We start from the raw sequence: 45,766 nt of genomic DNA on the forward strand, positions 1-45,766 counted from the left end.
CTCCGCCGGGCTGACCAGGGGCGTCACGCCACGCTCACGATGGGGTCCCGATTGGAAGCCGATCCGGGGTCCCGTTCCAATGCCGTTTGACAGTGGGCGGCTTGCTGTTCTTGAAGCCCTTAGTCCTCGGCTCGGCCTTGCGCGGATCTGGCTTGTCGGCAAACACGCGCTTCATCCGCTCGTTGAAGTCCTCGGATGTGACGTGCTGCGCTTTGCCGGTTTTGAGTTCGCGAGCCATATCGGCCTCCGCAACGTGGCCCATGCACGGGATTGCGCGGAGGGATGAGGCGTCTATGCACCTTCGCGAGCCGGGGCGCTAATCCAGCCGGGCATTGGGGTTACCTCAATCTGTTGGTGGACGGGGCAGGGATACCGCCATAGCTCTCGGCCATGGCCAAAGAGATCCCCAGCGTCGGCGACCTGCGCCGGAAGTCAGAGGTGACGGACGAGGAAATCGAGGCGGCGACGGCTGCCTACCTGAAGGACGAGAACGCCAAGCCGTTCGCCTTCAAGTCGGGCCACACGGTCGACGTGGCCAAGGCGATCGAGATGCACCCGCAGGCCAAGAAGCTGCTGGCGGATAAAGACACGACCGCCGGCCTGCGCCGCACGATGGTGAAGACCGCCGTCATCATGGGCTTCCCCGTTCAGGGGTAGAGGTCACTTCGGCACCCGCCGCCAGGGCGGCCCGCGAAGGTTTGAACTAGGATCGCGGGCTTCCGCCTCTCGGGCGTCGTGCTGGCGCTACTGGTCCGTAGCTGAGAAATTGGCCCTTGCGCTCATCACGAGCTTGCCGGCCTCATCATAGGCTTGGGCTGTGAACTCGTTGACCTCGGTACGGTAGCCCTCATCGCGCAGGATCTCAGTTAGGAGCCGGCGGAGCGTGTCGCGCAAGGCATCGCGACCGGACAGTTGCACGCCTTCATCGTCGCGAACCGTGACGTGATCGGACGTCACGATGAAGTACCGAGGCATATGATGCTCCGCCGGCCACGGCGAGAGCGTGCCCACCATCACTCGCTTCCGGCTGGATTACCCCGTCGACGACGGGAAATAGTGGCATGTCCGCTTGCCAATTGCACCCGTTCTGAGCCTCGCTCCCGCCAGTGACGGGGATGCGGATCATTTGATGGCCAAAAATCCGTTCAGACTAATAGGGTGTGCCTCGAAGATTAGATGGCAAATAGGCAAACCTGGCTGAGCTACCCTTCCGTGTCGTTCAATCTCAGGCCGGTGAACGTCAGTGTCGCCGTATAGACCGGAACACCCCCCTCATCGCGTATGATCACGGTGTAGGTTTGCCTGTCGCCGTCGGTCGGGATCACCCACCGCGCTATGTCGGGGAGCACGATCATCGCCTCCCGGCGCGCGGCTTCAAAATCAGCGCACTCAGTCCCGTCCTCATCGCGCTGGAAATGGCCATCATGGATGTCAAAGAAGTAGCGCGGCATGCCTGTCTCGCTGTTGGGCGGGAGCGCTTGTCTCTCGGCCGATAACGCCCAGATCATCCTGCCAGCGGTATTCTAACCTCGCACAGCAATCTTGAGCTTGCATTCACTTACATCAAACTCAGGGCAGAATATTGAATGACCTGACGTCTCACTCTAGCCTGACAAGCGCTACATGTATTCGATGGTGAGCAAGGCGAACGCATCATTTGATGGAGACAATCAGGGCAGATATTGATTGTAAGCCGACGATGTTCTCGACCGCCACAATCATAGATCAGATCGCTCCCGTTCGCCCCAGCCGCACCCGCAGGAAGCCCCATCCGGCCCTCGTGGTGGCGTGGCTTGTCCTGGCCGTCGGGCTCTGGTTCGTCATCTGCGCGGTGTCCGGCCGCATCGTCTGGTTCTGGTAGGCCGAGACGAAAAGCCCGCACCGGCGGACCGGGCGGGCTGAAGGTAGATCCTTGAGAGGACGCGTGACCGTATGCGTTGTCGCTCGAGCTGTTTAGCCCCCGCCACCGTTCCCGGCGCCACCCCCACCGCTGCCCGTCGTGCCGACGCGCGAGGGCTGTTCTGCATTGCCCGCCGCAGCCGAGTCCGCTGCGATACCATCGGCAGCCCGTCCAGTCGGCGAGTAGCTGGCTGCGCCGTCTTCACCAGTTGAGCCCGGCTGCCGCGTGACGACGCCGGGTGCGCCGGGCGGGACAATGATGGTTGTGCTGGTGGGCGTTTCGATTACCTGCGCGAGGGCAGGGGTGACGATCATCGCAGCGACGGCCGCGACGAGGGTGAGCGAGGTCATGGGAGCTTTCATTTGTGTAGGAAAGGGGGAACCGCCAATCCTGCACGATGTCTCCCGAGACCAGTGTCGCACGGGAGGGCAGCGGGTTAACCTAATGCCTGACCGGCTCGGCCCCGCCGCCCGATCCGATCACGGGCTGGCGGGGCTTGGCCGTCGCGGCACCGATTGGCCTCGACGTTGTGGGAGATTTTCTGCCGCTCGACGAGATCGTGCATCCAATCGTGCGTCGCGGAAGTTAATCTGGAGGACCCGGCAACTCTTGGTCCGCGAGGACCCTGCAATGTCAGCTCAGCTTGAGATTTCACCTGAAGACGTTCAGAAATTTTCTGCGCTTGCACGGGCTAAGATTGACAAGCGACTCGACCAAATCCCGGAGATGACGAGACCACAATTTTGGGCCATCATCGCGAAGGTATATGGCCAAGGTCTTACAAGAGACGCGGTGCCTGCAAACCGCCTCCAAGCGCCGCTGAAGATCGCTCTCAACTTCGCACCTGCCGCCAAGCTGATCAGGGCTACCCCATGCGATTAGAGCGCAACGAGCGCGGCGACTGGATGCTCGATCCCGAGCAGCTCCACTCCCGGCTCATGATCAATGCAGGCCTCATGCGGCAGAAGATGAGGCTCGGCCTTGTCACCAGCCGGATCGAGAAAGGCATCGATGCAGATGTTGGCAAGTCGCGCGTAACGATAAAAGTCGCTAACTCGACCTGGGAAGGCATCTTCGACGAGGCCGGATACTTGATTAACGAAAGAATGATATAGTTTTATCTGCGCTCGGCGTTCGCAACCACAGCAAGAGTGGCTATTTTCCACTGGGCGCCACACCACTGCCGGCCGATGGGCTACTGTGGTAGCAGGCCGTTCTGGTTCAGGATGTTAGCTTCCGATCTGGCCTACCACGCGCTCGATCTCGTCTACGGCGGCCTTGATCGTTTCGGACAGCTCCTGCAGGTCCTCGACTTTTACGCGGCCGGGTTTTTCCTTCGTCCACCAAATGCCGTCGTCGATCACGCCCAGCACGCGACCTAGACGGGCATGCTCATGCTTGAGTGATGCGATGAAGTCAGTACTGGTTTTCACAGAAATCCATCCTCTTGGCCGTCTTTATACAGCATTGAAGGGGCAAGAGCGAGGCTCGGTGACGCTCCCACGGCGAGGACCGAGGACGCGATATGGCCCGAGGCACAGGATGCCGGCGCACCGTTCGTCGGTCCTCAGCAGCGATCCTCGGCCGGATCCCGGATCAGCATGTTCGGTCATCTCCGAGGAGGGATGCGGCTCAACTCAGGGCATTTGGATGAGGAGTCGATGTTCCTGTGAACCCGCTCGCATTGAACCGACACCCCCCGTGTCCCTTGCGATGCATCAAACCCAGACGACTCCTCCCGGTGTAGGTGCCGAAGACGTAGACCGGCCCATGACAGGCGCTGCAGCGCTTGGGCTCAGAACGATGTTGGTTGTGCGCCTGCGCGATGGTGAGCGTCCGCCACTCGCTCGCGACCCGGATTTGGCACGTCAAAGGCTGAGCTCGTTTCATCATCGGACCGTTTCATAAAAAGTCGTCTGGACTGAGGCGGAAGGGTCGTCCTCGCTGGCTCTGCGCGATTTGGAGCGAAGCCGCTCAGTCGTCCTCTCACGGATGGCGCGGCGGCTCCCCATGAGAGATATGATCAGCTTCAAGCCGAACCCCCACAAGCTGCGGGTCACCCCATCCTCGAAAGAGCCGGGCCGGTTCGATTGGTCGATAACGCGGGACGATATGGTCGTGCGTCAGTCGGTTCGCTCTTTCGGCTCTGAGGGAGCTTCAGAGGCGGACGGCGACGTGGCCTTCCGGGAGATCACCGCTCAGTGGCAGAGTGTTCGCTGAGTACTGCCACCGAGCCGCCATTTCGGGCAGTGGCGCCCTTTCGCTAGCTCGTGATTGCCCTTCCGATATCCGGCAAAATGCTCGCCACAACCGACCGGCATGGTCGACCGTATGACTCTGCCAGAAGTATGATCGCGGATCGTTAAAACAACCGACAAGCTTGAATATTTAGCGTGATTGCTGGGAACTATGCTGGAATATTTATGTTGAGATAGGCCTGGACAGAAAGGACCGCTCACGAATGGGCGGTTCAAGTCTAGGGAGGAAACGCCCCGAAAGGGGCTGCGGTGCAGCATGCGTACCGCATTACAACAATCGCCGGTTCGTGACTCTGTTCACGGCCGGTGATTTTTGCATTGCTGTCGGATGGAGGCCCAAATGGATAGCCATACGCGGGTGCCATCGCATCACGATCCAGATCTCGGGTTTCGCTGGGCAATTTACACCCTACTCGCGACTGCGGTAGTGGTAAGGTTTGGACCGGCGGTCAGCTACCTGCTACCATGATCGCTACGGTGCCAATGCTGGACAGATCGCGTTGTCATTTTACGCGACGCGTGAGGTCATGCGATGCAAGCACTTTCCTATTCCGTCCGTGCACTTATCTTCTCGCCCGACGGTGAGCTGCATTTGGAGCGCCCGGCCGAGACTTATGCCACATCCGCTGAGGCGCGCGTGGTTTGCAACGAGGTGCTTGCGGCCCATCGGGCCGGCTCAATCGAGTCGCTTGTGCAGGTCCATGACCCGTGCGGTGGTCGGGTCGATACCTGCGACGACCGCTAACCGTGTCTTCGGTCGGTGCTCAGGCTGCATAAGCCGTATAACCGGACTTGCTGCCGGTAAGTGGCTCATGGTCGAGAAGAATGGCTCCAGGCCGCTTCCCCGTTTAGAGGGCCGCGCCTTATCGCTGGCTTGTGATTGTCCAGCCGCTCATGGAAACACTCTCGCCACAGTCCGACGACATGATCGCAGTATGACCTTGCCAACCGTACAAGCTCTCGGACTCATGGTTTGCGCCGTGATCGCGTCCGCCATCTATCTGGCCAGCCTCGTGCACGGCGTCAGATCCGAGAGTAGCGGCCCGCGCTAGGCGAACGCGACTGCGACGACGAGGCCGCACCGACCAGTCGCTGCCGGCAGCGAGGCCTCCTATGACCCTCATCGTCGGCGGAGGCGGTTAGCAGAGCCTCAGCATCAGACCCCGGTAGCATCCCTACCGTTCGCCATGCCGGCCATCGCGCTCTGATCGGTCCCGAGCATCCCGAAAAAGGGGGCTTTTAGGGGTCGCGGAATTGAGCGCGCTACCCTGAGGTCGCCCCTATTTCCGAATAAAAATCGGGCCCTTTTATGGGATGCCCACCTGCGGGTCGGCTCGCTCCGGTTCGAGCAGCCACTTGGCATCGAAGGCCTACGCTCGTCTGCGTCGACCGGCGCTCTCGCCCTTGGGGTCGTTGGCAACACCGCCCGCGGTGGGGCCATCCAGCACGGACGGAACGTACCGGCTATGCACGGCCGCCTTGATCGCCGGATCCTTGAGCGCCGCCCGCAGGTAGCCCTTGGTCCGCTCCTCGGCGGTTTCGGCTAGGGCTGTCAGTTCTTTGCGGGTCATGGCCTCAACGCCTCACGTCGATAGGATTGGGGTCGACGCCCTCAGAGTCAATCGCATCCACAGCAAGCCGAACCGCTTTCCAAGCCCGCCGCCCCAGTGGCAGGCGGCTGGAGGTGACTTTGTAGCCGCAACGCTCGATGGCCCGCTGCACGGCGGTGAATTTGACGAGTGCCCGTTTCGGAGGGGCCTCGTCGTATGTGAACCACACAAATTCGGCTGGATCGACCATCAGCAGCAGCCCCCGCAGCCCAGCGAGGATCGCTACGAGAATGGCCTGACGGTCGGTAGGGTCCGCAATGAAGCGGGTGTCGCGCCCGCTCCAGAATATGTGCTCCTCGCTCGTCGCTCCGTCCGCCTCGACGAGGTGGAAGTACAGCTCCAAGGTGCCGCCTGGCAGTGCGTCTAGTCCAATAACTGCCTTATAGTTCAGTGGCTCGGCGTCATCGTATCCGACGTCGACCACTACCACCTGCGGTGTGCCGGCGCTGAAGCCCTGGACGCGAAAGCCGCCCTGCGTGACGGTGCAGACGAATGCCACGGGGTGGGCTTACGGCTGATCTGCCCGGCGCACGGTCGCCTGCTCCTGCCCCCAGCCATCAGGGCACAGCACGCGGATGTCGCCCTCGGCCTTGTAGGTGAAAACCTTCCGAGTAGCGTCGTAGGCACGCCACCCCTGTATCGTGCCGCCGTGCCAGGATCGCCCCTTCTTCGTATCGTGCAGGTAGATCCGTCCGCCCACGGCTTCATCGGCGCGCTCGTCGGAAACCGTCCAGTTGCCGCTCTCGTAGGTGTCAGGCCCGAGCTTCGCGTGATTGCGCCCTTGCGGGCAGATGAAATGCAAGTCGATCACGCGCTTGACCTTTTGTGTTCTTGAGATCGGACCTGACGCTACGACGACCGGTGTGCGCGAGATCACGCGCGCTGCAATGATGTGGTCGCCCGGCCAGCCCTCTAATGCTCCCGCTTCGCTTTCGCCGCGGCGAGCTGCACCCGCAGATCGGCGAATAGAGCCTTCGCCGTTTGTCGCTCTATCCCCAAGAACACATCAGGCAGCTTCTCAAGGCCAGAAACGAGGTCCGCTAGAAGCCGGATTTCAGTCTCGCTCAGATCACGGCCCCCGTCCGATACCTTGGTGGCGACCGCCTCGACCGCCTCGGCGCTCTCCATGAGAGATGCGATCTGCACGCGGGTTTGCGCCGCTTGGCTGTTCAGCAGGGCCGCCAGGGCTGCGGCGTGCTCGGGCTTTAGCTCAATCATCCCGACACCTTTTCATCGCCCCGCAGACGCACGCCAGGACGCCCGTGGTTCAGGAACTCGACGCCAGCCGCCTCAAGCGCGGATTGGACGCGACGAACCACGTCAGCACCGCTTGTGATTTCGGCCGAACCCTTCGCTTCCATCTTCCGGATCGTGTTGACGTGGAGATCCGCCCGCGCGGCGAGGTCGGCTTGCTCGATGCCCGAGAGAGCGCGCGCAGCTTTGAGCTGATTGCCCGTCACCAGCATTGATGTTTGCCACACACACTTAGGAGTTGACGGTACACACCGACATGGATATGTGTATGAAACACACAGCGGGGTTGCCCGCAAACATAGTCGGGTTGCCCGCCAATGTCCAACCGCACTGTCTCTTGGACCCGCATCGACCGCGCCGGCCGCGACAGCCGTCCCGTCATCCCGGCCGGCATGCTCGGCGCCCGCGCCCTCGTTCAGCTCGGCGCTCGCACCCGCCCCCTCGTCGTCGCCGGCCGCTACGACCGCGCCGCCATTATGGCAGCCGCCTGCAAGGCCGCCACCGGCATTCAGGAGCGCTGCGGCGTCTCTCGCCGAGAGGCCATGGCCTCTGCGCTCAAGGCCACCTGGCAGGTCGCCAAGGCCACCCACCGCGCCGCTGCGCACTAAGGGGGGAGATTGATGCCCTACAAGGTCACCTTCGCCACCGGCCGTAAGGTCACGGTCTACAACGCTGCTTTCCTGAACTTGGGGCAGGTCCGCGACCGTGCCATCCATCTTCATGGCGACCGCGAGTACCGCTTCGACCCGGCCATCGGTCGCGCCCAGTGGTTCGATATCGAGGTCCCGGCGATCACCCACATTCAGCGGATGGTCGAGGTCTACATGGACGGCGGTTATGTCCTCGTCCCCGATCAGGGATCGCTGTGATGGCCGCCCGCATCAACCGCCGCGCCCTCGCCGCTGGCCTCCTCGCTGCCACGGCCACCCCCTCCATCGCCAAAGCTGGGCATAGCGTGCCTACCCTTCGCGGCGACGACACCGCCCGGCTGCCCGACCACGCCGCGTTCTGGTCCCGCCTGCCGCTCCCGTTCTCCCTGACGGATGCGTGGCACATGCTGTCGCCCGCCACACAGGCCGAGATCGGCACGGCGGTGCTCGGCATGGCCCTGGCGAACTACGTCTATGGCGACGGGCGCGCTGACGCCGATCAGTTCAAGGACGAGGGCCTGCGGTCCGCCGCGTCCAACGTGGCCGATGATCTCTTGAACCGGATTGATGACCGGTTGTGGGTGCTCCTGCCCGATCTGTACGGGCCGGACGGCGATCATCCGCGCTGGGCGCTCGATAGCGGGCTTGCATCGTGAGCCGCCCCGCCCTGCCTACCGGCAGCCCCAATCCGAAAGCTGAGGCGCCCCGAGCAGCCCTGGTCGATCCTCTCGCCTATCGGCCGCGCGACGCCGCTGCCGCCATCGGGGTCAGCGAGGCGCTGCTCTACGAGCTGATCTCCGAAGGAGCGCTGCCCGCTCGGAAGCTGCGCGGCGCCACGATCATCCTGCGGTCGGACCTCGTGGCCTTCCTTGAGGCTCTGCCGCTGACCGCCTCGGCGGCCAAGGCTCGCGCCTCGCCCAGCTAGCCGCCTGACCAACCCGACGCCTCGCGTCGGCTTCCCTCGCCCCACCGACCTGCCGCCACGAGCCCCACCGGGAGCCCGAACGATGAAGCGCGTCCGCATCCCCGATTTCAGCCAGCCAATCCCAGTCCGCGTCACGGTTAGCAGCAAGCCGGTCCGCGTCCCCGTGGATCGCCGCTACCGCAACCTGCCGGACGAGCCCCAGCCGGGCGCAATCGAGCCATGGCAGGCCGTCGCCCCGATCCGCCCGGACACCGCGCACAGCCGGTCCCTGCGCTTCCTCGACGCCACGGGCGAGCTGCTGGCCGCAGTCGCCATCATCGGCGGCGGCATGCTGCTCACCAGCCTCGCCTCGCTCCTCTGAGCCCCTGAACGCCCGAGACGCTGAGTACCGGAAACCCTGAAACGCTGAACCACTGAGGATCTTGCGATGCCCTTCGGCCTGTCCCTCAAGAACCTTATCCGCCGCGATCCGGAGACCCCCAGCCTCCGCGAGCGCGCGGCCGACCTTCGCACCAGCCTGAGCCGCCGGTCCGTTGTCGCCGGCACCGTCGCCGCGGCTGTCCCCCTGCCGGCTCTCGCCCTGGCTCCCCCGAGCCCCGAGGCTGCGCCGCACCCCGACCAGGACCTGTTCGACATCGAGGCGCTGTGCGCCCGCGCTGACGCTGCCGACAAAGCTGCCGGCATGGCCCATGGAGCCGCTAATGCCGCCTTCCGTGCTGCGCTGGGTCCGTTCCCGCCCGAACTGCTGATGACCATGTGGGAAGCTCAGACCTTCTCGCCGTTCTACGGCGTGCGTGCCAGCCGTCGGCTGCCGATCCGCCTCGTGCATCACGACGATCGGCTCAATCCGGATTTCGGGTGGACCGGCGAGGCCCTGCAGCGCGCGATCGGGTCCGCGGTCAATCTCCTCGGTCGGGGCGGGCAGACGCCTCACATGATCCGGTACTGGCGCTCGCTCCTGCCAGCAGCCACCGCCTACGATGCCCGCCACGACGAGTTGAGGCGGCAGTTCCGCATCCAGGCCCTGGCCGATGAGTATGAGGACACGAGGAAGACGGCGGCGCGCGTGCACACTCTCCTGCGACGCACACCTGCGAAGACCGTCGAAGGGCTGGCCGTCCATACCCGCGCCCTAGCCTCAGAAACTTGGTACGAGGGCGGCTCCCCCTACAAGATCCTATTGCAGAGCGCGGCGGCCATCACGGGCGTAGCCCTGCGCCAGCCTGACTTCGACGTGCCGGCGTGGCTGGACGCTTGGGAGCAGATCGGCGGGCGGGTCGAGTACCGCGCCGATCGGGCGGAATGGGCCTTCATCCACCCGAACACGGATGGCGCTTCCCTGGAGACGCGCGACCGCATCCGGGGCCTTCACAACGAGAAGTGCTCGAATAGCTGCGCCATCCACCTGTGGCTTGAGCCTCGCGCCACGGATCCGCGGTTCGCCCGCGCCTGACCGCCCTTCCCATTCTCGAATTCAGGAGGGGCATATGCCCTCGCTCAACCTGTCCAACCTGTTCCGCCGCGGTGCCGATCGCCGGTCCCTGAAAGAGCGGGCCGCTGACCTCCGCGCCAGCTTCAGCGCGGGCCGCAGCCTCGCTCCCGCACAGCTCGCACCGGGAAGTGCCGAGGCGAAGGCCGCGTGGCGCGCGGCCTGCCATCAGCATTCGATCCGTGCCCTACCGCTCCACGACTACCCCGAGTTGAACCACCCGACGGGAGGCGCGTGGACCACGCGGGGGCTGATGCGGGCCATGGAGGCCGGCGAGATCACCGTGGCCGAGTTCGCCCAGCTGCAGCCCATCGCGAGCGAGCGCGAGTTGCGCCTCGCCGAGATCACGCACGAGCTGCGCATTGGGGAGCTGTTCGCCCTGGCACATGCGGATGAGTACCCAGTGGCGTCTGACCAGGACGCTTCGGCTCCTCGCACTCCGGATCCTGTTCTCGCGGCCATCGCCTCAAGCCAGAGCGCCGAGGCTGTGATGACGGCCTTTGCCGCGTCCGTCGCCGGACGACGCATGACGGACGCCGAGCGGATCCAAGAGGACGCCATCGAGCGGGATCAACGGGCCACCCGCGCGGCGGTCTGGGCCACAGTGCCGACCACTGCCGAGGGCCGTGCCGCGCTTGTCCGGTATGCGGCCTTCCAGGCGGAACTGGCCTTCGGCGCCGACTGGCGAGCCAAGGCCCGGCAGGAGTTCTGCGGCGACTTCCTCTTGGCTGCGCTCGCCGCAGTCGAGGCTGAGACGGAACGCGAAGGGGCCTGACCCCTCCCGCCTTCCCGTAGCCGTGCGTACCGCCCCGGCCGGATCCCGCCGGGCCTTCCCCTTCACACCTTGAGATCTGACACCATGGGCGACGTGCTCACCTTCACCCCGCGTCCGAAGCCGGCCGCCCCAGATCTGGGGCCGTTGGCAGGCCCCACGCTACGGGCCAGCTTGGAGGAGGCGGCACAGACCGCCCTGGACGCTGCAGACCGCATCATCGCCGTGCTCGACCGCATGGATGGCGACACGGACCATGAGGACGGTGGCGACGCTGAGCCCTCGCTGGCCGCGCCGGAGAACCATGAGGGGAGCCAAGTCGTCTACATGCGCGGCGGTGATCAGGACCGCGAAACTGAGGCGACCGAGACCGCCCTGCCGGAGGTGGCGGCCGAGCTGATGTCCGAGGTGGTCGTGCTGCCTTGGCGCGGACGCGGGAACGTCATCGCGGCGGCCGGTTCGCTGCTCATGGACCTCCTGGAACGGGCATGATGTCGGCCGCGTCACGGAGCGCGTCGATCTGATAGCCCATGGTCTGAACGTAGATCTGACACTGGCAAGGAAGCTCGCGGAGAGCCAGTGCAACGCCGCAGTATCAAGCAGCTGTGCCGACCATGCGCAGGGTGAAGCGTGCGCCATCGCCATCCACTGGGAAGACACCCCGTAGTTCGGCCTCCTCGCCCGGGATCTCGGAGCATATGATGTGGGTCCAGTTGCCCTTCCGGTATCGATCAAAGCCCAAGGGCACTCCGATCGCGAACAGGGAAGGCTCCACGATCATCAGGCGCATGGTGGAGCCGTCCGCCCCCGTTCGTGTGCTGTACTCCGCCTCACGGAATGCGACCGCGCTGCACTTTAGAGTCACGGAGGGGGTGTCGGCACGACCGACGAAGCGGCCCTCCAAGCGGATGGTGTTTGCGTCCTGCGGGCTCATTGGCCCTCCCGTGCCGAGCACGTGTGCAAGCTGCGTTTAACGCTCAACACATTGCGAGCCCTCTCAGCTACTTGGAGCACACCCGAGAGGGCCAGCACAGGAGCGGACCACCGTCAGCTCTCGAACTTGATGACGAACCGAGCCCTGTCGCTACCCAGCGGCATGATGCTGCGGAGTTCCCCCTGCCCATTCGGCAGCAGGTTGGAGACGATATGGGTCCAGTCGCCCATCGCCGGGTTGAAGCCGGTGGGTAGGCCCGAGACCATAAGCGACGGTTGCTCCACCACTGACCGCATGACCGAACCGTCCGCGCCCTTCGTCTCCTTGAACGCCGCATCCCGGTACGTGACCAAGTTGCACCGCAGGGTGAGAGGTTCTGGTTCATCAGCCGAGCTGCCGTAGCGGCCTTCTAGACGGATCGTGTTGTCGCTCTGCCCGCTCATCGGTGTTCCCACGGTGCGCATGTGCGCCGGCCGGGGCTGGGGCGCTCAATCCTCAACGCACAGGAGGCCTGTTCGCAACCATCACCGGTCACGCAGGGTCTCGAGCGATTTCCGGGCTCCCTTAGGCGCCCCCTAAAACGTTGCCTTGGCTGAGGGCCTCACCAGGCATGCGCTATTCGGGTCGTGGACACTGCCGCAGCCCTTCTCTTTGGCGTACCTTGCGCCATTCAGAGCCAGGTGCAGATTTATGACCGAGCGGCGAGAACTGTACCGAAGCCCGAACGGAGATACGTGGTATCTCGGACGAGAGCCCGAGAGCGGTCGAGCTTTTGTCATCCATCAGCCGAATGCTGGAGGGCGGCTGTCCCACATCGAGCTGGGCGCCTTCCTACGCGGAAGCGCCGGGGGACCGGAGCATCAGGCTCTGCTGCGCCTGATCGGTACGCTGGTGGATGTTCCACCGTATGGGGATCGACCATAAGGATCGGCGTCCCTGTTTTTTCGCTGGGATCAGACAGAGATGGCGGGACCCGCCAGAGCCACTGCACTCCATGCAGGTGCAGGCAACGTTACACTGATCGGATCTACCGCTCCGGATCGCCACCGTCGCCAAAGGCTCGCAAGCTGTCCCGCAGCGGCAGCAGCTCGAGCAACTGGGCCTCATAGCACGCTATGGCCTCGCGCTCTCGCGTCCTGCCCTCATTGGAGAGCGGCTTCGTTGCGAGGTCGAGCCAGCCTTGGCGGATGCTCTCCAGGAGCAGGCCGATGGAGTCGTTGATCCGTTCGAGCTTCGTCATAGCCGAGCCCTTCAACGTTGACTTAACCGTGCGCCCCGGCCGACATGGACCGTTCCGGCTGCACCCGCCCTGGCGAGTCGCGGCCACCATCAGGAGAGCAGCCGCTGCGGATCTGAGACCCTGAAAAGCCAAAGGCCCCACCCCTGGCAGGGCGAGGCCTTCGAAAACCTGGGGCTTGTGAGCCCGGAGTCGCTTCCCCTCACAAGCCATAGCTCCCCACCGGGAGTCAAGACGGAACCTGTTTCCGTCAACGGGAAGGCTTTGCCTGGACCCTAGCCGCGGCCCGTGAGGGACCGGGTTCGATGTTTCACGCCACCATGCGGTCGGCGATCGACGACGCGCGCACGCTCGCGCAGCTCGACGGCCTGTCGCGCACCATCTGGCAGGCCCACGCCGCCGAGACCGTGACCGATGCCGAGGCCCAGGGGTTGGCCGAGCTGCTGCACACCCGCAGGGCAGCGATCCGCGAGGCCGTGGCGCCCGTCGGCATTCCGCTCGGCCGAGTGACGCTCTTTCCGCCGAAGCGCCTCCAGCGGGCTCCTGAGAGATCCGTAGCAATCGAGCGGCGCCGACGGCTGGCCTGCTCCGGTCCGATGCCACCCGCTCTCGCCAGCAGGTTCACCACCGGGCAGCTCGCGGTCCTGCGCGTCGTCGGCGACGAGATGGCACGCAACGGCGCTTGCGGACTGTGCGTCGACGCCATCGCGGCGCGGGCGGGCGTCTGCCGGCGGCTGGCTCAAGCTGCGATCCGGCTGGCCGAGGGCGACGGGCTACTGACGATCCAGGAGCGCCGCCACCAAGGCCGGAAGTCCGATCCGAATGTGGTCCGCATCATCAGCCGGGAGTGGCTGCAGTGGCTCCGACGGGGAGGGCGATCCACGGCCCCGGCGCTGCTGGGCAGCATAGGGTGCAAAAGCGTGCGCCCCACGGATAGGGGAGATCCACAGAGGCAGGTTGTGGACGCGGAACCGAAGAAAGGCTGCCGAGGGGCAGCGGTCGACTCGAGCCGAAGCGATCCCTTGAGAATTCTCGCGGGCGGTAGGACGGGCCGGGCCATGCGGTGACGGTCTGAGGCCGGACGATATGACGAACGCTGCGACGAGGCCTTGCAGAGCCTGAGCGACATTCGATGGTTTTGCCAACGCGGCCCCTATATCGGCACTGCCAAGCTGCAAATTTCGCGGTGCGGAGGATGCAACTTGGAAAATCACCCCACTCGGCGACTCACCGGATCTCGCGAGACCGCCGCGATGGTCGTTGGGTTCGCGTTGCTCATTCTCGCCGGCTTAGCAGCTGCCGCTGCTGCTCTGGCGAGCGCAAACGCCGACGCGTGGGCTGTACACTCCGCCGAAGTGCGACGAGCCGAGGCGCGGCTATCTCGGCTCATTCAAGAGGCGGAGACAGGCCAGCGCGGCTTCCTGCTCACCGGCGACCTGACTTACCTCGACCCATTCACGATCGCTCGTCGCGAGTTGCCGGCTGCCGAGCTGGAACTGCGGTACCTCACGGGAGACAACGCAGAGCAACAAGCTCGGCTGGCTCAGCTCCGCCCCATCATCGATGAGAAAATCGCCGAACTCGCACGGACAACCGAGCGCATGCAGGCGGGCGACCAAGCGGGCGCGCTCGCCATCGTGCGGACCAACGCCGGACGCGACCTAATGAGGCGTATTCGAGCAGCCATTGCCGAGTTCGATCGAGCAGAGCTGGAACTCCAGGCTACACGCGCCGAACGAGCTGCGTTCCGCCGGTCGATCCTGGCGGCAGTCATCGTCGTCGCCCTGTTTCTAGCTGCTGCGCTCGCTTGGCTAGTCATTAGGACCGACCGGTATCGCACCCGCGAACTTCGATCCGCGAACGACGCGCTCCGCCATGAGATCCTGCAGCGCGAGCAAGCCGAGGCACAGCTACACGCGCAACGCCATCAATCGGATGCTTGATCCTGGCGTACGCCTGCTTGGCAAGCCGATCACAACCTCGGACCTCGGTCGGGAGCTGCAGGGGTATTGGTGGAAAAGCGTCGCGGATAGATCACTTGTTCCGATGCGCTCCCTGTGTGGCGGCGCACAAAACCCAGAGAACGATCGGCAGAGTGTGCCGTTGAGAGGTCACAGCCGGCCAAGAACAGCCGCCGCGATCAAGACCGCCAGACCGACGATCTTCCTCACGCGACACGACTGACCGGATGGCTTCCCTATGAAGCCAAACGAACACGCATGGAGATCGTCATGAAGCTGCATCTGCTCGCCGCGGCCGCTTTGGTTGCCGTCGCCACCCCCGCCTTGGCACAAGGCATCGACAGCAAGCACAGCCCCTATCCGGCTTCGGCGTACTCGGGCTACGCCGGCAACGCCTCGGTGGTCCTGCCGGAGATCTCGGTGACCCACTACCGGCCGGCCCTAGCCTACCGGTACTCGGGCCAGCATGCGGGTGGCCCGGCCGACGCTCTGGCCCGCTAACGGTGTGACATTGCCGGGACTGCCTCAATAGCAGCCCGGCCCGCGGAATGCCGGTGCCCTTCACGATCTCGCCGTGTTCGACGCGCCACCTCGGTGCAATGGCGGCGGCGGACCGCTGATCCCACTCCGTCAGAGAGTACACCGCATGCTGAACACCATCCTGGCGCTTCTCGCCGTCCTCGCCGTCATGGCCGCCCATGCCCTCTACAGGGTCGTGCGGCTGCCCTTCCGGCTCGTGCGGGGCCTGTTTCGGCACAAGGCTCGGCCGGCGCCGCTGACGGCGCGCTAACCCCGCCCAGGCACCATGCTGGTGGGCCACGTTGCGTATCGGCCCGACCGCTGGTGAGATCGGACGCTCCCCCGCCCCGTGATCGGATCGGGGCGGGGCCGAGCGGCCGACGCTCAAGAGGCCTCTTCGCCGAGGTCCAAGCTCAGAGCCCCGAAGAAGGCGGGACGGGTTCTTGAGAGCGCCGGGGAAGTCACCGGAGAGGTGATCCCCGAGATACTGGAGTGGCTGCTGGGCGACGATGCAGCTGCAGCGACTAGGCTGCCGGGAAGGCATTCGTCGCCTTTCCCCTAAATAAAGTATTGATCTCTGTATCTGATCGTGCGAGCACCAAATCAGTTCGCGGGCGGGCGTATTTCTCCGTCCAGGATTGATTTCATGCATGCTAAAATTGCAGCCGGGCCGCGGCAACGCGGGCCGCATACACATCATCGCGCCGTGGCCTTGGCCAATATCCGATGGTTCCGAGAAATGGCATGGCGCGCCCTACGCGACGGCAGCCCGCAAGGGCTTCTTCGGGCCGCCAATGCACGGGCCGCAGCCCGCATCGTGCTGCGGCAGGCGCGGCGGGACGGCTCGGTCAATCGGCTGGTGACGGACGCCTTGGCGGTTGGCGGCTAGCCAAGCAGCGCGGGCCGATCGGCGCTTTGATCAGATCGGGTCGGAGCGATCGTCAGGCCAGTGCCTGGGGATGCAGTGACGGTGTGCCGGTGTACGTGTCAGGCTTGAGCGGGCAACCGATATGTGACCGGCGATGCTGCAGCTTTAGACGGCCCGCGCCGATGTAGGTTCCGGCGACAATCACCTGGCCGTGACAGGCTGGGCAACGCTTCTGCGCCATCGTGTACAGCCCACGCGCTTCGGCGAGGCCGATTTGGTGCCAAGCCCCATCGACCTGCACTTCGCACGTCTGCTGGCTAACCGTCAGCATGCTCGTTCCGTGCGGGTTGCTGCATGGATCCACATCTAAGCAAACAAGCCTACGCCGTTGTGGTTAAGACCCTGTTGCCGTTCCGGTCCTGCCGAGGTCCAGAACGGGCTTAAGTGCATCATCTTCAGCCTCCCGGGGTAGGCCCGGCCTACTCGCAGACCTCGATCCGCCGGATATGCTCGTACCCATACGGATCGACATACGCGCGTCGCTCGAAGTGACAGGCGCCGTACGGGTCGGGCGCAGCGTAGACCGGCCGGCCCTGGTAGTACCCGTTGTTGGCCGACGCGATGGCGCTGCCGGCCACGACAGCGCCGAGGATGCCCAGCGCCACGGCCCCGCCGGCGCCGATACCGCGTGCCTGAGCGGCCGGTGGGGTGGCGCAGAGTGCCAGAGCGACCAGGGCAGCCGCACCGCCGGTCCGCAGAAAAGTTTGACGCATGGTGTCCTCCCGTCATTCGATGAGGGCACCATGAGTCCAGACATGCCGGTCTTCGGTGCTGAGAGTCACACCGAACTCGGCGCCCACCGAAATCTAGGCGTAGGGTCCGCCAAACAGATCCCCGAGCGCCTTTCGCCGGAACAGCGTGCGCCATCGCCGCCGCTGATGCTCGGGCCGGTCGTGGATCATGTGGCAGCGTTGGCAGAAGGCCGCGAGGTTGGCATCCGCGTTGTTCGAGGTGTCGTGGTCCCGATGTGCGGCGGCTAAAACGACCCGGGTCCGGCGCGCCTGCCTAAGGATGTCGGCCTCAGCCGCGATCCGGATCCGCCTACCCCATCCATCGCGCCAGCGACCGGCGTCTGCATCCCACCAGCGCCCGTCGCCCAGGTGGTAGACCATCCGCCCGTGCGGCCGCCCGCACCCCTCGCAGCATCCCTTCGCCCGGCCGAACCGGATCACGGCCGAGAGCTGAGCCCAGTCGATGGGGTAGAAGAAGCGGTGCTCGGGCCGGATCGGCATAGGACGCTTTGTGCCACCGGTCCGCGAAGAAGCGTAGCGGCAAAGTGGGGCGCTGAGATGCCGAAAGCTGCGGTACACGCGCAAAATTTGATTTTCAAGCGCAGGTTGATTTTCTAGATCACGGCCTTTTGATTGTTGATTTTAAACGATAATTCCGCCCGCAATGGGGCGAGTATAAGTAAATATTTTGATTTTAACCAGAAATTAATACTTGAGCGCAATTGTATTGTGCATTTCACAACGTGCCGGGAGCACGGTAGCGGGTCATTCCGTTGCCCGCTGACCGATCTGATTGCCGAGCAAAGACAGCTCTGGGAGGAGTACGATCATGTTCGGCGGAACCCGCGGAACTGCGGATCAAGCGGCCAAGCTCGACGCGCTCGATCGCTCGCAAGCGGTCATCGAGTTCCAGCCTGATGGTACGATCCTCACGGCCAACGCCAATTTCCTGACCGCCATGGGCTACACCCTGTCCGAGGTGCGCGGACAGCATCACGCCTTGTTCGTGGAACCGGGCTACCGCGACAGCGCCGAGTACGGCGCGTTCTGGGATGCCCTACGCCGAGGCACGTTTCAGACCGCCGAGTTCAAGCGGCTCGCCAAGGGTGGTCGGCACGTTTGGATCCAGGCGAGCTACAACCCGGTGCTCGACCGCGCGGGGCGCGTCGTGAAGGTCGTCAAGTTCGCCACCGACGTCACGGCGCTGAAGCTGCGCATGCTCGACCTCGAAGGCCAGATCGCCGCTCTGCACCGCTCGCAGGCGGTGATCGAGTTCGATCCGACCGGCACGATCCTTGACGCCAACCAAAACTTCCTCGACGCGATGGGCTACCGCCTCGACGAGATCCGTGGTCGGCACCACAGCCTGTTCGTGGATCCGACCGAGCAGGCAGGGGTCGACTATCGCGAGTTCTGGGCGCGTCTGGGCCGAGGCGAGTTCGCGGGCGGCGAGTTCCGCCGCATCGCCAAGGGAGGCCGCGACGTCTGGATCCAGGCGACCTACAACCCGATCCTCGATGCCAGCGGCTGCGTCCTGAAGGTGGTCAAGTTCGCCGCCGACATCACCGCGCAGGTCCAGGAGCGCCACCGGCGCATCGCGGCGCAGCGGGCAATCGGCGCCGATCTCGACGCGATCGGCACCGCGGTCGAGGGCACCAGCCGCCGGACCGCGGAGGCCGTCGAACTGGCCGGTCGGGTCTCCGGCGACATCCAGAGCGTGGCCTCCGGCGCCGAGGAACTGTCGGCCTCGGTGGGCGAGATCAGCCAGCAGGTTAGCCACGCGGCGCGGATGGCCGGGGAGGCCGTCGAGCAGGCCCGGCATACCAGCACCATCGTCGAGGGCCTGAGCGGGCAGGCGGCGCAGATCGGCGACGTCGTGACCATGATCCAGGGCATTGCGGCCCAGACCAACCTGCTCGCGCTCAACGCCACGATCGAGGCGGCCCGGGCGGGTACGGCCGGCAAGGGCTTCGCCGTCGTGGCGTCGGAGGTGAAGGCGCTGGCCGAGCAGACGGCCAAGGCCACGGATCAGATCCGCGACCAGATCACCACCACGCAGGCGACCACGCGTGAGGCGGTGTCGGCGATCGGCTCGATCCAGGGCACGATCCGGGCGCTCGACGAGGTCTCGGCGGCGATCGCGGCGGCCGTCGAGGAACAGTCGGCGGTGACTCAAGAGATCTCCGGCAGCATGCACACGGCCGCGCGCGGGGTCGGGACCATCGCGGGCGGCATGGCGGCAATCGCGCGGGCCAACGAGCAGGTCGACGCAGCCACTCGCCAGGTGCGCGAGGCGGCGCACGCGGTCTGCTAAGGAGTCCAATACCTCGAATGATCAGCGGCTGACCGAGCCTGCATCATCCGATGACGTCACCGGGTCAGCCGATGGCACGGCCAAAGACCTGCGCGGCTTGGCCGTTTGTGTCTTGCGTCGATCCGGTATCGATAGGGGGCCTCTCACACGGAGGCGCACCCATGTCGGACGAGAACGAGACCCCCGAACCCACCCCGAGACGTCCAGGTTGGACACCCGCGGCCCGGAAGTCCCGCAAGGGGATGTCGAAGCGGCTGAAACACAGCCTCGATGCCCACGCCGAGACCGAGGCCGAGCGCCGTCAGAACCGCCTGAAGACTGGCACGCCGAAGCGGGACGATGTCGGCAGGGCGGTGCTGCACGCGGTGCTGCGAGCCATGGATCGCAACCCGCATCTGGCGGGCCCCCAGGAGATACGGCGTTACACGATCGCCCTGCTCGGCCAAGCGCTCTTCAACAAGGAGGAGGCCGAGCGGGTGATCGCCGACATGATCGTCCGGGCCGACCATGACTTCGAGGAGTGGATCTACGGCCGCACTTTTCGGGCGTGGCGTGATGGCGGCTGCCAGGGTCCCCGCCCCGAACGAAAGGGCGATGCCAAAGGCAAAGTGCGGTCGATCCCGCGCCGGCCGAACGGCACGATGCCTTGGACGAACACGACGCCCCGTCCGCCGGGCTCGAAGCGCCGGAAGCCGTCATCGGATGACGCCGCCTGAGCGGTCATCGGCTGGCTTCTACTAACGGGGGGCCGAGGTGAATTCTGGGTGCGCCGGGGTCGTTATCCGACCGCCCAAAACAGGGGCAGCGCGCCCGCCAGGAACAGGGCCGATGACAGAAGCACCGCTAAGGGCTCGCGATGGTGCAGGACGAAGGCGTGAGGGCTGGCGAACATGGCGACGCCGGATCGGGAGAGAGGTCAGCACGCTCGCTCCTGAACCTTGACGGATCGGGGGCACTTTGCGCTGTCCACAGATGATGGCGGATCCCTGTCGCTACCGAGCCACATCCTTTTGGATGTGCTCAGGCGCACCTCGCGGAGGCGGCGTCGGGCGTAGCCCTCCCTCAAGGCCGTATTCGCCCCCTCGACGGCCCGATCCAGCGGCGCAGTGACCTCACGGGTTGCTGCGCCGTTGTAGTTCATGGCTACTCGCAGAGCTGGCGGCACTCCTTGCGGGCGGCTTCCATTCGCTGGTCGAGGTAGGCTGCGAAGTCTATCAATCCGACCCCCTTGGCTGACTTCTGGCTGGCGTCGATCCGCACGATCGGTAGGTTCAGCTTGCCTTCGCTGACCCGCCGCAGCAGGTGCTCCTGCGACACGCCGGGGAAGTAGTCCTCCATCACGCGGTCGAGCGGGATGATGACCCGCGGACCGTACTGCTCGCGGAGGATGGCGACCGTCGTGGGCGCGCTCGGCTCGGGCAGGCGCATGCTACGGGCCTTCATGGTGTTCTCCGCGGGGTGAGGCTCTTAGCGCTTCCGCGTGATGTTCACGGCGGCGAGCCGACCGTCTGCCTCCGCTTCGTCTAGGATCCGTTTCGACCTCTCCGTAGGGCTGCCGCCCCGCTTCCGAGCTTCCTCTAGCTCGATGACAAGGCGGTCCATGATCGGGGCGTACTGCTCGCCGAGCTTCTCCACGAGATAGGCCGAGTAGAGGGTTGCCTCCTCGATCTCGACGAGGGTCGGTTCGCGGTTTTGAAAGCGCGGCTTCCGCTTCGGCGCCCCTGGTTGCTGCCTTGGCATCTGCGCCTCCAGGTTTCGTACCGAAGCCGCCAACGCTGGCGGCCTCTACCGAACGCTGCGGTGCGCCTGTTGTGCCTCTTCGTCCGCGACAGCCTCAACCGCGGCGATCACGTTCTCCAGCTCAGCGACTTGGCGGATCGCGCTCTGCGCCGGCAGGCCGTCATGCTCGGCCATAGCCAGGATGAGAGCGCGCTGGTGCGCCTTGAGGCGTTCGAGGAGAGCGTCGAGCTTGTCGGGCATGGGCGGCCTGTAAAGGCCCGGTACATGCCTCGCAATGCGACGCGTTCTTCAACCGCGATGCCGCTCGTGGCGCCAAAGCGCGACCGCGACACGCCGAGCCTCATAGGTCTGCCGAAGGGTCGTTCCGAGCCCGCCCTGGCCTTCCGGCGAAAAGGCGTAAATCAGCACCCCGTCCGGCCCATAGTTCCGTTGCATCTCGGCTCGCCAGAGGCTGTCAGCGGCAGCGAGAGCTGACTCGGTCAGAGCGAGGCGGACGACGTCCGGCGCAGGTGCTTGATGAGCGTTCATCTCAACCAACGTGCTGATCATGCGGAAGGTCCGTATCGACACCACCGGTGGCATTCGCCATCTTGAGCGTATGTCCGACCAGCGCGGCCAAACCTGCGAGCGGCAGAGGACGCCAGCCCCGCGAAAGGGTTTGGCTCCGCACGCTCGATCTCTCGCCCGCGGTCGCCGCTCTGTCGCACGCTGTGCGCTGATCATGTTCACGCTCACGAGCGGCCACGCGGTCGCCGGGCCAGCCAAGGCGCCTGAAGCTGCGCTGCCTCAAGACGCCAGTCGCCTCGACCAGGCCGCACGGATGATTGTCCGCGTGACCCTCATCGGCCGGAACTGCGCGCCGTTCTACGCTGTCGATCAGGCCCAGCTGCAGGAGATCGGAACCACGCTCTTCTCGCAGTCGCTCGACCGCTTCGGCCAGGATCGGCTGCTGAAGGCTATGAATGTCGCCGAGACCGAAGACACGGCGGCGCTCCGCGAGAGCGGTGCCGCGTTCTGGTGCCCTCTCCAGCGGGCCTACCTGAACAGCCTGAGAATGCGAGGCCTGATCGGGCGACAGCGGTAAGGGTTCGGGCGATCCCAGCCGCTTCTTCAGGGCCTATCCGCCGCCCAGATCTCGGCGGCACCGCCTTCAGACGCCACGAACCCCTGCCTCGCGCAGCACCCCATAGAACCGGCCCGGGTCGAACATCGCCTTCGCCTGCTGCAGGCCGATGGGGCTCGGCCGCCCAGGCTGGGCGAGCTGCATCCCGCCGCCCTTCTGCCCCTGCTTCTGCTGGCCTGCCGCCGCGGCTTTTAGGGCGTTGCCGATCTGGGCGTACTGGTTGCTCGGCTGCTGGGGCTGGGCCACCGGGTCCGACGAGAACCCAACCGGATCCGGCGCGAGCGTCGTCGGCTGAGCGGACAGCGAGGCGACGCCCGGCATGGGCGACGACTGCCCCGGCACGGCTGACCCCTGGCCGACGATCCCGTTCAAGCTGAAGCCGCCGCGCTGCGCCGTCGACCCCATCGAGCCTCCGCGCGAGGCTGCCAGCGCCGGCAAGGCTCCTCCGCCGCCGCCGAAGCTGTTCGCATAAGCCTGCGTGGTCGCCAGGCGGGCCGCGTTCTCCCCGCCAGGGCGGTTGTAGCCCGCGAACTTCCACGCATCCGCCATCAGGCGGTTGGCCTCCTCGGGGCTCCTGGCGTTCTGCAGGGCCTGCGTGAGCTGCGGGTTCTCCTGCAGCAGGAAATTGGCCTGCGCCACCACCGGGTCGGCCGCACCTCGGGTGAACGCCCGCATGTTGGCGAGCCGATCAGCGCGCCACGACAGGATCCCGCCCGAGGTGCCGGCCTGACCGCTCTCACTCGGGTCCGACCATGATCCGGTGATGTTCGAGGGGCTATAGCGGCTCTCGTGCTGAGCGTAGGCCGCGACGGCACCGAGGCCGTTCGGGTTCGTGAGACCGCCCTGCTGCAGCGTCGAGATGAACCGGCTCCGGATGTCGCCCTGATCCGGGGTCGCGGCCGCGGCACTGTTCGGCCCCAGCGCGCTCATGGCTGCCGCGGCGAGGCTCTGTGCCTGTGGCTGCACAACGCCCGTCGGGGCGCCGGTCGGCGGGGTCGGCGGGTTGTAGCCGGTGAAGCCCGGAGGCGTGGCCGACGGCGCGTCTTGGCCGACACCGTTCTGTGCCTGTGCCTGGGCGAGCTGCTGCGCCTGGGCCTGCTGCAGAAGCCAGTCCTGGATGGACGGGCTCAGTCCAAGATCGCCGCCCGCGAGAGAGGGCATGCCGCCGTAACCACCATCACTCATCCGAAATGCCCCTCAGTTGCGAAATCCGGCCCGCTGACGGCGTTCGAGGGTTTGCGACGCGCCTAGCTGCGGATCGGCCGGACGGCCTCTGCAGGCCGCTTCTGCGCCTATCGACAGATCGAAGGGGCGAGGCCACATTCTCAGGCATGCGCCGCACGGCCGAGATCCTGACCACCCTCGTCCTGTTCGCCGTCGTGATGTCGGCGCTTGGGTGGGCAGCAAATGCGGCCGCTCCTTCCATCCAGGGGTGGATGCTCGACCATCTCGGCCAAGGTGGGTTCTGGGCGTTCTTCGTGGCACTCTGGATCACGGCCGGCGTGCTCCTCTACCGCGAGAAGGCTGGCAGGGCGGCCGGGAAGTAGGGCCGCGCCCGCTCCGACTGAGACAGGAGCACTGCCTGCGCGCCGCGCCCTGCGGTGTTGCCGAGAGCCGCCGCCCGCTGCTGCATCGCCCCGCGCGCCTCGATGGCATTCAACAGGGTGTTCAGCCGGTCGCCCTGTGTCAGGGTCACGGCATCCGCAAGCTGGCGGTTTCGAGCGATGTCTGCGGCCTGCCCGGCGGCATTGATGCCGAACCGCGCCACCCGACCGCCCTGCGCAGCCAACCAGCCGGCAGGGCCGCCGATCGCGCCCGCGACCGTGCCGCCGATGTCGTTGCCGAGCGTCGTGCGCGGAGCCACCCGGTCGGCAGCCTGGGTCCGCTGTGCGGTCTGCGAACCCTCGACGATCCGACGGTTGGCCTGATCGAAGGCCGCTTCCCGGTTGACGGCCCCGACGATGCGGTCGACCGGCGCCTGCCCATGGACCTGTGCGAGGTTGGCGGTGTTCCACCCGCCCTCCCCCTGCAGCAGGTTCTGCATCGCCGTGAGATCGTTCCGACGGGTGCCGACGGCTTGGTCGATCGCCCCGCGGGTGCCGACCGCCATCGCGTCCCGCTCGCCCTGAGACATGCCGGCAAGGCGCGCCGCGAGGTCGGCAGGCGGCGTGGCGCCCTGCCCGCCCCGTAGAAGCTGGGACCCTGCCTCGACGGCCTCCATGCGCCGCGCAAGCGCCGACGACACGTCGTTGGCCGCACCGTAGCCCGGCACCTGGTCGCGCAAGGCCCGGTTGAGGTCGGCCACCGTGGCGCCGAGCCCGCCCTCTCGCTGCGCCACCGACCCGCGCGGCACGCCCAACGACTCCGCGCCGTGCTCCATCATGCCCGACAGGGCGACCTTGGCGTTCTGCAGGTTCTCCGCGCTGGTCTGCGGGATGGCGGCGCCCGTCAGCGGGTGCTCGGTCATCAGCATGCCGCGGGCCTGCATCAGGGCGGCGCGCTGCGGCCCCTCGGCGGTCCGGAGGCGGTCGGCGAGGTTCGCCAGCACATCCGTCGTGTCGATCGGGCCAGCGCCTCGCACGGCATCGCCGATGGCTTGGTTGGGGATCTGGCGCGCGGAGGCGAAGGCACTGGTGGCGGTCTGCGGGCTGACCGCTGGGCCGAACGCCCCGTTGATGTCGGTGGCGAGCCGATCCGTCATGCCGGCGGCGCGCGACACGATCGGCGCCGTCACCGCCTCCCGGGTCTCCGGCCGGACGGCGAGGCCCTGCGCCTGCCCCTGGAACGAGGGCGAGGCGTCGAGCAGCATCGCGTCGGATCCAAGTACGCCCATACGGGAACGGATCTGCGGTACGCCGCCCGAGTTGGCCGCATCCTCTGCCAAGACCCGCGTTGCGGCCGGGCTGAACCCGCTCGAAGGCCCCATGCGGGAGCCGATCATCTCGTAAAAATTCCGGATCCCAGCGCCGAGAGCAGCACCGGCAGCGGGGGCAGCGGCTCCGAGCGTGCCCCCAACTACAGCTCCGCGTCCGGCCGCATTGAGGTCCCCATTGCTTCGGACCGCTGCGTCTGCCGCGCCAAGCCCCGACCCCGACGCAGCCGAGTATACCGAGCGGGCGAGTAGACCTCCCGTGCCAGCCCCGAATGCGGCAGGCGCCGCTGCGATCAGGGGCGCGGTCCCGGCGATGCCGCCGGCCACCTCGCCCGCGGTGTTGGCGTAGGGGTGGGCGGCCTTCACATCGGCCCCGTACCGCTGCGCCTTCGCCACCTCGCTCCCGTAGTCCGTACCGCCCTGGTAGGACCGCAGGGCCGCGTCGGCGCGATCGATCCCGCCGAGGATGTACGGGCCCGCGATCGGGATCCCGTCGACAAAGCCACGGGCGGCGGCGTTCATGGCGCCAGCCTCGCGGCCGGTGTCCGTCCCGGTCTGGGCTGCCTTGTAGGCGGCGAACTCGGCCGGGTCGAAACCACCCGACGCAGGTGCGGCCGGCGCTCCGGTAGCCTGCTTGAACGCCTCGAACTCGGCCGGATCGAAGGTGACGCCGCCCGCCATCTACAGGCCCTCCTTGCGCATCTGCGCGAAGGCGTCGGCCTTCGACATGCCGCTATTCATCAGCGCCTGGAAGCGAGCCGCGGCACCGCCGCTGGACTGGCTTGGCTGCCCGATCCTCGGAGGGGTCGGCGCGTCCGGCAGGTAGACCGACCGGCCGGGGTCGACGCCGTAGGACGTGGCGAGGTTGCGATAGCGGTCGGCCACGCCCTCGGCGGTCTTGCGGGCGGTGCCGTACAGCTCGGACGCCTGATTGAGGAAATCGCGCCGCTGGGTGTCCGTCAGGAATTCGCCGTTCAGGGCCTTGTTGTAGGCGTTCGTCACCCGCTCGGGGATGCCAGCCGCGTTCTTGGCCGTCGCGTACTCGCCCTCGCGGACGACCGAGCCGGGGTCCAGCATCTTCATGTAACCGAAGATCAGCGAGATGTCGGAGGCCGGCGAGACGGAGCCGGGGTTCTCCTGCCGCTGCTTCGTGGCCGCGATCAGCCGGCCGTAGCCGTCGTGCACGTCTGCGAAGCTGCCGAGCTGCTTGGAGAACTCGCCTCGCAGCTTCGTCTCCGTGTCGTAGCCGTCGGGCTTGGCCGGCGGCACGGTCAAGAGCGGCCGGAGAGAGCCGCGCTCGTAGACGGTCTGCCCCGGACGCCCCTGGATCAGCGGCGGGCCATCGTTGAACGTGACCTTCCCGTTCGGGTCGGCCCAGGCTGCCCGCGTGTCGTTGTCGGGGATGCCGACCTTTCGGCGGGCCTCGATGTCGAGGAGCGGTGTCTGCTCTTTGTCGGTGGCGACGGCCTTCGCGTTCCGCTCCTTCACGGCCGGGTCGGCCTCGCCGCCGGGGATGAACTCCAGGCTCTGGCCGTCAGCCGCGATGCGGTAGCCACTTGGCGGGCCGGCGCTCGGGCCGAGCTTCTGCCAGGTCGACGGGTCCTGATCTGGACGCCCGAGGAACACGTTGCCGCCGACCGTGAACTGCTGCGGGTCCTTGTTGATCTGCGCCAGGAGCGACGGGTTGAGCGTGCCGGCCTCGACGGCGGCCGGAGATAGCCCCTTGCTCCGCAGGAACGCGCGCGTCGCCTGCTGGCCCTGGATGTCCTGCTGCAGCTTGTACTGCTCGAGGAGCGACTTCACCGACCCCGTCTGGCTCTGCTGGTAGCCCTGGAGGCCTGCCGCGATGCCTGGGCCGAAGCCCCGGTTCGACATGAGGCCGATGCCGACGTTCAGCAGCAGGTTGCCGATCGCAGGGTTGTTCAGGCCCTGGGCGAAGCGCTCGAGGAAGTTGCCGCCCTGCGAGGCGCCACCCGCCGACGGCATCTGACCGCCGCCATTCGCGGGGCCGCCCATACCGGGGGCCTGCATCAACTTTGGCGAGCCCGAGACGGGCTGACCCGTCAGAGGGTCGAAGCTGTTGACGGGCTGCAGGTTGCTCGATGCCGGGTTGCCGGTGTCGGCCGCCGTCACCCCTGGCGCCGGAGCGACGTTCGAGCTGCCGGTCGGCCGGCGCGCGGGCGACAGGGAGCCCGTCGCCGTGGGGGCAGCCAGCAGGTCGGCATCAGACGGCCGCGAGGGCGGCAGCGGCACGTTGCGGGCGCCGTAGGGGTCCGCCGAGCCGGTGAACCCGTTGGGGCCGCCACCGAAGCCGCTCCGGTCATACAGCAGCCGGTCGACCGGCGAGCCGCCGAGCGCCGCGAGATCCTGCGGACCGGCCTGAGCGCGTTCGAGCGCCTGCACCTGAGCCTCGCCCATCGCTACCGACGGCTGGCGCTTATCGACGGAGCCGACGCCATGGCCGGACGTGTCGTCGCCCGCACCACGGATCGGGAGCGGCTGCGGCGGGGTCGGGTTGAACCCCATCGTCGGGGTTGGCGTAGCCGCCTGCGGGTCGAACCCCTGCGGAGCCATCCGCAACTGCTCGAGAAGGCTCCCCAGATCGAAGCCGCCCAGGTCACCGAGGAAGGAAGGACCGCCGCTCATCCGCGTGCCCCTGTGTTCGAGAGATGGGAAAAGGCGCCGAGCATCAAGCCGAGCCCGCGGTGGAGATCAGGACGCCGTAGCGGCCAGCGAGGTCGGTCGCGTTCGCGTCGAGCTGCCCGAGGGCGCTGAACAGGCCACAGAGGTCCTGCACGGACCCGCCGGTTTCCAGGTTGCAGGCCGCCAAGCCGGCGACGCCCTGGATACCCCGGAGAAGGGTCGCCAGTTCGGTCCGGCAGGCCAACGTCTGCATTTCGTGCGCGGACAGACCCGACAGGTCGGTTGGCACGTCGCGATTGGCGAGAGACCCGGCTGCCTCAGCCATCAGGCAGCCCTCGCAATGGCGACGCTCGGCCGGCCGTCGGCGGCAACAGCCAGCGAGCGCGCTACATCGGCGGTGCCAACCGAACCGATGGAGCTAAAAGTGAGCGGGAAGCCGCCAAGCATCGAAGAGTCGACGGGCGAAGCGCTCCGTGCCGTGAATGCGGCTATCGACAGAGCTGCACGCCGCGACGCCCGCGATCTGGCAGACGCGCTGGACCGCGAACGTGCGCTGCGCATGGTACTGGAGGCCGTCATGACGAGCCTCCGACCGAAGGGACTTCGGCGGCGCCGGTTTCGCGAGCAAATCGCCAAACTGGAGCGAGGCAACTTTGGAGACGCGCCTCCGGAATACCTGCGCGACGCGCTTCTACGAGAAGCTGAGCGAGTGCTTCGTGCAGAGCGCTGACGCCGCCGATCACGAAGTCAGGGTTTGGGCCGCCACCATCCTGTAGATGCATGTCGTGCACGCACATCATGCGGCCACCGGCAAAACGACCGCCGGCGCAGCGGGCGTGGGCGAACGAGGCGGACCGTCTGTTCTGACGATGGAGCCGAGTGCCCGCCGGACCCACTCGCTGGCCGAAGCTCCCTCGCGCTCAGCTGCGGCGTCGATGGCGCGGCGTAGGTCTGCGTCGGTACGGACCGTGATCGTGTCGCAATAGATGAGCGGGCGCATGAACTGCCTCCATGGCGTTATAATACTATAACGCGCGAAGGCATAATGAGTAAGACGTCGAATAGTAGCTTCTAGTTGCTCCCGTCTCCCGGATTTTGTTGCGTATCTTTAGGGGTTGAGGGGCGAAGATTTTTTTCTGATCGAGTTCGTTTTTCACTGAAGGCTTTGATTGCCGACTCTCGCAGTCCTGCCGTCCTAGTTGGGATCGAGAGTCCGAGATCGCGTAGGATCCCTTCAGCGATCAGGTCGCCTCGCCGCAAGAGCGCCATGTGCTCCTCGTCAGACCGCCCAGCTGGCTGATCTGGGGGGAGTGCATCCATACCGAGCAAGTTCCGGCTCAGACGTTCAAGGCTTTGTTTTATGCACCAGAGCGTTTCATAATCATCAACCCATCTTTTCCCGGATGCGAGCTGATTGAATTTAAAAGACGCGGCGAAGGCTCGCATGACATTATGTGAGCTTAGATCTTCTCCAATAAATGCATCCAAAAGCTGATCAGTCTGAAAGCTTTTTTCCAGCCGAAGCTCAACCTCCTGCGCGAGGGATCGCCCGCTCTCACCGGCAGCTTTTTCGAGCGCCTGCCGAAGACCGATCGTCGTCCGCGCCATAAGCGGAACCCGCTTCCCCTCACCGTCTGGTGTCGCTCGCTTCGGCATAGCGTGCCGTCTCTCCAATGAATGAGCGATACGCCTATCATTCACTGGGTTGACAGACAAGCGAGGTCTGTCCGATAACCTCTGAGCGCATGATCCGCGCATCGCTCAGAGGTGTCGGGATGAATGAAGCTCTACGAAAGGCGCTGGCAGAGGAGCGCGGCGTGGACGTTCCCGACCTCGCGATCGCTCTCGGTGTGTCGAAGCACCTGCTCTATCGGGCGATCAAAGCTGGAGAGATCCGTGCGTCCCGCATCGGTCAGCGCGTGACGGTGCCTCCGCACGTCGCCCGCGAACTGCTCTGCCTGCCGGCGACCCAAGTCGCGGCCTGACCCCGCAATCGGCGGGGCGCTCCCCCGCTGGCCGGATCCATCCGCGCCGTGCCGGCCGGCGCATCCATCAGGAACAGCAGTCCATGAACGGAAGAACCCGCGCGTCGCGGGTGGCAACGGCGGGCTCTCGGAATGTCGTCTTGGCGGTCGACACCGAGGTACTTGCCCCAGCTACCCCCGATTTTCAAGTCGCTACCCTCGTCAGACGCTTTGGTTTGAGCCCCGCCGTCGCTGCTGCGACTGCAGCTCTGGCTTTCGGTGCTCCTGAGACCTGGAGGACCGCGCGATGACGGCTCTCCACGACACTACGCGCGCCGGAAACGGCGCGCCCCCCGCTCTAGCGTTCGAGGCTGCGGCGGAAGCCGCAGAGATCGCCCGCACCTACAGCGAGACAGCCGCTGCCTTCGCCATGATCGGCGATCGGCGCGGGCTGGCCTACGCCCTCCGGTGCGCCAGCGCGGCACTCCTTACTGCGAGCCAAGCCGTCGAGACCATGCGCCCGGCAGATGGGGGTGCCCGATGACGGTTGTCCTGCAATTTCCCCGGTTCCGGGCCTACCGGCCCAAGCCCGACGCCGTGCGGCTGGCGTTCGATTTCAACGAGTGGTGTGCCGAGCTGCGGGCAAGCGGCAAGCTGGCGCGGCGGATCCACTGCGCCTCGCTTGAGGAAGCCCGCACCGAGGTTGCACGCCAGGAGGCCGCCGGCCTGCGGCGGCTCCCCGACGCGCCCATGCCGGAGCCGATCGGCGAGGAGGACATCGCCTGATGTCCGACAGCGCCCCCGTCCCCGTTCCGGTCCCGCCGGAGCTGTTTGCAATCCTACGGGCGGACCTCCGGTACTTTGAGCGCCGGCCCAGGCGCCGGCATCGTCTGCGCCTCGCGGGTGTCTGCGAGATCGAGGAGGCCCACCGCAAGGTGGGACTCGTCCTGCCGCCCGCGGGTGTGCGCGTCTACTGCGCGATCCACCGCCTCTCCCCGGGCAGCGTCCACCGCGCGATCGGCTTCGCCATCGACGTGGGCGAGGTGGACTTCGACGAGAAAACCGCCGCGCGGGCCTATGCCCGGCTCAATCCGCAGGACGTGACCACGCGCCCTGCCGACGCGGACCTCTGGCACGCCGTGCCTTCGCCGAGAGCTTACGGAGGCGCAGCATGACGGCACACGCTCTTCCTAACCCGACCGAGCTGCGCCTTGCTCTTCGCTCCCGCGGCTTTCACCCGGTTCCGATTTCGGGGCCGACCATGAACGTCAACTCGGCCGGCAAGCGCCCGATCATGCCGGCCTGGGAGCGTCGATGCCTCGACGCCTCGCCGGAGGAGATAGCTCGCTGGGGCACCCTCTACCCCGAGAGCACCAATACCGGCCTGCTGTGCGGGCATCTGGTCGGCGTCGATATCGACGTTCTGCAACCCGCGCTCACGGACGCCATCGCTGATCGCGCGCGCCGCATTCTCGGACCGACGCCGCTGGAGCGGATCGGTCGCGAGCCCAAGCTACTCCTCGGCTACCGGCTCGCGGTTCCGGCCGACAAGATCCAGACGGCCGCGCTCCACTTCACCGACGACCCGCAGGAGAAGCCAACCAAGGTAGAGGTGCTGCTGCGGGGCCAGCAATTTGTGGCGTTCGGCATTCATCCCGAGACCGCCGCACCCTATCGCTGGCCCGACGCCTCGCCGCTTACGGTCGACTTCGCCGACCTTCCCGAGACCACTGAGGATGCCCTGCGGCTGTTCGTGGCCGAGGCGGAGGTGATCCTGCGCGAGGCTGGTGCGGCCACCAAGCGTGAGCGCAGGCAGACCGAGCGCGCCCGCGAGACCAAAGGCCGCCGCGCGGGCGGGTTCGGGCTCAATGAGAAGCCAAACCGCGAGACCATCGCCGACGCGCTGCGCAGCATCCCGAACGATTTCGACTATGACGGGTGGATCCGGATTGGGTTCGCTCTCTACGACGGCCTGGGGGAGGCCGGCCGCGACCTCTGGGAGGACTGGTCCGCGACCTCCCCGAACGATGACGCGGCGTTCACATCGCGGAAGTGGTCGAGCTTCGCCGGCGGCCGGTCCGTGAAGATCGCCACCCTGTTCTGGCACGCTGCCGAGAACGGATGGCGTCGGCCTGGCGCTGGCCGATCCGGTGCGCCGAAGCGCGATCGTGCTGAGCGCCGCGCTGGCGCCGACCCGGAAGCCGAGATCAGCGGGGAGGACGACGGTCGCCCCGTCGTGCGGTTCGTCGCTGGCAAGGTGCCGGAGGCGGTCGACCGCATGGAGGCGCTACTGCTGGCGTCCCCCGTCGAGATCTACTCTCGAGCCGGCGCGCTCGTGCGGCCCGTGATCGACGCGGTGCCCGCGGCCAAGGGCCGGATGACAACGGTGGCGCGTATGTGCCCCCTCACCACCGTCAGCCTCGCAGACATGGCAGCCAGAACCATGCGGTTTCAGAGGTACGACGGCCGCGCCGAAGACTGGCTGGACATCAACCCGCCCGTCGAGATGACGGCGACGCTCCTGGCCCGCGAGGGGCAATGGCGGGTGCCGGCGGTTGCGGGTATCATCACCACGCCGACGCTGCGCCCCGATGGCTCGCTGCTGACGGTCGCAGGCTACGACTTGGCGACACGGCTCTACCTTGCCCTGGATCCCGGCTTCACCATGCCGAAGCTGACGGAGCGGCCCGATAAGCGCGAGGCCGCTGAAGCGCTGGGCTTCATCGAGACTCTGTTGGCCGGCTTCCCCTTCGTTGGGCCAGTTGACCGCGCAGTTGCGCTATCGGGGGTCCTCACGGCTCTGGTCCGCGGCGTCCTGCCGACGGCACCGCTGCACGCGATCCGCGCCTTTACCCCCGGTTCGGGGAAAAGCTACTTGGTCGACCTCGCTGCCGTCATCGCGACCGGCCGGCGCTGCCCGGTGATCGCCGCCGGCAAGACCGAGGAGGAGACCGAAAAGCGCCTGGGCGCGCTCCTGCGCGATGCGGTGCCGGTCGTGTCGATCGACAACGTGAATGGCGAGCTGGGCGGCGACATGCTCTGCCAGCTCACGGAACGCCCGCTCGTGCGGGTCCGCATCCTCGGCAAGTCCGAGGCTCCCGAGCTGGAATGCCGGTCGACCACCTTCGCCACCGGCAACAACCTGGTGCTCACAGGCGACATGACCCGGCGCGCTCTGGTCTGCTCCCTCGATGCTGAGGTGGATCGCCCCGAGCTGCGGGACTTCGACTTTGACCCCATCGCGACGGTGCTGGCTGACCGTGGGGCCTACGTCGCCGCGGCTCTGACCGTGATCCGTGCCTATCGCGTGGCAGGCTCGCCGTCCGTCTGCGGGGCCATCGGCTCCTATGAGGACTGGTCCGACATGGTGCGCTCGCCCCTCGTCTGGCTTGGCCATGCGGACCCGGTGGCGAGCATGGAGACGGCCCGCGAAGAGGATCCGGAGCTGTCCGCTATCCGCGAGCTGTTCGAGCACTGGCGGTCTCATCTGCGCCTATCGAGCGGGTACACCACCAACACCATCATCCGGACGGCCTGCGATCGGGATGCGGGCAGCCACTTCGCCGGTCCCGGCGATTTCAAGCTGGCCGAGTTCCGCGACCTGTTGCTACGGCAGGCCGGTGACGGCGGGGCAGTGAACAGCCGCCGCCTCGGCAAATGGCTGTCCCGGATCAAGGGCCGTGTGGTCGACGGCCACCGGATCGAGATGAAGGCTGACGCGAGCAACGGCAACCGCTTCTCGCTCTGCCAAGTCAGCGTCCCCGAGTACCCCGCAGGCAGCCCGGTCGCAGCCGACTACCGCGCCTCTTCGGCACCGGAGTTCTGATGCGCGCGACGAAAATAGGGGTTTGCGGGGTTTCAGGGGTTTGTTTCATCCCAACGCGGCAAACTGTCAGTTCACCTCGTCCGGGCACACGCTCGGATGCGCAGGCGAGCGCACGTGACAGTTCACGGGTAGCGGCTGAAACGGACCCCTTAAACCCCGCAAACCCCTATCGTCGGTGGGAGTGGGGCCCGTTTAGCCCTGACATCGATGAGACCGAGCCCCGCGCCCGGCTCCCGGGCCTGTGCGCTTTCGTCCCCCTCTCGGGTGGTCACACGGAGTGGCGGTGGAAAGCCGCAGCCGAGGCTCAGCATGTCAAATCAGATGCCTACGCTCTCCGCACCCGCTTCGGCTGCCTGTTTCACGGTGGCTCCGTTCCGAAGCGCCAGAGCTATCGCGGTCGACGTGGTGTCGACGGCAAGTGCCCGATCCTCTCCGTGATCGTAGGGGCTGTTTTTACCCGAGCCCAGCCTTGCGTGGAAGTTGTCTGGGAAGCTCCTGTCCATCCGCATCCTCAGCATATTCGTGGCGGCATGATAGTCATCTTCGAAATTCCTGGCCTTTGTCGCGGGTTCTCCAACGTAAACGCCCGCCTCTTTCTCTTTAGCCATGGCACTGCTTCTTCGCTCATATTCGCTGCCCAGAAAGAATTGTATAATCTTGGAGATCAGGCGATTGATGATGTTCATTGGGGTATTCCAAGTGGGCAGCGCTGGACGCGCCCTGTCGTAGAAGACAACGCATCCCGACGGGCTTCGAACCCCGAGGCGCTGTCATCCCCTGCCGAGCTGCGAGCCCGCCTCTGTTCTCTGAACCAGACGGCCCGGCTTCTGATCGGGACGCGCGGCGCTGAGTTTTGTCACTGGCTCGCCAAGGCCGAGACAGACCCCGCCGCGCTCGAACCCGCCTACCGCGCCTTCAATGCGCTGGCCGCCACCGCCCGCCGCCAGATCCCGGCCAGCTACGCCGCTCTCACCCGCCCAGCCTGAAAGGAGCCACCATGTCGAACGTCATCACCCTGCCGAGCCGCGCGAAGGCCGCCGCGTTGGCGACGCACTACGAGACGGTCGCCACATACGGGGAGACGGGCCCCGTCTCCATCGCGCTTCTCCGGCGCCTCGACGCGTCGGCTGGCCTGATCCACGTGGCCCTGCTCGGCGTGCTGCAAGGCGTCGAGATCATTGCCAGTCTGCCCGACAACGATCAGGGCCGGGCCATCGCTGATTTCGTAGGGCCGGCTGCCCTGCGCGCCGTGGAGCTGTCGGAAGTCGAGTTCGCCGTCACCGCGGAGGCCTGCTGATGTCCGCCTCGCGCGTGCGCGCCTGAGAGTGGGAGATCTTGGCATCAAGCCGGGGCGCTCAGACCTTGGTTTCGCGCTTCACAACCGCGTCCTCGTCGGTGCCCTTCTGCGTCAAGCCGACATCAGGGCCTTCCAGCGGGTCTGAGGGTGCTTTGGGACTGATCGGAGGAATGGACCGTTGCACGGTACCCACTCGAGCCCAGCGCTCAGCATCGTACTCCGTGTCTGCGAGATCCTGCGTGTTCGCGTTCGTCGGCTCGTCGGGCATCGGGAGACCTCCGTACCGTAGAGCAACACCGTGAGCAGCTGCGCGGGTCCGAGCGCCGCACCGCTAACGAGCCGGCCGCGTGCGGGGTGGGAGAGGCGCTGGTGTGATCTGCTTTGACTCCACGCACGAAAACGGCGGGGCTCACACCCCGCCGCTGATCGCCTCGCCTATTCTGGCGCCGCCTGAAGCTGTGACCAAGCTCGGGGGGCTCAAAGGCCCATCAGCACCCCCGCAGAGCCCGTTACTGTCATGGCAAGGCCGCCCACGAAGGCGCCGATCATTGCGTAAGAAAAGATCTTCAAGGCCATGCTGGGCAATTCTTTCGTGCGGCGCGGGGCTGTGTGTCAGCCCCTGCGGAGCCGTCTGATAAGAACATGCCCTATCGCCAGGGTTTGTGCAGTGCGAGGGGCACGTTGCATTGCGGAACCATTCGGCGGAGGTTCAGCGATGACGACCATCGAGGTCGCCGACGCCCTGCTGCGCATCGTCGTGACGGGTGAGCGCGAGCGTAGCGCCGCCGCGAACCCCGGATGGGCGTGGGGATGCCGCAAACCGACCGTCTGGCGCCAGCCGCTACCGCCCCCTCGACGCACGGGGCCACCCCTATTTGCCGTCGTAGAGCGATGTGCTCGGCCGACCGGCGCCTCAGCACGCCGGGACGAATGCCCCGGCGCGGCAGTGTTCTTTAGCGGCAGATGCGCCGCGGGCCGACCGGGGTCCGACGCACGAAGCAGTGCGGACCAGGCTGGAAGCCACGGGCGATCGGGCGGCAGCGGCCGAGAGGGCCACGAGCGAAGCCCGGACCACAGCCCATAGCTACGGTGGTGACGTGGGCAGTGCCCGCGAGGGCCCCCGCACCGATCGGCGCAAGAGGTGCAGCGCTGGCTGCGGATGCGAGGCCGAGACCGCCAACGAGAGCGGCTGTGGCGGCGAGCATCTTCAGGTGCGCCATGGTCAGACCTCCTGTGGTTGAGCCGCGGGCCGCAGAAAACGACCAGCGGGCGTGCGCTGGTGCCACGGAAAGGGTGAATGAGACGTCACCCCGACCCTCTGGCGAGCTCGCCGAAGAGGGCTCGGACAATGCCACGCAAAGGTTGTCGATCCTTAACGTGACCACGTTACCACGTGTCAGCGTTGTGCTAGAAGGATCCTGCTCCGGACCTAATGGTTACAGGCCCATGGAAGCGAGGCGTGCTCGGTGATGCAGAAGGGGAATGGTCAGTTCGCACCAGGCCAAAGCGGCAACCCAGCGGGGCGGCCCAAGGGTTCGCGCAATCGCGCCACCGTCGCCTTGGAGAAGATCCTGGACGGTGACGCTGAGAGCATCCTGCGCAAGGCCGTCCAGCTCGCCCGGGACGGCGATCCTGTCGCACTCCGCCTCTGCCTCGACCGTCTGATCCCGCCCCGGAAGGATCGCCCGATCACCTTCGCGCTGCCGCCGATCGAGACGACCGACGATCTGCCGAAGGCCACGGGTGCCATCGTGGCCGCGGTCGCCACCGGCGAGCTGACGCCTTCTGAGGCGGCCGAGATCTCCAAGACCCTCGACGTGCATGTGCGGGCGATCGAGGCGACCGAGCTGCACCGACGCATGGCCGCACTGGAGGCGCGAGGACGATGAACCTGAAAGCGCTCGAAGCTCGCCTCGTCCGCCTTGAGACGAAGCATGGGGCCGGTCAGTTCGACCACTTGACCTACGAGGAGGTCGAACGGGCCTTGTTTGATCGTCTGCACCGGATGGCCGACGCGGCCGGCGGCATCGACGAGCTGATGGCCGAGTGGGACGCCGAGACCGACCCGGAGCACTCTGCCCTGATCGCGCAGATCCGGTCCCACGAGTGCGACGTCCGCGCGAGCTACCTGGAGATGGAGGGGCGCCTGTGTCCACGACCCTGAAGGCCCGCATGGTGCGGCTGGAGAACTGCTACCCCGACCTGAAGCCTGGTCCGGAGCGCATGAGCGACGAGGAGCTGGATGGCGTGATTGGCGTGCTGCGGCAGCTCGAAGCCGGCGAGACCGTTGATCCAACCCGGCTGGATTGGGCGACGGCCATCATGCAAAGGGAGCAGATGCTGTCATGAGGACCGGGCCCGCGGTCGGCTACGGCGTGCTGTGCCTCGTCGGCCCGGAACTGACGGCTGAGGAGTGGGAGGCTCGGTTCGTCACCGAGCATTGAGTGCGGCGTCATTTGTGAGCAGAGGCACGATCAGCAACGATTGCGCTTGGGTAGTAAAAACGAATTCAGCCCGTAGATGGAAATCGGCTATCAATCGAGAATGTTAGCTGTCACTGTCTTTGTGACGCTAGAATGCTACAACAAGCCGGATCCGCAACGGCAGGAGTTGAAATATTTTCCAAGTGGATGTGTTCCAAATGGCTTTCTCTTGAAACGAAGAAAGATATTTTCAGCGATTGGAGTCCTATGGTGCCGCGAAGTGTTCTCTTAGCGTCAAGTGTGTTGGGCTTGATGATCAGTTATATAGGTCCCTCCACTGCTATTGCCGCGTCGTGTTCGGAAATTGTCGAGGGAGGTCGACTTGGGCCGCCCGATTGGGCAAGTAGCTGGCCTTATGGAGATGCTTGTTACATCGATTTTCCAGGCGGTTATGCAAAAGAGCGTGAATTTTATGGATCAAAATGTCGTGCATTGGACGGGTTTGTTCATTTTTCGCCCGATCATGGTTCGGGAAAAAATACATGTGTTTATCGTCCAACGGCGCCGAAAACTGAAATCATTCCGACGCCTGGTCCCCGGCGTACCCCTGACATTCAATCTCAACCGCCGGCGTACGATCCGCCGCCACTAAGCAATTCTCCAACGAAGGTCGACTGCAGTTTGAATAAACAGGCTTCAGAAGACAAAATTAGAAAATATAACAATGCTTCTGCGGCCGGAGACTACAGGATAGTAACTATAGTTGCCGAAGAGTTAATGAGTGAATTGTCTAGATCTCCGACGCAGTGCAATGAAAGTATCAAGCCTGCGCTCGTAAAACTCAATTGCATGAAAAGCGTTAGCGAAACTCTATTGGCGACCGAAGATTTTGAAGTTGCAATTGCTGGAGTGGCAGTGAAAAATTTTTGCTCTGACAAGTACACTAACGCACATGTAGAAAAAGCGAAACAAAAAATAGATTATCATATGTCAAAAACTAGCTCGTCGGCGAGAAATAAACCGAACTCAATCATAAAAGATCCAAACAAGAAAAATGATGAGTATTATGCTGCGTACGCACACACTTTGAGTACGCAATACTATGGTATATCTTGGTGGGCAAAATCTGAGAAAGAAGCCGCAGATGAGGCTTTGAAAATGTGTCGATCTAGTTATGAAAATTCCGTTTCGGCCTCAAAGAGGAAAGACAATTGCTATCTGATACATACCGTGTTTCAGGGGTGCATTTCTTTCGCTATTTCTCGTAGCGGAAGATGGGGGTCCGGAGCAGGAAAAGACGGCTGGGTATCAAATCAGGTAGCAAGAGAAGCTTGTAACGCATACGGCTGCGAAGTCGAAAATCAAAGGAAGGTTTGTTCGTTTGGGTCAGACTCTACTTTGATTGTTGATGGAACGCCGACCTCAAAAAAATCGGGCATAGTTTTCGAATAAATACTCAGCATGCTGAACCAACCTTCGCCACTCCTGATGGCGAAGGGCATCTATGGCACGAAGTCCATGTCGCTGCACGCAGACCCCCTGCCCGAGTCACCCTTGAAGGCGTTGGCTCGACGGATGTACCCGAACACCGGTTGCGGATCCCTGTGGCCACTCTGGTCCATGATGCGGGCGAGATCGGCGCCCTGGGCACAGTGAGAGTGACGTCAACCTGTTGAGGGCTACAAAACGCTATTGAAGGCGCTTCGGCGACGGGGGGCAAGGCCCATGGGTAAGAGCGACATCGACAGGGACATCGCCATCCACGAAGAGATGCTCAAGCCCTTCAAGGGGCAGTTCTACCTTGAGCTTCCGCCCGATCCCCGCGTCATTGATCCGGCTCGTATTCGGGCGCTTCGAGAGCGGATCCTCTCGCCGTACAGCTACACGTGGCGAGACAGGGAGGCGAATTTTGAGATTGCCGAAGCAATTTTTGGGGCTCGAAGAGAAAGCAAACCCAGCAACGTCGTGTATCTAATCCCCTACAAGGTAGTGCGTGATGAGCATGGCTGCTCGCCGCTCCCATTCCAATCCGGCCCGGAGTTTAAGCTCTACCATTACGTGACCGTCGCCATCTCGACCCTGCCAGACTACCTTCAATCGATCGGTCCGGCCACGGGCCTGTTAGAGAAGTTGTTCCCTGGGTTCGGCTACGATTACCAGTGTCGGGTGGGGTACCAGAGGCTGCGCCTCGCCAAGGAGGATGACCTTGGGCCGTGGATCGAGTCTGATTACCAGCCCAAGATGCTCGTGGCAGCTGTGTTGGAGCGATTGGAACGGTACCCCGAACAAGTCCCGCAATGGCGGCGTCTTTGACCATACTTCATAAGAACCCGTTCCCTGAGCCGCTCTGGAAGGTGTTGGTCCTCCCGAAGCGTTCGGCATGTGCGCGAGGTCGGGCGAGCTCTCATGGTATGGCCGTCTAGCGACAGCGTTACTAGTCTGGTTGACCTTAGTCATCGTAATTGCCGAACGGAGTTTAATGAATAGATGCCGTTCGCAATTTTATTTATATAAAGACCAATAGCATCCCAGAAGACATCGTGTTATTAATAAATATCAGCCTCACGGCATCAGTTATCTTTCGCTGCGATCGTCCGACTGTTTTGCGGACGAGTTTTGCCGGATAAGCAATTTACCGTGCTTCCGTCAAATAATTGATATGGATCTGACTCCTGCTAGGGTCTTCCGGAACCGGAAGACAACCCATGCGCCTCGCCCTTTTCCTCGCGGCCTCCGTCGCCTGCCTCGCCACGACTCCTGCCGCCCTGGCGCAGTCCCCTTGGTCCCCCCTCAGGTACAAGGCGCCAGATGGTTACGTCTGGGACGCTCGCGGGGGTGTGTGGCGCAGTCCGCGCCCGGTCTTAGACAAAAGCACCGGGCGCTGGGAGTACCTAACGCGGCAGCCTTCCTCGACCGCGTGCTGCGATAAGACAGGGCTGTCATTCCCGATGGGCTCTGTGAACGAGGTCATTGGGGAGGCGGCACCCGCCCAACGGAAGCGCGCAGAGAGCAAGCCCCGCCAGAGCCTGCGCGCCAAGCTCAGGGAGCGCCTCGCGCGCGAGGTCGACGATACCGATTTTCAGATCGCCAGGGTTCGAGGGATGGAGGGCGTGCCCGAGGAGGCGAAGGCGGCCGTTATACGGGACTTGGAGAGAAAGCGTGCCGGGCGCGGTGGAGGGCGGCCCTCGGACGACGCCGATACGAGCGGGGGTTCGGCTACCAGCCTATACGGGCGCTTGGCCGGTCAGAGCGCGGATGAACTTGAGGGCACCGCCCGCAATCGACGCCACGATCCCTCAAGCGACATGACCTTCAGCGACGTGATGGGCGTTGTGGGCGGCGGGCTGGCAGCCGGTGCCGCCATTGGCAACAGCGTCCGCCAGGGACAGAGCTACCGTTCGGGGCCAGCCCCCGTGAGGACTCAGGTCCGCAGGGCGGCGCCTCCCGTCTACTCCGGGGGCGACAGGCCCACCCGCCAAAGCGACATCTCCGGCACCGGACAATAAGGAACTAGCCATGAAGCGCCACGCACTCCGTCTTCCCGTCGCTCTTGCGGTCGCCATCACCGCGCCCATCCTTTTCGGGGCGTGGTTCGCCGCGGAGACCCCCGAGTATAAGGACACCGCCACCCAGCAGGGCGGCGATTTCGGACGCGCACCGGCGACACGCGGTCCCGTCGGGCTAGTGATCACCAAGAACACGAACATGTCTGTCGAGAACCTGGAGGAGAACGTCCGACGAGGCGAGACCGTAATCATTAAGAACGGCGCCATGCTAGAGGATCTTGATCCAGTCTACATGCACGCTAGACTGCTGGCGGTCCTGAAGTCGAGGTATCCCAACGTGCGCCTTGTACCGACGGTGGCGGCCTCCGTCAGGTCGGGCAACGCCCTGACCGTGGAGACAGACGTCCGGACCGTTTTGGGAAAAGTCACCGGCCAGACGACCACTGTGGCCATTACTCTCGTCTTCAAGGACGCGAAGGGCCGCACGACCGGAAAGATCTCGGGACAGGGACAGGAGACGCTGGGCTACCCAGCGATGACCTACAAGCTTCAGGAAGCGGCTGACGGCGCTCTGGCGCAGGTTGCTGCTAAGCTCTAGGCATCTGCCTCATGGTCCGACATGCTTTCAGCGCCTCGACTTTCTGCGATCTATTGCGGGCGAACGACAGGGCATTGTGTGGTTGAAAGCCTGATTTCGGACAGCGCCGCTGCGGCGGTGCGGGGCACCGTCAGAGCGGCGCCTGCCCAAGCTTAACTATTCATTTACTACGTTTCGAAATCCTGCAACCGGAAGTTGAGGGGGCGAAGCGATGGTTGGCATTGTTCTCTGTTGTTGCGCGAGCCTGATCGCGGTCGCGGTCCTAGCGATCGTGCTTCAAGCTGAGACGGGCGTCCCAACGCTGGAGTGGGAGGACGCCGCGAAGGCCGCGACTATCTGATCGGCAAGAGCGGCGTCCCCAGAAGCCGGAAGGATGAGGGTCGCCGAGCTCCACCGGAGTCGTCTTTCGAGGGGACTTGAAGGCGTCGGCGCGTCAGATGTACCCGAGCACCGTGTGCGGATCGTCGAAGCCCAACGGGGTCGCGCTCGCAGTCCGTTAGCGCGCCTCGCTTCCTTGAGCGCTCCCGTTGCGTCTTGGATCTCGAGACGAACGCCCATGGGCCGTGGTGCCAGATTACCCAGCGTATCCGTCGTGCGAGACCCTCTCGCTAACGATCGCCATCTGTGCACGTTGCCACGTGGTAACGTTGTCATTCACCTCGGTTTAAGGCGTCGAAGTCGCGCCCATGCTGGCGCAGCACCATCCGAAGCCCTTCGATGTAGAGGTCGTGCGGCTTGCAGTCGGTGGCAGCCGCGATTTCCCGCAGTGCCTTGAACACCTTCGGGTGCGCATAGATCGAGGCGTGGGGCTTCTCGTATCGGACCCGGCGCTTGTACCCTTCTGGCCCAACCGGCTCGCTGACCATCGGTTCGTCTACCACGTTACCACGCGGTCGCGTTTCCACGTTGTCACGTTGCAACGCGACCGCGTCGTCACGTTGGCCCGTGATAGCGGGGTCGCGTGGTGCATCAACTGCAGGCGAAGGCGCCTGTGCGGCGAGCCGGGCTAGCTGGTCGTTAATGGAAGGGCGGGGTTTTTTGCTCATGCCTTCGCGCCTCCGAGCTGCGCCTTAATCCATTGCCAGAGCAGGCGAACCTCGACGGCGGCCTTACCCTTGGGAGCCAGTTCCGTGACGCCCTGCCCTGTCGTCATTGAGTCGAGGAAGTCCGAGCGCGTCGCGACCATCGATGGCGCCAGAGCCCCTGTGCTGACGAGGGCAGTCGCCGCATCGAGCGTTCGGGCCTGGGTCGTGGGGTTGCACTGGTTGAGCACGAAGGCGAACGGCCGCCCCAGGAGCCGCAGTTGCTCGACCGTCGGCCGCGCCGCCTCGACGTCCAGGATTGATGGCTTCACCGGCAGGAGGCAGAGGCTGGCCTCCCGTAGCACCAAGGCCACGTCAGGTCCGAAGCGGCCGGGCGTGTCGACGATCACGAGGGAGATCGCACCGGCATTCCGGATCTTGCCGAGCGTGCCGGCGAAGGCGGAAGGCTCAACCCGCTGTATGTCCAGGCCGATGGCCTCGCGCCGCTGCCCCCATCCTGCGAGCGACGCCTGCTGATCCGTGTCGAGGGCCGCGACGGTCTCACCATCCTGCATAGCCGCGACGGCGAGTGAGGCGGCGAGGGTGCTTTTGCCGGAACCACCTTTCTGTGTGGTCAGAGCCAGGACGCGCATCACAGGCCTGCCATCCCAGCGGGGTTCTGCTTGAAGAGCTGCCCTGACCGGATGTAGCCGCTCGTCGTGTCGAAGCGCTTGTGCCGGAGCTGTCGCTGGATCGCGTGACCGGGCGCGTCGTTCGCCGCGGCCGACGTCGCGAGCCCGGATCGGAGCGAGTGTCCGGCATAGGCCGCCGCGAACTGCCGCGCCTCCTCCGGCGAGTACCCGTCCGCGAGTGCCGCGGCCTCGACGGTGCGCTGTACGATCCGCGCGACAGCGCGATCGGTCACCGCCTCAGTGCCGATATGCCCATGCCTGTCGATCGGTCGAAAGGCCGGCCCCTCGGTCAGGTGGGCTGCATTAATCCACGCGCGATAGCTGCGCACCGGGCACGTCTCCATGTTCGAGCCATAGGGCACGCCTATCTCGGCGCCCTCCCCCGATTGATCGGTCTTGCTACGAGCGAGATGTACAACCAGACCGTCGGGCCGCTCCTCGACCCAAGCCGCACCATCTCTGCGAGCGACCTCCAGGCCGACTAGCTCGGATCGGCGCAGCGCGGCTGCGAAGCCGATTAGGATCAGCGCTCGATCCCGTCGGCCGGGTAGGGTGTCCGGCAGGATCGCGACGGCGCGCCGGAGATCCACCGTCATCAGGGGACGCTTCTTCACCGCCGGCTGACCGTGTGCCCGCTTAATGCCTCGCCACGTATCGCGGAACGCCGAGGAGGAGGTTTCCAGATCGAACCCCGCAGCGGCGTGCTGCTCGCGGATCGCAGCGAGACGACGTTGTAACGTGACAACTTTCAACGTGGTGGCGTGGTCGATGAGGTAGGCCAGCACAGCGGCCGGGGTTGCCGGCAGAGACGGTTCACCCCTCGCCGCGCACCAGGTCGCGAAGGCTCGCACGTCCGAGGCATAGGCCCGGCGCGTGTTCGCGGCCCGCGATTGATCCGCGTACTGGCGCGCCTGGTCGGCGAACGCCTGCAGCCCAGTTTGCGAGGGAAGGGCGACTTCGGTGCTCAAGGCTGAGGATCCTCAGCTAGTGGCTCGCCCTCATCGATCGCCGTGACGATCTGTTTCCGCACGAGCTTCAGCGCGGCTTGCACCGGGTCGGCCCAATCGGGGCGCTTGGCCTTCTCGAGAGCGTCGGCTGGCACGACGACGAAGAACCGGGTCCGGCCCCTCGAACGAGCATGCCAGAAGCCGCGCACCTCGACGCCATCCGCCACCGGCCGCGCCTTGACGATGAAATCCTGCCCGGCGTGCGAGAAGGCGAGGCGAGGCGGCGTCGATGGCATGCGTGAGTCTGGTGTCCGATAATCTCTTCTTATCGGACCTTAGCTCGGAACGCAGGAACTGGCAACGGGATCGCGCTACCACGTTGTAACGTGGTCACGTGACAAGGTCGATGGTGCTCCAGATTGTAGCGATGCTTGGCGCTGCGCCTCCGCTGACCGAAGCTGAGCTTGGGAGCGGAGCCGAGTTGACCGCAGCGTTCCCCGCGGCCGTGGCCACCATCACCGCTCCCGTCAGGAGCGAACATGGAACAGTACACCTCTGTCCTACCGTCCGACGCGACCGGCGAGGCTGACTTCCGCTCGATCTCGGCCAAGGCCATTCCGAACCACGAGAGGCTGAAGCTGTCGCCGCTCGACCCTGGGCCGGCGCCGATGCTGACCTGGGTCGAGACGCACCTACTGGTGGTCGATGACAGCTACCAGCGCGCGATGGGCAGCCTCGCGTGGCGCCACATCATCGCGATCGCCGACAACTTCGACTGGTCGAAGTTCACCCCGGTGATCGTCGCCCCGGTTGAGGGCGGCTTCTACGCCATAATCGACGGGCAGCACCGGACCACGGCCGCCTTCCTACACAACATCAAGAAAGTGCCTTGCTGCATCGTACAGGCGGACCGGGCCAAGCAGGCGGCGGCGTTCGCGGCGATCAACTCCAAGATCACGCGGTTTTACCAGAACAACATCTTCCATGCCGAGCTACAGGCCGGAAGTACCTTCGCGAAGCGAGTGGCGGAGGTGGCCGAGCGCGCGGGCGTGAAGATCCCGCGCAACAAGCTCTCGAAGAAGGACTCGCCGCCGAACGCCATCAATGCTGTGTCCTCGTTGAGAGCTGTCATCACGACCTATGGCGACGAAGTCACGATCTCGGCGCTCCAGTGCGTGACCGAGACTGGCGACAGCAATCCACACATGCTGAAGGGCGTCCTCATACGGGCACTCGCCGAGGTCCTGTCTCAGCGCCCCTTATGGCGCGAGTCCGGAGACGCGCTGTTCCGAGCCTTCGATGACATCGACTACCAGGAGCAGATCGACCTCGCCCATCAGGATGCGCGGGTCGGCGTGAGCACCCCGTTGAGCGCTTTGATCCGCCGGCTCGGAGCTTGGCTCGATGAGCGCGCGCTGCCAATTACCTCGTCCAAGATGGCTGTCGCTGCCGAGTAGTTGGCAGGCCGGGCGAGCCGTGATGATATGGCCGCCCGGCCAGAGCCTTAGTCTTCGGGACGAGGCTCAATCGTTCGTGGGCTGTGTTTAAGCGTGGAATAAGGACCCCGTTTTTGGGGTGATCGGCGTCCAAACGGGACCCCAGGACAACTCATCCAGACTGCCTCTCGTGTT

Annotated in this window: 64 protein-coding genes; 33 read left to right on the forward strand and 31 right to left on the reverse strand. The window is 65.2% G+C overall.

Features of this window, described 5'->3' with window-relative positions; genetic code table 11:
• Positions 1-34 precede the first annotated feature (34 nt).
• On the reverse strand, positions 35-238 hold the full coding sequence (locus H288_RS34320; RefSeq protein ID WP_081636557.1) for a hypothetical protein: 204 nt from the start codon (positions 236-238) through the stop codon (positions 35-37).
• A gap of 200 nt (positions 239-438) precedes the next feature.
• Between H288_RS34320 and H288_RS0128305 the strand changes: the two genes are divergently transcribed.
• On the forward strand, positions 439-657 hold the full coding sequence (locus H288_RS0128305; protein WP_245274580.1) for a hypothetical protein: 219 nt from the start codon (positions 439-441) through the stop codon (positions 655-657).
• An 87-nt stretch (positions 658-744) separates the two neighbouring features.
• On the opposite strand, the gene H288_RS0128310 is transcribed toward H288_RS0128305, so the two are convergent.
• The 3 genes from H288_RS0128310 to H288_RS34325 all read right to left on the reverse strand — a co-directional run bounded on the left by H288_RS0128310 (position 745) and on the right by H288_RS34325 (position 2,250).
• On the reverse strand, positions 745-1,014 hold the full coding sequence (locus tag H288_RS0128310) for a hypothetical protein (RefSeq protein ID WP_020095948.1): 270 nt from the start codon (positions 1,012-1,014) through the stop codon (positions 745-747).
• Positions 1,015-1,202: 188 nt separating this feature from the next.
• Positions 1,203-1,451 carry a hypothetical protein gene (locus H288_RS0128315; RefSeq protein WP_026605365.1) on the reverse strand — a complete coding sequence of 83 codons (249 nt, stop codon included), beginning with the start codon at positions 1,449-1,451 and terminating at the stop codon, positions 1,203-1,205.
• A 502-nt stretch (positions 1,452-1,953) separates the two neighbouring features.
• The gene (locus H288_RS34325; protein ID WP_081636558.1) at positions 1,954-2,250 is read right to left on the reverse strand and encodes a hypothetical protein; all 297 of its coding nucleotides are present in this window, start codon (positions 2,248-2,250) and stop codon (positions 1,954-1,956) included.
• 522 nt (positions 2,251-2,772) lie between these two features.
• Between H288_RS34325 and H288_RS0128325 the strand changes: the two genes are divergently transcribed.
• The gene (locus tag H288_RS0128325) at positions 2,773-3,015 is read left to right on the forward strand and encodes a DUF6522 family protein (protein WP_020095951.1); all 243 of its coding nucleotides are present in this window, start codon (positions 2,773-2,775) and stop codon (positions 3,013-3,015) included.
• 114 nt (positions 3,016-3,129) lie between these two features.
• On the opposite strand, the gene H288_RS0128330 is transcribed toward H288_RS0128325, so the two are convergent.
• A complete protein-coding gene (locus H288_RS0128330) occupies positions 3,130-3,333 on the reverse strand; it encodes a hypothetical protein (protein ID WP_026605366.1) in 204 nt (67 codons plus the stop codon).
• A gap of 586 nt (positions 3,334-3,919) precedes the next feature.
• Between H288_RS0128330 and H288_RS0128335 the strand changes: the two genes are divergently transcribed.
• Positions 3,920-4,120, forward strand: coding sequence for a hypothetical protein (locus H288_RS0128335; protein ID WP_158684254.1), 201 nt, complete (start codon positions 3,920-3,922; stop codon positions 4,118-4,120).
• 1,408 nt (positions 4,121-5,528) lie between these two features.
• Here the strand turns inward: H288_RS0128335 and H288_RS35295 are convergent.
• From H288_RS35295 to H288_RS34330, 5 genes are all read right to left on the reverse strand, one after another.
• Positions 5,529-5,729, reverse strand: coding sequence for a hypothetical protein (locus H288_RS35295; protein WP_158684255.1), 201 nt, complete (start codon positions 5,727-5,729; stop codon positions 5,529-5,531).
• Between the two features lie 4 nt (positions 5,730-5,733).
• On the reverse strand, positions 5,734-6,267 hold the full coding sequence (locus H288_RS0128340) for a hypothetical protein (protein ID WP_020095954.1): 534 nt from the start codon (positions 6,265-6,267) through the stop codon (positions 5,734-5,736).
• A gap of 9 nt (positions 6,268-6,276) precedes the next feature.
• A complete protein-coding gene (locus H288_RS0128345; RefSeq protein WP_020095955.1) occupies positions 6,277-6,579 on the reverse strand; it encodes a hypothetical protein in 303 nt (100 codons plus the stop codon).
• 101 nt (positions 6,580-6,680) lie between these two features.
• Positions 6,681-6,986 carry a hypothetical protein gene (locus H288_RS0128350; protein ID WP_020095956.1) on the reverse strand — a complete coding sequence of 102 codons (306 nt, stop codon included), beginning with the start codon at positions 6,984-6,986 and terminating at the stop codon, positions 6,681-6,683.
• Positions 6,983-7,234, reverse strand: a complete 252-nt coding sequence (locus H288_RS34330; protein WP_081636559.1) for a helix-turn-helix transcriptional regulator — start codon at positions 7,232-7,234, stop codon at positions 6,983-6,985. The genes H288_RS0128350 and H288_RS34330 overlap by 4 nt, the downstream gene beginning before the upstream one ends.
• A 105-nt stretch (positions 7,235-7,339) precedes the next feature.
• On the opposite strand from H288_RS34330, the gene H288_RS0128360 reads away from it, so the two are divergent.
• The 8 genes from H288_RS0128360 (at position 7,340) to H288_RS0128395 (ending at position 11,350) form a co-directional block, all read left to right on the forward strand.
• Positions 7,340-7,630, forward strand: coding sequence for a hypothetical protein (locus H288_RS0128360; protein WP_020095958.1), 291 nt, complete (start codon positions 7,340-7,342; stop codon positions 7,628-7,630).
• 12 nt (positions 7,631-7,642) lie between these two features.
• Complete coding sequence (locus H288_RS0128365; RefSeq protein WP_020095959.1) at positions 7,643-7,891, forward strand: hypothetical protein; 249 nt, start codon at positions 7,643-7,645, stop codon at positions 7,889-7,891.
• The gene (locus tag H288_RS0128370; RefSeq protein ID WP_020095960.1) at positions 7,891-8,328 is read left to right on the forward strand and encodes a hypothetical protein; all 438 of its coding nucleotides are present in this window, start codon (positions 7,891-7,893) and stop codon (positions 8,326-8,328) included. The genes H288_RS0128365 and H288_RS0128370 overlap by 1 nt, the downstream gene beginning before the upstream one ends.
• Positions 8,325-8,597, forward strand: a complete 273-nt coding sequence (locus tag H288_RS0128375) for a helix-turn-helix domain-containing protein (RefSeq protein WP_020095961.1) — start codon at positions 8,325-8,327, stop codon at positions 8,595-8,597. Before H288_RS0128370 ends, H288_RS0128375 begins: the two co-directional genes overlap by 4 nt.
• Positions 8,598-8,679: 82 nt before the next feature.
• Positions 8,680-8,958 carry a hypothetical protein gene (locus tag H288_RS0128380; RefSeq protein WP_020095962.1) on the forward strand — a complete coding sequence of 93 codons (279 nt, stop codon included), beginning with the start codon at positions 8,680-8,682 and terminating at the stop codon, positions 8,956-8,958.
• Positions 8,959-9,024: 66 nt separating this feature from the next.
• On the forward strand, positions 9,025-10,050 hold the full coding sequence (locus tag H288_RS0128385) for a hypothetical protein (protein ID WP_020095963.1): 1,026 nt from the start codon (positions 9,025-9,027) through the stop codon (positions 10,048-10,050).
• Positions 10,051-10,084: 34 nt separating this feature from the next.
• Complete coding sequence (locus tag H288_RS0128390) at positions 10,085-10,861, forward strand: hypothetical protein (RefSeq protein WP_020095964.1); 777 nt, start codon at positions 10,085-10,087, stop codon at positions 10,859-10,861.
• Positions 10,862-10,945: 84 nt separating this feature from the next.
• Positions 10,946-11,350, forward strand: a complete 405-nt coding sequence (locus tag H288_RS0128395) for a hypothetical protein (RefSeq protein WP_020095965.1) — start codon at positions 10,946-10,948, stop codon at positions 11,348-11,350.
• A 103-nt stretch (positions 11,351-11,453) separates the two neighbouring features.
• On the opposite strand, the gene H288_RS0128400 is transcribed toward H288_RS0128395, so the two are convergent.
• The 3 genes from H288_RS0128400 to H288_RS0128410 form a co-directional block, all read right to left on the reverse strand.
• A complete protein-coding gene (locus H288_RS0128400; RefSeq protein ID WP_020095966.1) occupies positions 11,454-11,792 on the reverse strand; it encodes a hypothetical protein in 339 nt (112 codons plus the stop codon).
• Between the two features lie 113 nt (positions 11,793-11,905).
• A complete protein-coding gene (locus tag H288_RS0128405) occupies positions 11,906-12,235 on the reverse strand; it encodes a hypothetical protein (protein ID WP_020095967.1) in 330 nt (109 codons plus the stop codon).
• Positions 12,236-12,819: 584 nt separating this feature from the next.
• Positions 12,820-13,032: a hypothetical protein gene (locus H288_RS0128410; RefSeq protein ID WP_020095968.1), complete on the reverse strand. Its 213-nt coding sequence runs from the start codon at positions 13,030-13,032 to the stop codon at positions 12,820-12,822.
• Between the two features lie 302 nt (positions 13,033-13,334).
• Between H288_RS0128410 and H288_RS32980 the strand changes: the two genes are divergently transcribed.
• The 4 genes from H288_RS32980 (at position 13,335) to H288_RS35780 (ending at position 15,780) form a co-directional block, all read left to right on the forward strand.
• A complete protein-coding gene (locus tag H288_RS32980; protein WP_020095969.1) occupies positions 13,335-14,096 on the forward strand; it encodes a hypothetical protein in 762 nt (253 codons plus the stop codon).
• A 42-nt stretch (positions 14,097-14,138) separates the two neighbouring features.
• Positions 14,139-14,972: a CHASE3 domain-containing protein gene (locus H288_RS0128420; RefSeq protein ID WP_158684256.1), complete on the forward strand. Its 834-nt coding sequence runs from the start codon at positions 14,139-14,141 to the stop codon at positions 14,970-14,972.
• Positions 14,973-15,248: 276 nt separating this feature from the next.
• Positions 15,249-15,491 carry a hypothetical protein gene (locus H288_RS0128425; protein ID WP_020095971.1) on the forward strand — a complete coding sequence of 81 codons (243 nt, stop codon included), beginning with the start codon at positions 15,249-15,251 and terminating at the stop codon, positions 15,489-15,491.
• A 145-nt stretch (positions 15,492-15,636) separates the two neighbouring features.
• The gene (locus H288_RS35780; RefSeq protein WP_020095972.1) at positions 15,637-15,780 is read left to right on the forward strand and encodes a hypothetical protein; all 144 of its coding nucleotides are present in this window, start codon (positions 15,637-15,639) and stop codon (positions 15,778-15,780) included.
• Positions 15,781-16,450: 670 nt separating this feature from the next.
• Here H288_RS35780 and H288_RS34345 read toward each other — a convergent pair.
• The 3 genes from H288_RS34345 to H288_RS0128440 all read right to left on the reverse strand — a co-directional run bounded on the left by H288_RS34345 (position 16,451) and on the right by H288_RS0128440 (position 17,669).
• Positions 16,451-16,708: a hypothetical protein gene (locus tag H288_RS34345; protein ID WP_081636562.1), complete on the reverse strand. Its 258-nt coding sequence runs from the start codon at positions 16,706-16,708 to the stop codon at positions 16,451-16,453.
• Positions 16,709-16,856: 148 nt separating this feature from the next.
• The gene (locus H288_RS0128435; protein ID WP_020095973.1) at positions 16,857-17,150 is read right to left on the reverse strand and encodes a hypothetical protein; all 294 of its coding nucleotides are present in this window, start codon (positions 17,148-17,150) and stop codon (positions 16,857-16,859) included.
• A 93-nt stretch (positions 17,151-17,243) separates the two neighbouring features.
• Positions 17,244-17,669 (reverse strand): hypothetical protein, encoded by a 426-nt coding sequence (locus tag H288_RS0128440; RefSeq protein WP_020095974.1) that lies wholly within the window; start codon positions 17,667-17,669, stop codon positions 17,244-17,246.
• 328 nt (positions 17,670-17,997) lie between these two features.
• Here H288_RS0128440 and H288_RS0128445 point away from each other — a divergent pair, with 328 nt between their 5' ends.
• Positions 17,998-19,482: a PAS domain-containing methyl-accepting chemotaxis protein gene (locus H288_RS0128445; protein WP_020095975.1), complete on the forward strand. Its 1,485-nt coding sequence runs from the start codon at positions 17,998-18,000 to the stop codon at positions 19,480-19,482.
• A 242-nt stretch (positions 19,483-19,724) separates the two neighbouring features.
• Positions 19,725-20,198 carry a hypothetical protein gene (locus tag H288_RS0128450; RefSeq protein ID WP_020095976.1) on the forward strand — a complete coding sequence of 158 codons (474 nt, stop codon included), beginning with the start codon at positions 19,725-19,727 and terminating at the stop codon, positions 20,196-20,198.
• Between the two features lie 427 nt (positions 20,199-20,625).
• Here H288_RS0128450 and H288_RS0128460 read toward each other — a convergent pair whose 3' ends face one another.
• The 4 genes from H288_RS0128460 to H288_RS0128475 are packed head-to-tail and all read right to left on the reverse strand — an operon-like array spanning position 20,626 to position 21,771.
• Positions 20,626-20,925 carry a pyocin activator PrtN family protein gene (locus H288_RS0128460; RefSeq protein WP_020095978.1) on the reverse strand — a complete coding sequence of 100 codons (300 nt, stop codon included), beginning with the start codon at positions 20,923-20,925 and terminating at the stop codon, positions 20,626-20,628.
• A 24-nt stretch (positions 20,926-20,949) separates the two neighbouring features.
• A complete protein-coding gene (locus H288_RS0128465; RefSeq protein WP_020095979.1) occupies positions 20,950-21,222 on the reverse strand; it encodes a hypothetical protein in 273 nt (90 codons plus the stop codon).
• Between the two features lie 45 nt (positions 21,223-21,267).
• Positions 21,268-21,462: a hypothetical protein gene (locus tag H288_RS0128470; RefSeq protein ID WP_020095980.1), complete on the reverse strand. Its 195-nt coding sequence runs from the start codon at positions 21,460-21,462 to the stop codon at positions 21,268-21,270.
• Between the two features lie 48 nt (positions 21,463-21,510).
• Positions 21,511-21,771 (reverse strand): hypothetical protein, encoded by a 261-nt coding sequence (locus H288_RS0128475; RefSeq protein ID WP_245274582.1) that lies wholly within the window; start codon positions 21,769-21,771, stop codon positions 21,511-21,513.
• Positions 21,772-21,943: 172 nt separating this feature from the next.
• On the opposite strand from H288_RS0128475, the gene H288_RS0128480 reads away from it, so the two are divergent.
• On the forward strand, positions 21,944-22,306 hold the full coding sequence (locus tag H288_RS0128480) for a hypothetical protein (protein WP_158684257.1): 363 nt from the start codon (positions 21,944-21,946) through the stop codon (positions 22,304-22,306).
• 66 nt (positions 22,307-22,372) lie between these two features.
• Here H288_RS0128480 and H288_RS0128485 read toward each other — a convergent pair whose 3' ends face one another.
• A complete protein-coding gene (locus tag H288_RS0128485; protein WP_043713296.1) occupies positions 22,373-23,530 on the reverse strand; it encodes a hypothetical protein in 1,158 nt (385 codons plus the stop codon).
• Between the two features lie 146 nt (positions 23,531-23,676).
• On the opposite strand from H288_RS0128485, the gene H288_RS0128490 reads away from it, so the two are divergent.
• Positions 23,677-23,892, forward strand: coding sequence for a hypothetical protein (locus tag H288_RS0128490; protein WP_020095984.1), 216 nt, complete (start codon positions 23,677-23,679; stop codon positions 23,890-23,892).
• Here the strand turns inward: H288_RS0128490 and H288_RS35300 are convergent.
• From H288_RS35300 to H288_RS0128505, 3 genes are read right to left on the reverse strand one after another with little or no spacing between them, the layout of a single operon-like run.
• Complete coding sequence (locus H288_RS35300) at positions 23,856-25,898, reverse strand: hypothetical protein (protein ID WP_020095985.1); 2,043 nt, start codon at positions 25,896-25,898, stop codon at positions 23,856-23,858. The two genes, H288_RS0128490 and H288_RS35300, sit on opposite strands and share 37 nt — an antisense overlap.
• Positions 25,899-27,863: a hypothetical protein gene (locus H288_RS0128500; protein WP_026605370.1), complete on the reverse strand. Its 1,965-nt coding sequence runs from the start codon at positions 27,861-27,863 to the stop codon at positions 25,899-25,901. It lies immediately after the preceding gene.
• A 43-nt stretch (positions 27,864-27,906) separates the two neighbouring features.
• On the reverse strand, positions 27,907-28,185 hold the full coding sequence (locus H288_RS0128505) for a hypothetical protein (RefSeq protein WP_020095986.1): 279 nt from the start codon (positions 28,183-28,185) through the stop codon (positions 27,907-27,909).
• Positions 28,186-28,200: 15 nt separating this feature from the next.
• On the opposite strand from H288_RS0128505, the gene H288_RS35305 reads away from it, so the two are divergent.
• Positions 28,201-28,590, forward strand: a complete 390-nt coding sequence (locus H288_RS35305; RefSeq protein ID WP_158684258.1) for a hypothetical protein — start codon at positions 28,201-28,203, stop codon at positions 28,588-28,590.
• 341 nt (positions 28,591-28,931) lie between these two features.
• Here H288_RS35305 and H288_RS35310 read toward each other — a convergent pair whose 3' ends face one another.
• Positions 28,932-29,468, reverse strand: a complete 537-nt coding sequence (locus tag H288_RS35310) for a TraY domain-containing protein (protein WP_158684259.1) — start codon at positions 29,466-29,468, stop codon at positions 28,932-28,934.
• 209 nt (positions 29,469-29,677) lie between these two features.
• Between H288_RS35310 and H288_RS34350 the strand changes: the two genes are divergently transcribed.
• The 4 genes from H288_RS34350 (at position 29,678) to H288_RS33605 (ending at position 33,650) form a co-directional block, all read left to right on the forward strand.
• Positions 29,678-29,845, forward strand: a complete 168-nt coding sequence (locus H288_RS34350; protein ID WP_020095988.1) for a helix-turn-helix domain-containing protein — start codon at positions 29,678-29,680, stop codon at positions 29,843-29,845.
• A gap of 519 nt (positions 29,846-30,364) precedes the next feature.
• Positions 30,365-30,610 carry a hypothetical protein gene (locus H288_RS0128525; protein WP_020095990.1) on the forward strand — a complete coding sequence of 82 codons (246 nt, stop codon included), beginning with the start codon at positions 30,365-30,367 and terminating at the stop codon, positions 30,608-30,610.
• Entirely contained in the window at positions 30,610-30,999 is a 390-nt protein-coding gene (locus tag H288_RS0128530; protein ID WP_020095991.1) for a hypothetical protein, read from the forward strand. Before H288_RS0128525 ends, H288_RS0128530 begins: the two co-directional genes overlap by 1 nt.
• A complete protein-coding gene (locus H288_RS33605; RefSeq protein WP_081636563.1) occupies positions 30,996-33,650 on the forward strand; it encodes a PriCT-2 domain-containing protein in 2,655 nt (884 codons plus the stop codon). The genes H288_RS0128530 and H288_RS33605 overlap by 4 nt, the downstream gene beginning before the upstream one ends.
• A 317-nt stretch (positions 33,651-33,967) precedes the next feature.
• Here the strand turns inward: H288_RS33605 and H288_RS34355 are convergent, their stop codons facing one another.
• The gene (locus H288_RS34355; protein ID WP_081636564.1) at positions 33,968-34,336 is read right to left on the reverse strand and encodes a hypothetical protein; all 369 of its coding nucleotides are present in this window, start codon (positions 34,334-34,336) and stop codon (positions 33,968-33,970) included.
• Positions 34,337-34,647: 311 nt separating this feature from the next.
• Here H288_RS34355 and H288_RS0128540 point away from each other — a divergent pair, with 311 nt between their 5' ends.
• On the forward strand, positions 34,648-34,947 hold the full coding sequence (locus H288_RS0128540) for a hypothetical protein (RefSeq protein ID WP_020095992.1): 300 nt from the start codon (positions 34,648-34,650) through the stop codon (positions 34,945-34,947).
• A gap of 58 nt (positions 34,948-35,005) precedes the next feature.
• On the opposite strand, the gene H288_RS35315 is transcribed toward H288_RS0128540, so the two are convergent.
• A complete protein-coding gene (locus H288_RS35315; protein ID WP_158684260.1) occupies positions 35,006-35,215 on the reverse strand; it encodes a hypothetical protein in 210 nt (69 codons plus the stop codon).
• A gap of 1,201 nt (positions 35,216-36,416) precedes the next feature.
• Between H288_RS35315 and H288_RS0128550 the strand changes: the two genes are divergently transcribed.
• The 7 genes from H288_RS0128550 to H288_RS0128580 all read left to right on the forward strand — a co-directional run bounded on the left by H288_RS0128550 (position 36,417) and on the right by H288_RS0128580 (position 41,474).
• Positions 36,417-36,836: a DUF5681 domain-containing protein gene (locus tag H288_RS0128550; protein WP_026605371.1), complete on the forward strand. Its 420-nt coding sequence runs from the start codon at positions 36,417-36,419 to the stop codon at positions 36,834-36,836.
• The gene (locus H288_RS0128555) at positions 36,833-37,111 is read left to right on the forward strand and encodes a hypothetical protein (RefSeq protein WP_020095995.1); all 279 of its coding nucleotides are present in this window, start codon (positions 36,833-36,835) and stop codon (positions 37,109-37,111) included. The genes H288_RS0128550 and H288_RS0128555 overlap by 4 nt, the downstream gene beginning before the upstream one ends.
• On the forward strand, positions 37,096-37,296 hold the full coding sequence (locus H288_RS0128560; RefSeq protein WP_020095996.1) for a hypothetical protein: 201 nt from the start codon (positions 37,096-37,098) through the stop codon (positions 37,294-37,296). The genes H288_RS0128555 and H288_RS0128560 overlap by 16 nt, the downstream gene beginning before the upstream one ends.
• Positions 37,297-37,523: 227 nt before the next feature.
• A complete protein-coding gene (locus tag H288_RS34365) occupies positions 37,524-38,822 on the forward strand; it encodes a DUF4189 domain-containing protein (protein ID WP_081636566.1) in 1,299 nt (432 codons plus the stop codon).
• A gap of 273 nt (positions 38,823-39,095) precedes the next feature.
• The gene (locus H288_RS0128570; protein ID WP_020095998.1) at positions 39,096-39,683 is read left to right on the forward strand and encodes a hypothetical protein; all 588 of its coding nucleotides are present in this window, start codon (positions 39,096-39,098) and stop codon (positions 39,681-39,683) included.
• A 644-nt stretch (positions 39,684-40,327) separates the two neighbouring features.
• A complete protein-coding gene (locus tag H288_RS0128575; RefSeq protein ID WP_158684261.1) occupies positions 40,328-40,876 on the forward strand; it encodes a hypothetical protein in 549 nt (182 codons plus the stop codon).
• Between the two features lie 10 nt (positions 40,877-40,886).
• Positions 40,887-41,474: a hypothetical protein gene (locus H288_RS0128580; protein WP_020096000.1), complete on the forward strand. Its 588-nt coding sequence runs from the start codon at positions 40,887-40,889 to the stop codon at positions 41,472-41,474.
• Between the two features lie 650 nt (positions 41,475-42,124).
• On the opposite strand, the gene H288_RS35320 is transcribed toward H288_RS0128580, so the two are convergent.
• The 4 genes from H288_RS35320 to H288_RS32990 are packed head-to-tail and all read right to left on the reverse strand — an operon-like array spanning position 42,125 to position 44,431.
• Positions 42,125-42,520 carry a hypothetical protein gene (locus tag H288_RS35320; protein ID WP_158684262.1) on the reverse strand — a complete coding sequence of 132 codons (396 nt, stop codon included), beginning with the start codon at positions 42,518-42,520 and terminating at the stop codon, positions 42,125-42,127.
• Positions 42,517-43,149: a ParA family protein gene (locus H288_RS0128595; protein ID WP_020096003.1), complete on the reverse strand. Its 633-nt coding sequence runs from the start codon at positions 43,147-43,149 to the stop codon at positions 42,517-42,519. The genes H288_RS35320 and H288_RS0128595 overlap by 4 nt, the downstream gene beginning before the upstream one ends.
• Positions 43,149-44,156, reverse strand: a complete 1,008-nt coding sequence (locus H288_RS0128600; protein ID WP_020096004.1) for a tyrosine-type recombinase/integrase — start codon at positions 44,154-44,156, stop codon at positions 43,149-43,151. The genes H288_RS0128595 and H288_RS0128600 overlap by 1 nt, the downstream gene beginning before the upstream one ends.
• Positions 44,153-44,431, reverse strand: coding sequence for a hypothetical protein (locus tag H288_RS32990; RefSeq protein WP_020096005.1), 279 nt, complete (start codon positions 44,429-44,431; stop codon positions 44,153-44,155). The genes H288_RS0128600 and H288_RS32990 overlap by 4 nt, the downstream gene beginning before the upstream one ends.
• Before the next feature lie 243 nt (positions 44,432-44,674).
• Here H288_RS32990 and H288_RS32995 point away from each other — a divergent pair, with 243 nt between their 5' ends.
• The gene (locus H288_RS32995; protein ID WP_020096006.1) at positions 44,675-45,592 is read left to right on the forward strand and encodes a ParB N-terminal domain-containing protein; all 918 of its coding nucleotides are present in this window, start codon (positions 44,675-44,677) and stop codon (positions 45,590-45,592) included.
• The last annotated feature ends 174 nt before the right edge of the window (positions 45,593-45,766 follow it).

It is taken from the genome of Methylobacterium sp. 285MFTsu5.1 (assembly GCF_000383455.1).
Lineage (GTDB): Bacteria > Pseudomonadota > Alphaproteobacteria > Rhizobiales > Beijerinckiaceae > Methylobacterium.

Excerpts from the sequence above, each read along its gene's own strand:
- H288_RS34320 (WP_081636557.1), bottom strand. The coding sequence starts at position 238 with ATGGCTCGCGAACTCAAAACCGGCAAAGCGCAGCACGTCACATCCGAG.
- H288_RS0128310 (WP_020095948.1), bottom strand. The coding sequence starts at position 1,014 with ATGGTGGGCACGCTCTCGCCGTGGCCGGCGGAGCATCATATGCCTCGG.
- H288_RS0128315 (WP_026605365.1), bottom strand. The coding sequence starts at position 1,451 with ATGCCGCGCTACTTCTTTGACATCCATGATGGCCATTTCCAGCGCGAT.
- H288_RS34325 (WP_081636558.1), bottom strand. The coding sequence starts at position 2,250 with ATGACCTCGCTCACCCTCGTCGCGGCCGTCGCTGCGATGATCGTCACC.
- H288_RS0128325 (WP_020095951.1), top strand. The coding sequence starts at position 2,773 with ATGCGATTAGAGCGCAACGAGCGCGGCGACTGGATGCTCGATCCCGAG.
- H288_RS0128335 (WP_158684254.1), top strand. The coding sequence starts at position 3,920 with ATGATCAGCTTCAAGCCGAACCCCCACAAGCTGCGGGTCACCCCATCC.
- H288_RS35295 (WP_158684255.1), bottom strand. The coding sequence starts at position 5,729 with ATGACCCGCAAAGAACTGACAGCCCTAGCCGAAACCGCCGAGGAGCGG.
- H288_RS0128350 (WP_020095956.1), bottom strand. The coding sequence starts at position 6,986 with ATGATTGAGCTAAAGCCCGAGCACGCCGCAGCCCTGGCGGCCCTGCTG.
- H288_RS34330 (WP_081636559.1), bottom strand. The coding sequence starts at position 7,234 with ATGCTGGTGACGGGCAATCAGCTCAAAGCTGCGCGCGCTCTCTCGGGC.
- H288_RS0128360 (WP_020095958.1), top strand. The coding sequence starts at position 7,340 with ATGTCCAACCGCACTGTCTCTTGGACCCGCATCGACCGCGCCGGCCGC.
- H288_RS0128365 (WP_020095959.1), top strand. The coding sequence starts at position 7,643 with ATGCCCTACAAGGTCACCTTCGCCACCGGCCGTAAGGTCACGGTCTAC.
- H288_RS0128370 (WP_020095960.1), top strand. The coding sequence starts at position 7,891 with ATGGCCGCCCGCATCAACCGCCGCGCCCTCGCCGCTGGCCTCCTCGCT.
- H288_RS0128380 (WP_020095962.1), top strand. The coding sequence starts at position 8,680 with ATGAAGCGCGTCCGCATCCCCGATTTCAGCCAGCCAATCCCAGTCCGC.
- H288_RS0128385 (WP_020095963.1), top strand. The coding sequence starts at position 9,025 with ATGCCCTTCGGCCTGTCCCTCAAGAACCTTATCCGCCGCGATCCGGAG.
- H288_RS0128390 (WP_020095964.1), top strand. The coding sequence starts at position 10,085 with ATGCCCTCGCTCAACCTGTCCAACCTGTTCCGCCGCGGTGCCGATCGC.
- H288_RS0128395 (WP_020095965.1), top strand. The coding sequence starts at position 10,946 with ATGGGCGACGTGCTCACCTTCACCCCGCGTCCGAAGCCGGCCGCCCCA.
- H288_RS0128400 (WP_020095966.1), bottom strand. The coding sequence starts at position 11,792 with ATGAGCCCGCAGGACGCAAACACCATCCGCTTGGAGGGCCGCTTCGTC.
- H288_RS0128405 (WP_020095967.1), bottom strand. The coding sequence starts at position 12,235 with ATGAGCGGGCAGAGCGACAACACGATCCGTCTAGAAGGCCGCTACGGC.
- H288_RS0128410 (WP_020095968.1), bottom strand. The coding sequence starts at position 13,032 with ATGACGAAGCTCGAACGGATCAACGACTCCATCGGCCTGCTCCTGGAG.
- H288_RS32980 (WP_020095969.1), top strand. The coding sequence starts at position 13,335 with ATGTTTCACGCCACCATGCGGTCGGCGATCGACGACGCGCGCACGCTC.
- H288_RS0128425 (WP_020095971.1), top strand. The coding sequence starts at position 15,249 with ATGGAGATCGTCATGAAGCTGCATCTGCTCGCCGCGGCCGCTTTGGTT.
- H288_RS35780 (WP_020095972.1), top strand. The coding sequence starts at position 15,637 with ATGCTGAACACCATCCTGGCGCTTCTCGCCGTCCTCGCCGTCATGGCC.
- H288_RS34345 (WP_081636562.1), bottom strand. The coding sequence starts at position 16,708 with ATGCTGACGGTTAGCCAGCAGACGTGCGAAGTGCAGGTCGATGGGGCT.
- H288_RS0128435 (WP_020095973.1), bottom strand. The coding sequence starts at position 17,150 with ATGCGTCAAACTTTTCTGCGGACCGGCGGTGCGGCTGCCCTGGTCGCT.
- H288_RS0128440 (WP_020095974.1), bottom strand. The coding sequence starts at position 17,669 with ATGCCGATCCGGCCCGAGCACCGCTTCTTCTACCCCATCGACTGGGCT.
- H288_RS0128445 (WP_020095975.1), top strand. The coding sequence starts at position 17,998 with ATGTTCGGCGGAACCCGCGGAACTGCGGATCAAGCGGCCAAGCTCGAC.
- H288_RS0128450 (WP_020095976.1), top strand. The coding sequence starts at position 19,725 with ATGTCGAAGCGGCTGAAACACAGCCTCGATGCCCACGCCGAGACCGAG.
- H288_RS0128460 (WP_020095978.1), bottom strand. The coding sequence starts at position 20,925 with ATGAAGGCCCGTAGCATGCGCCTGCCCGAGCCGAGCGCGCCCACGACG.
- H288_RS0128465 (WP_020095979.1), bottom strand. The coding sequence starts at position 21,222 with ATGCCAAGGCAGCAACCAGGGGCGCCGAAGCGGAAGCCGCGCTTTCAA.
- H288_RS0128470 (WP_020095980.1), bottom strand. The coding sequence starts at position 21,462 with ATGCCCGACAAGCTCGACGCTCTCCTCGAACGCCTCAAGGCGCACCAG.
- H288_RS0128475 (WP_245274582.1), bottom strand. The coding sequence starts at position 21,771 with ATGATCAGCACGTTGGTTGAGATGAACGCTCATCAAGCACCTGCGCCG.
- H288_RS0128480 (WP_158684257.1), top strand. The coding sequence starts at position 21,944 with ATGTTCACGCTCACGAGCGGCCACGCGGTCGCCGGGCCAGCCAAGGCG.
- H288_RS0128485 (WP_043713296.1), bottom strand. The coding sequence starts at position 23,530 with ATGAGTGATGGTGGTTACGGCGGCATGCCCTCTCTCGCGGGCGGCGAT.
- H288_RS0128490 (WP_020095984.1), top strand. The coding sequence starts at position 23,677 with ATGCGCCGCACGGCCGAGATCCTGACCACCCTCGTCCTGTTCGCCGTC.
- H288_RS35300 (WP_020095985.1), bottom strand. The coding sequence starts at position 25,898 with ATGGCGGGCGGCGTCACCTTCGATCCGGCCGAGTTCGAGGCGTTCAAG.
- H288_RS0128500 (WP_026605370.1), bottom strand. The coding sequence starts at position 27,863 with ATGAGCGGCGGTCCTTCCTTCCTCGGTGACCTGGGCGGCTTCGATCTG.
- H288_RS0128505 (WP_020095986.1), bottom strand. The coding sequence starts at position 28,185 with ATGGCTGAGGCAGCCGGGTCTCTCGCCAATCGCGACGTGCCAACCGAC.
- H288_RS35305 (WP_158684258.1), top strand. The coding sequence starts at position 28,201 with ATGGCGACGCTCGGCCGGCCGTCGGCGGCAACAGCCAGCGAGCGCGCT.
- H288_RS35310 (WP_158684259.1), bottom strand. The coding sequence starts at position 29,468 with ATGGCGCGGACGACGATCGGTCTTCGGCAGGCGCTCGAAAAAGCTGCC.
- H288_RS0128525 (WP_020095990.1), top strand. The coding sequence starts at position 30,365 with ATGACGGTTGTCCTGCAATTTCCCCGGTTCCGGGCCTACCGGCCCAAG.
- H288_RS0128530 (WP_020095991.1), top strand. The coding sequence starts at position 30,610 with ATGTCCGACAGCGCCCCCGTCCCCGTTCCGGTCCCGCCGGAGCTGTTT.
- H288_RS33605 (WP_081636563.1), top strand. The coding sequence starts at position 30,996 with ATGACGGCACACGCTCTTCCTAACCCGACCGAGCTGCGCCTTGCTCTT.
- H288_RS34355 (WP_081636564.1), bottom strand. The coding sequence starts at position 34,336 with ATGAACATCATCAATCGCCTGATCTCCAAGATTATACAATTCTTTCTG.
- H288_RS0128540 (WP_020095992.1), top strand. The coding sequence starts at position 34,648 with ATGTCGAACGTCATCACCCTGCCGAGCCGCGCGAAGGCCGCCGCGTTG.
- H288_RS35315 (WP_158684260.1), bottom strand. The coding sequence starts at position 35,215 with ATGCCCGACGAGCCGACGAACGCGAACACGCAGGATCTCGCAGACACG.
- H288_RS0128550 (WP_026605371.1), top strand. The coding sequence starts at position 36,417 with ATGCAGAAGGGGAATGGTCAGTTCGCACCAGGCCAAAGCGGCAACCCA.
- H288_RS0128555 (WP_020095995.1), top strand. The coding sequence starts at position 36,833 with ATGAACCTGAAAGCGCTCGAAGCTCGCCTCGTCCGCCTTGAGACGAAG.
- H288_RS34365 (WP_081636566.1), top strand. The coding sequence starts at position 37,524 with ATGCTACAACAAGCCGGATCCGCAACGGCAGGAGTTGAAATATTTTCC.
- H288_RS0128570 (WP_020095998.1), top strand. The coding sequence starts at position 39,096 with ATGGGTAAGAGCGACATCGACAGGGACATCGCCATCCACGAAGAGATG.
- H288_RS0128580 (WP_020096000.1), top strand. The coding sequence starts at position 40,887 with ATGAAGCGCCACGCACTCCGTCTTCCCGTCGCTCTTGCGGTCGCCATC.
- H288_RS35320 (WP_158684262.1), bottom strand. The coding sequence starts at position 42,520 with ATGAGCAAAAAACCCCGCCCTTCCATTAACGACCAGCTAGCCCGGCTC.
- H288_RS0128595 (WP_020096003.1), bottom strand. The coding sequence starts at position 43,149 with ATGCGCGTCCTGGCTCTGACCACACAGAAAGGTGGTTCCGGCAAAAGC.
- H288_RS32990 (WP_020096005.1), bottom strand. The coding sequence starts at position 44,431 with ATGCCATCGACGCCGCCTCGCCTCGCCTTCTCGCACGCCGGGCAGGAT.
- H288_RS32995 (WP_020096006.1), top strand. The coding sequence starts at position 44,675 with ATGGAACAGTACACCTCTGTCCTACCGTCCGACGCGACCGGCGAGGCT.